54 protein-coding genes and 1 other annotated feature (1 of these 55 running past the window's edge) are annotated in these 57,671 nt (G+C 55.1%); of the genes, 32 read left to right on the forward strand and 22 right to left on the reverse strand.

Features of this window, described 5'->3' with window-relative positions; genetic code table 11:
* Positions 1-784 (forward strand): bifunctional methylenetetrahydrofolate dehydrogenase/methenyltetrahydrofolate cyclohydrolase FolD (folD, locus tag OGV67_RS02685; RefSeq protein ID WP_286464898.1); only part of this gene is annotated, 784 nt, incomplete at its 5' end.
* A gap of 1 nt (position 785) precedes the next feature.
* Positions 786-998, forward strand: coding sequence for a ribosome-associated protein YbcJ (gene ybcJ, locus OGV67_RS02690; protein WP_047458327.1), 213 nt, complete (start codon positions 786-788; stop codon positions 996-998).
* Positions 999-1,096: 98 nt separating this feature from the next.
* Here ybcJ and cysS read toward each other — a convergent pair whose 3' ends face one another.
* Entirely contained in the window at positions 1,097-2,482 is a 1,386-nt protein-coding gene (cysS, locus tag OGV67_RS02695) for a cysteine--tRNA ligase (protein WP_115181883.1), read from the reverse strand.
* 173 nt (positions 2,483-2,655) lie between these two features.
* On the opposite strand from cysS, the gene ppiB reads away from it, so the two are divergent.
* The 5 genes from ppiB (at position 2,656) to mnmH (ending at position 6,749) form a co-directional block, all read left to right on the forward strand.
* Positions 2,656-3,150: a peptidylprolyl isomerase B gene (gene ppiB / locus OGV67_RS02700; protein ID WP_003021875.1), complete on the forward strand. Its 495-nt coding sequence runs from the start codon at positions 2,656-2,658 to the stop codon at positions 3,148-3,150.
* 2 nt (positions 3,151-3,152) lie between these two features.
* Positions 3,153-3,875, forward strand: coding sequence for a UDP-2,3-diacylglucosamine diphosphatase (lpxH, locus tag OGV67_RS02705; RefSeq protein ID WP_200003498.1), 723 nt, complete (start codon positions 3,153-3,155; stop codon positions 3,873-3,875).
* A 118-nt stretch (positions 3,876-3,993) separates the two neighbouring features.
* A complete protein-coding gene (gene purE, locus OGV67_RS02710) occupies positions 3,994-4,503 on the forward strand; it encodes a 5-(carboxyamino)imidazole ribonucleotide mutase (RefSeq protein WP_049011469.1) in 510 nt (169 codons plus the stop codon).
* A complete protein-coding gene (gene purK / locus OGV67_RS02715) occupies positions 4,500-5,567 on the forward strand; it encodes a 5-(carboxyamino)imidazole ribonucleotide synthase (protein ID WP_012133462.1) in 1,068 nt (355 codons plus the stop codon). The genes purE and purK overlap by 4 nt, the downstream gene beginning before the upstream one ends.
* A 99-nt stretch (positions 5,568-5,666) precedes the next feature.
* Positions 5,667-6,749, forward strand: a complete 1,083-nt coding sequence (mnmH, locus tag OGV67_RS02720) for a tRNA 2-selenouridine(34) synthase MnmH (RefSeq protein WP_115614994.1) — start codon at positions 5,667-5,669, stop codon at positions 6,747-6,749.
* A gap of 61 nt (positions 6,750-6,810) precedes the next feature.
* On the opposite strand, the gene OGV67_RS02725 is transcribed toward mnmH, so the two are convergent.
* From OGV67_RS02725 to ybbA, 6 genes are all read right to left on the reverse strand, one after another.
* A complete protein-coding gene (locus tag OGV67_RS02725; protein WP_012133464.1) occupies positions 6,811-7,470 on the reverse strand; it encodes a methionine ABC transporter permease in 660 nt (219 codons plus the stop codon).
* Positions 7,463-8,479: a virulence-associated ABC transporter ATP-binding protein SfbB gene (gene sfbB, locus OGV67_RS02730; RefSeq protein WP_012133465.1), complete on the reverse strand. Its 1,017-nt coding sequence runs from the start codon at positions 8,477-8,479 to the stop codon at positions 7,463-7,465. The genes OGV67_RS02725 and sfbB overlap by 8 nt, the downstream gene beginning before the upstream one ends.
* A 62-nt stretch (positions 8,480-8,541) precedes the next feature.
* The gene (locus OGV67_RS02735) at positions 8,542-9,372 is read right to left on the reverse strand and encodes a MetQ/NlpA family ABC transporter substrate-binding protein (protein ID WP_114847729.1); all 831 of its coding nucleotides are present in this window, start codon (positions 9,370-9,372) and stop codon (positions 8,542-8,544) included.
* A 291-nt stretch (positions 9,373-9,663) separates the two neighbouring features.
* Entirely contained in the window at positions 9,664-10,806 is a 1,143-nt protein-coding gene (locus tag OGV67_RS02740; protein ID WP_024130578.1) for a porin, read from the reverse strand.
* A gap of 302 nt (positions 10,807-11,108) precedes the next feature.
* Complete coding sequence (ybbP, locus tag OGV67_RS02745) at positions 11,109-13,523, reverse strand: putative ABC transporter permease subunit YbbP (protein WP_110494573.1); 2,415 nt, start codon at positions 13,521-13,523, stop codon at positions 11,109-11,111.
* On the reverse strand, positions 13,520-14,206 hold the full coding sequence (gene ybbA, locus OGV67_RS02750) for a putative ABC transporter ATP-binding protein YbbA (protein WP_012133471.1): 687 nt from the start codon (positions 14,204-14,206) through the stop codon (positions 13,520-13,522). The genes ybbP and ybbA overlap by 4 nt, the downstream gene beginning before the upstream one ends.
* On the opposite strand from ybbA, the gene tesA reads away from it, so the two are divergent.
* The 3 genes from tesA to OGV67_RS02765 are packed head-to-tail and all read left to right on the forward strand — an operon-like array spanning position 14,177 to position 16,514.
* A complete protein-coding gene (gene tesA, locus OGV67_RS02755; RefSeq protein WP_115615349.1) occupies positions 14,177-14,800 on the forward strand; it encodes a multifunctional acyl-CoA thioesterase I/protease I/lysophospholipase L1 in 624 nt (207 codons plus the stop codon). The two genes, ybbA and tesA, sit on opposite strands and share 30 nt — an antisense overlap.
* Before the next feature lie 28 nt (positions 14,801-14,828).
* On the forward strand, positions 14,829-15,599 hold the full coding sequence (locus tag OGV67_RS02760; RefSeq protein WP_049009020.1) for an SDR family oxidoreductase: 771 nt from the start codon (positions 14,829-14,831) through the stop codon (positions 15,597-15,599).
* Positions 15,600-15,659: 60 nt separating this feature from the next.
* Positions 15,660-16,514, forward strand: a complete 855-nt coding sequence (locus tag OGV67_RS02765; protein ID WP_115614995.1) for a co-chaperone YbbN — start codon at positions 15,660-15,662, stop codon at positions 16,512-16,514.
* Positions 16,515-16,586: 72 nt separating this feature from the next.
* Here OGV67_RS02765 and fetB read toward each other — a convergent pair whose 3' ends face one another.
* Positions 16,587-17,366 carry an iron efflux ABC transporter permease subunit FetB gene (fetB, locus tag OGV67_RS02770; RefSeq protein WP_047458353.1) on the reverse strand — a complete coding sequence of 260 codons (780 nt, stop codon included), beginning with the start codon at positions 17,364-17,366 and terminating at the stop codon, positions 16,587-16,589.
* A complete protein-coding gene (gene fetA, locus OGV67_RS02775; protein WP_115614996.1) occupies positions 17,353-18,030 on the reverse strand; it encodes an iron efflux ABC transporter ATP-binding subunit FetA in 678 nt (225 codons plus the stop codon). Before fetA ends, fetB begins: the two co-directional genes overlap by 14 nt.
* Before the next feature lie 149 nt (positions 18,031-18,179).
* Between fetA and OGV67_RS02780 the strand changes: the two genes are divergently transcribed.
* A complete protein-coding gene (locus tag OGV67_RS02780) occupies positions 18,180-19,097 on the forward strand; it encodes an SPFH domain-containing protein (protein ID WP_012133477.1) in 918 nt (305 codons plus the stop codon).
* Positions 19,094-19,546 (forward strand): NfeD family protein, encoded by a 453-nt coding sequence (locus OGV67_RS02785; RefSeq protein ID WP_047458358.1) that lies wholly within the window; start codon positions 19,094-19,096, stop codon positions 19,544-19,546. The genes OGV67_RS02780 and OGV67_RS02785 overlap by 4 nt, the downstream gene beginning before the upstream one ends.
* On the opposite strand, the gene cueR is transcribed toward OGV67_RS02785, so the two are convergent.
* Positions 19,547-19,963: a Cu(I)-responsive transcriptional regulator gene (cueR, locus tag OGV67_RS02790; RefSeq protein ID WP_104869161.1), complete on the reverse strand. Its 417-nt coding sequence runs from the start codon at positions 19,961-19,963 to the stop codon at positions 19,547-19,549.
* Positions 19,964-20,247: 284 nt separating this feature from the next.
* Between cueR and OGV67_RS02795 the strand changes: the two genes are divergently transcribed.
* From OGV67_RS02795 to ybaK, 14 genes are all read left to right on the forward strand, one after another.
* Positions 20,248-22,374 carry a TonB-dependent receptor gene (locus tag OGV67_RS02795; protein ID WP_012133480.1) on the forward strand — a complete coding sequence of 709 codons (2,127 nt, stop codon included), beginning with the start codon at positions 20,248-20,250 and terminating at the stop codon, positions 22,372-22,374.
* Between the two features lie 2 nt (positions 22,375-22,376).
* Positions 22,377-23,201: a heme/hemin ABC transporter substrate-binding protein gene (locus OGV67_RS02800; RefSeq protein ID WP_049010046.1), complete on the forward strand. Its 825-nt coding sequence runs from the start codon at positions 22,377-22,379 to the stop codon at positions 23,199-23,201.
* A gap of 20 nt (positions 23,202-23,221) precedes the next feature.
* On the forward strand, positions 23,222-24,559 hold the full coding sequence (gene hutW, locus OGV67_RS02805; RefSeq protein ID WP_047458361.1) for a heme anaerobic degradation radical SAM methyltransferase ChuW/HutW: 1,338 nt from the start codon (positions 23,222-23,224) through the stop codon (positions 24,557-24,559).
* Between the two features lie 12 nt (positions 24,560-24,571).
* Entirely contained in the window at positions 24,572-25,066 is a 495-nt protein-coding gene (gene hutX, locus OGV67_RS02810) for a heme utilization cystosolic carrier protein HutX (protein WP_012133483.1), read from the forward strand.
* On the forward strand, positions 25,066-25,689 hold the full coding sequence (chuY, locus tag OGV67_RS02815) for an anaerobilin reductase (RefSeq protein WP_115614997.1): 624 nt from the start codon (positions 25,066-25,068) through the stop codon (positions 25,687-25,689). The genes hutX and chuY overlap by 1 nt, the downstream gene beginning before the upstream one ends.
* 50 nt (positions 25,690-25,739) lie before the next feature.
* On the forward strand, positions 25,740-26,732 hold the full coding sequence (locus tag OGV67_RS02820) for a FecCD family ABC transporter permease (protein WP_115614998.1): 993 nt from the start codon (positions 25,740-25,742) through the stop codon (positions 26,730-26,732).
* A complete protein-coding gene (locus tag OGV67_RS02825) occupies positions 26,729-27,499 on the forward strand; it encodes a heme ABC transporter ATP-binding protein (RefSeq protein ID WP_012133486.1) in 771 nt (256 codons plus the stop codon). Before OGV67_RS02820 ends, OGV67_RS02825 begins: the two co-directional genes overlap by 4 nt.
* A gap of 207 nt (positions 27,500-27,706) precedes the next feature.
* Positions 27,707-29,101, forward strand: coding sequence for an MFS transporter (locus OGV67_RS02830; RefSeq protein ID WP_115614999.1), 1,395 nt, complete (start codon positions 27,707-27,709; stop codon positions 29,099-29,101).
* Positions 29,102-29,207: 106 nt separating this feature from the next.
* Positions 29,208-30,239, forward strand: coding sequence for a LacI family DNA-binding transcriptional regulator (locus OGV67_RS02835; RefSeq protein ID WP_071259872.1), 1,032 nt, complete (start codon positions 29,208-29,210; stop codon positions 30,237-30,239).
* Between the two features lie 10 nt (positions 30,240-30,249).
* Positions 30,250-31,233 carry a nucleoside hydrolase gene (locus OGV67_RS02840; RefSeq protein WP_111925761.1) on the forward strand — a complete coding sequence of 328 codons (984 nt, stop codon included), beginning with the start codon at positions 30,250-30,252 and terminating at the stop codon, positions 31,231-31,233.
* A 64-nt stretch (positions 31,234-31,297) separates the two neighbouring features.
* On the forward strand, positions 31,298-32,011 hold the full coding sequence (locus tag OGV67_RS02845) for an MgtC/SapB family protein (protein ID WP_047458375.1): 714 nt from the start codon (positions 31,298-31,300) through the stop codon (positions 32,009-32,011).
* Positions 32,012-32,106: 95 nt separating this feature from the next.
* Entirely contained in the window at positions 32,107-34,611 is a 2,505-nt protein-coding gene (gene copA / locus OGV67_RS02850) for a copper-exporting P-type ATPase CopA (protein ID WP_200003496.1), read from the forward strand.
* A 143-nt stretch (positions 34,612-34,754) separates the two neighbouring features.
* On the forward strand, positions 34,755-35,549 hold the full coding sequence (locus OGV67_RS02855; RefSeq protein ID WP_047458383.1) for a TraB/GumN family protein: 795 nt from the start codon (positions 34,755-34,757) through the stop codon (positions 35,547-35,549).
* Between the two features lie 200 nt (positions 35,550-35,749).
* Positions 35,750-36,229 (forward strand): Cys-tRNA(Pro)/Cys-tRNA(Cys) deacylase YbaK, encoded by a 480-nt coding sequence (gene ybaK / locus OGV67_RS02860; RefSeq protein WP_115615000.1) that lies wholly within the window; start codon positions 35,750-35,752, stop codon positions 36,227-36,229.
* An 81-nt stretch (positions 36,230-36,310) separates the two neighbouring features.
* Here ybaK and ushA read toward each other — a convergent pair whose 3' ends face one another.
* Positions 36,311-37,963, reverse strand: a complete 1,653-nt coding sequence (ushA, locus tag OGV67_RS02865) for a bifunctional UDP-sugar hydrolase/5'-nucleotidase UshA (protein WP_110494581.1) — start codon at positions 37,961-37,963, stop codon at positions 36,311-36,313.
* Between the two features lie 174 nt (positions 37,964-38,137).
* Between ushA and fsr the strand changes: the two genes are divergently transcribed.
* Both fsr and ybaL read left to right on the forward strand, forming a co-directional pair.
* Positions 38,138-39,358 carry a fosmidomycin MFS transporter gene (fsr, locus tag OGV67_RS02870; protein WP_012133495.1) on the forward strand — a complete coding sequence of 407 codons (1,221 nt, stop codon included), beginning with the start codon at positions 38,138-38,140 and terminating at the stop codon, positions 39,356-39,358.
* A gap of 279 nt (positions 39,359-39,637) precedes the next feature.
* Positions 39,638-41,314, forward strand: a complete 1,677-nt coding sequence (gene ybaL / locus OGV67_RS02875; protein ID WP_047458388.1) for a YbaL family putative K(+) efflux transporter — start codon at positions 39,638-39,640, stop codon at positions 41,312-41,314.
* A gap of 90 nt (positions 41,315-41,404) precedes the next feature.
* Here the strand turns inward: ybaL and gsk are convergent, their stop codons facing one another.
* Entirely contained in the window at positions 41,405-42,709 is a 1,305-nt protein-coding gene (gene gsk / locus OGV67_RS02880) for an inosine/guanosine kinase (RefSeq protein ID WP_047458391.1), read from the reverse strand.
* Between the two features lie 152 nt (positions 42,710-42,861).
* Here gsk and aes point away from each other — a divergent pair, with 152 nt between their 5' ends.
* On the forward strand, positions 42,862-43,821 hold the full coding sequence (gene aes, locus OGV67_RS02885) for an acetyl esterase (RefSeq protein ID WP_115615001.1): 960 nt from the start codon (positions 42,862-42,864) through the stop codon (positions 43,819-43,821).
* 2 nt (positions 43,822-43,823) lie between these two features.
* Here the strand turns inward: aes and hemH are convergent, their stop codons facing one another.
* From hemH to OGV67_RS02925, 8 genes are all read right to left on the reverse strand, one after another.
* A complete protein-coding gene (gene hemH / locus OGV67_RS02890) occupies positions 43,824-44,786 on the reverse strand; it encodes a ferrochelatase (RefSeq protein ID WP_048902402.1) in 963 nt (320 codons plus the stop codon).
* Between the two features lie 166 nt (positions 44,787-44,952).
* Positions 44,953-45,597 carry an adenylate kinase gene (adk, locus tag OGV67_RS02895; RefSeq protein WP_012133500.1) on the reverse strand — a complete coding sequence of 215 codons (645 nt, stop codon included), beginning with the start codon at positions 45,595-45,597 and terminating at the stop codon, positions 44,953-44,955.
* Between the two features lie 237 nt (positions 45,598-45,834).
* Positions 45,835-47,709, reverse strand: a complete 1,875-nt coding sequence (gene htpG / locus OGV67_RS02900) for a molecular chaperone HtpG (protein WP_286464909.1) — start codon at positions 47,707-47,709, stop codon at positions 45,835-45,837.
* Between the two features lie 109 nt (positions 47,710-47,818).
* Positions 47,819-48,424, reverse strand: a complete 606-nt coding sequence (gene recR, locus OGV67_RS02905; protein ID WP_012133502.1) for a recombination mediator RecR — start codon at positions 48,422-48,424, stop codon at positions 47,819-47,821.
* The gene (locus OGV67_RS02910) at positions 48,424-48,753 is read right to left on the reverse strand and encodes a YbaB/EbfC family nucleoid-associated protein (RefSeq protein WP_001515903.1); all 330 of its coding nucleotides are present in this window, start codon (positions 48,751-48,753) and stop codon (positions 48,424-48,426) included. Before OGV67_RS02910 ends, recR begins: the two co-directional genes overlap by 1 nt.
* Before the next feature lie 45 nt (positions 48,754-48,798).
* Positions 48,799-50,724 carry a DNA polymerase III subunit gamma/tau gene (gene dnaX, locus OGV67_RS02915; RefSeq protein WP_286463102.1) on the reverse strand — a complete coding sequence of 642 codons (1,926 nt, stop codon included), beginning with the start codon at positions 50,722-50,724 and terminating at the stop codon, positions 48,799-48,801.
* Positions 49,402-49,466: a sequence feature (DnaX frameshifting element), on the reverse strand. Its footprint overlaps the gene before it by 65 nt.
* 189 nt (positions 50,725-50,913) lie before the next feature.
* Positions 50,914-51,465: an adenine phosphoribosyltransferase gene (gene apt, locus OGV67_RS02920; RefSeq protein WP_012133504.1), complete on the reverse strand. Its 552-nt coding sequence runs from the start codon at positions 51,463-51,465 to the stop codon at positions 50,914-50,916.
* Positions 51,466-51,615: 150 nt separating this feature from the next.
* Positions 51,616-51,993: a DUF454 family protein gene (locus OGV67_RS02925; protein WP_012133505.1), complete on the reverse strand. Its 378-nt coding sequence runs from the start codon at positions 51,991-51,993 to the stop codon at positions 51,616-51,618.
* A gap of 69 nt (positions 51,994-52,062) precedes the next feature.
* Between OGV67_RS02925 and priC the strand changes: the two genes are divergently transcribed.
* The 3 genes from priC to OGV67_RS02940 all read left to right on the forward strand — a co-directional run bounded on the left by priC (position 52,063) and on the right by OGV67_RS02940 (position 53,777).
* Positions 52,063-52,590, forward strand: a complete 528-nt coding sequence (gene priC / locus OGV67_RS02930; protein ID WP_114847718.1) for a primosomal replication protein N'' — start codon at positions 52,063-52,065, stop codon at positions 52,588-52,590.
* Positions 52,591-52,604: 14 nt separating this feature from the next.
* Complete coding sequence (gene rsmS, locus OGV67_RS02935) at positions 52,605-52,772, forward strand: pleiotropic regulatory protein RsmS (protein ID WP_012133507.1); 168 nt, start codon at positions 52,605-52,607, stop codon at positions 52,770-52,772.
* Between the two features lie 69 nt (positions 52,773-52,841).
* Complete coding sequence (locus tag OGV67_RS02940; RefSeq protein ID WP_115609536.1) at positions 52,842-53,777, forward strand: Rpn family recombination-promoting nuclease/putative transposase; 936 nt, start codon at positions 52,842-52,844, stop codon at positions 53,775-53,777.
* A 36-nt stretch (positions 53,778-53,813) separates the two neighbouring features.
* Here OGV67_RS02940 and mscK read toward each other — a convergent pair whose 3' ends face one another.
* Both mscK and acrR read right to left on the reverse strand, forming a co-directional pair.
* Positions 53,814-57,176 carry a mechanosensitive channel MscK gene (mscK, locus tag OGV67_RS02945; protein ID WP_115615003.1) on the reverse strand — a complete coding sequence of 1,121 codons (3,363 nt, stop codon included), beginning with the start codon at positions 57,174-57,176 and terminating at the stop codon, positions 53,814-53,816.
* A gap of 119 nt (positions 57,177-57,295) precedes the next feature.
* Positions 57,296-57,671, reverse strand: partial view of a multidrug efflux transporter transcriptional repressor AcrR gene (acrR, locus tag OGV67_RS02950; protein WP_286464914.1) — the 3' portion only. Its footprint extends 278 nt past the window's final position; only the last 376 of its 654 coding nucleotides appear in the window; the start codon falls outside the window, past its right edge; the stop codon is at positions 57,296-57,298.

Below are 57,671 nucleotides of genomic sequence, written 5' to 3' on the forward strand. Positions count from 1 at the left end.
GGCCGGACTTCGCGCTCCAGGGTTGGCCGTTGTATTGGTAGGCAGCAACCCGGCTTCGCAGATTTATGTGGCGAGTAAGCGCAAAGCCTGTGAAGAGGTGGGATTCGTCTCCCGCTCCTATGACCTGCCCGAAACCACCAGCGAAGCAGAACTGCTGGAGCTGATTGATACGCTTAACGCCGACAACACTATCGACGGTATTCTGGTGCAGTTGCCGTTACCGGCGGGCATCGATAACGTCAAAGTGCTGGAACGCATTGCGCCGGACAAAGACGTAGATGGTTTTCATCCCTACAACGTAGGCCGTCTGTGCCAGCGCGCGCCGCGTCTGCGCCCCTGTACGCCGCGCGGCATCGTCACGCTGCTGGAGCGTTACAACATCGATACCTTCGGACTGAATGCCGTCGTCATCGGCGCCTCGAATATCGTCGGTCGCCCGATGAGCATGGAACTGCTGCTGGCAGGCTGCACAACGACCGTGACTCACCGCTTCACCAAAGATCTGCGTCGCCATGTTGAACACGCCGATCTGCTGATTGTCGCCGTCGGCAAACCCGGATTTATTCCCGGCGAGTGGATTAAAGAAGGCGCCATCGTGATTGATGTCGGAATCAACCGACTGGAAAATGGTAAAGTGGTCGGCGATGTGGTCTTTGAAGACGCTGCCGCGCGCGCATCCTATATCACCCCGGTGCCGGGCGGCGTCGGTCCGATGACGGTCGCAACACTTATCGAAAACACGCTACAGGCGTGCGTTGAATATCACGATCCACAAGGTAAATAACATGGCAACATTCTCTTTAGGCAAGCACCCGCACGTTGAGTTGTGCGACCTGCTCAAACTGGAAGGCTGGAGCGAAAGCGGTGCCCAGGCGAAAATTGCCATTGCAGAAGGTTTAGTGAAGGTTGATGGCGCGGTTGAAACCCGCAAACGCTGCAAAATTGTTGCCGGGCAAACCGTCAGCTTCGCAGGGCAAAGCGTTAACGTCGTCGCCTGATTCAGAGTGCCGGATGGCGACGCTATCGCGTCTTATCCGGCCTACTGGTTATGCCAGTGTAGGCCGGATAAGGCGTTAGCCGCCATTCGGCAATGACGTTATTTACGGCGCCAGGTTGTCCCTTGCGGACCATCTTCCAGCACGATGCCCATCTCATTCAGACGGTCACGCGCCGCATCCGCCGCCGCCCAGTCTTTGGCTTTACGCGCATCCAGACGCTGTTGAATTAACGCTTCGATTTCAGCCACTTCGCCGTCATCCGCCTGCGCTCCGCTTTGCAGGAACGCTTCCGGCTCCTGCTCCAGCAGCCCCAGCACGCCGGAAATTTTACGCAGATGTGACGCCATCGCATTCGCGGCAGCCATATCCTCACTCTTCATACGGTTCACCTCACGCGCCATATCAAACAGCACGGAGTAGGCTTCCGGCGTGTTGAAATCGTCGTTCATCGCCTCCACAAAACGCGCTTCAAACGCTTCGCCGCCCGCAGGCGCAACGGTTTTGTCCGTTCCGCGCAGCGCGGTGTACAGACGCTCCAGGGCGGAACGCGCCTGCTTGAGGTTCTCTTCGCTGTAGTTGAGCTGGCTACGATAGTGGCCGGACATCAGGAAGTAGCGAACGGTTTCCGCGTCGTAGTATTTCAGCACATCACGCACGGTAAAGAAGTTGCCCAGCGATTTCGACATCTTCTCACGATCCACCATCACCATGCCGGAGTGCATCCAGTAGTTCACATACTCACCGTCGTGCGCGCAGGTAGACTGGGCGATTTCGTTCTCATGGTGCGGGAACATCAGGTCGGAACCGCCGCCATGAATATCAAAATGGTTGCCCAGCTGTTTGCAGTTCATGGCGGAACATTCAATGTGCCAGCCCGGACGACCCGCGCCCCACGGCGACGGCCAGCTCGGTTCGCCCTCTTTGGACATCTTCCACAGCACGAAGTCCATCGGGTTGTGTTTTACGTCAACGACGTCAACGCGAGCGCCCGCCTGTAGCTGTTCCAGATCCTGGCGCGACAGCTGACCGTAGTTCGGGTCGGTCGGCACGTCGAACATCACGTCGCCATTGTCCGCCACATAAGCGTGACCTTTGGCGATCAGCTGTTCGGTGATCTCAATAATTTCGGCGATATGGTGCGTTGCACGCGGCTCCAGATCCGGGCGCAGAATATTCAGCGCATCAAAATCTTTGTGCATCTCCGCAATCATACGATCGACCAGCGCGACAAAGCTTTCACCGTTTTCGTTCGCCCGTTTAATGATCTTGTCGTCGATATCGGTAATGTTACGCACGTACTTCAGCGTATAACCGAGGAAACGCAAATAGCGCGCAACGACATCGAAGGCGACAAACGTACGCCCGTGACCGATATGACAGAGGTCGTAAACGGTAATACCACACACGTACATGCCGACTTCCCCGGCATGAATAGGTTTGAATTCCTCTTTTTGGCGCGTCAGTGTATTAAAGATTTTTAACATCGAAGATTCCGTATAGACGTGTGTGGGTAATAATATCCGTATGATACATATTATTCGTAATCGAAGCAGCACACTTTGCGAGGTGATCGCAGCGTGCGGTTATGCTATAACACCCCCCTATATGTGACCCTTATCGGGGTCGAAGCACCACTATATCGGAACAGGATGCAAAAATGGTTACTTTCCACACTAATCACGGCGATATCGTAATCAAAACGTTTGATGACAAAGCGCCTGAAACAGTTAAAAACTTCCTGGACTACTGCCGCGAAGGTTTTTACAACAACACCATTTTCCACCGTGTTATTAACGGTTTCATGATTCAGGGCGGCGGTTTTGAACCTGGCATGAAGCAGAAAGCGACCAAAGAAGCGATCAAAAACGAAGCCAACAACGGTCTGAAAAACACCCGTGGCACGCTGGCAATGGCGCGTACTCAGGCTCCACACTCCGCAACGGCGCAGTTCTTCATCAACGTGGCCGACAACGACTTCCTGAACTTCTCTGGCGAAAGCATGCAGGGCTGGGGCTACTGCGTATTCGCTGAAGTCGTGGAAGGCATGGACGTGGTTGATAAAATCAAAGGCGTATCAACAGGCCGCAGCGGTATGCATCAGGACGTGCCGAAAGAAGACGTTATCATCGAAAACGTGACCGTCAGCGAGTAATCGTGGCGACACTGTTTATTGCAGATCTTCACCTCTGCACGGAAGAACCGGCGATCACCGCCGGTTTTCTGCGTTTTTTAGCCGGTGACGCGCGCCAGGCCGATGCGCTGTACATTCTTGGCGACCTTTTCGAAGCCTGGATAGGCGACGACGATCCCAACCCGTTGCACCGAGAAATGGCCGCAGCCATTAAAGCCGTTGTAGATTCCGGCGTTCCCTGCTTCTTTATTCACGGCAACCGTGATTTTTTGATCGGCAAACGCTTTGCCCGTGAAAGCGGAATGACGCTATTGCCGCAGGAAAAGGTGCTCGACCTCTATGGCCGTCGCGTATTGATTATGCACGGCGACACGCTCTGCACCGACGATGCCGGTTACCAGACGTTTCGCGCCAAAGTTCACAAACCCTGGCTACAGACGCTGTTCCTCGCCCTGCCGCTGTTTATCCGCAATCGTATTGCCGCCAGAATGCGCGCAGGCAGCAAAGCCGCCAACAGCAGCAAGTCACTGGAGATCATGGACGTTAATCCACAGGCCGTGGTGGCCGAAATGGAAAAACACCATGTGCAATGGCTGATTCATGGTCATACCCATCGCCCGGACGTTCACGAACTGAGCGCTAACGGCAAACCCGCGTTCCGCGTTGTTTTAGGCGCCTGGCATAGCGAAGGGTCGATGGTCAAAGTCACGCCGGATGACGTTGAGCTTCTCCATTTCCCGTTTTAACCTCTCCCGTGAATTGACGACGTCATAAGGTACGCAACCGTTTTCCTTGGCGTATTTCCGTGCTATTCTCTGTGCCCTCAAAAGCCGAGAGTTGTGCACCACAGGAGTTTTAAGACGCATGTCTTCCCGCAATAATCCGGCGCGTGTCGCCATCGTGATGGGGTCCAAAAGCGACTGGGCTACCATGCAGTTTGCCGCCGAAATCTTCGATATCCTGAACGTTCCACACCACGTTGAAGTGGTTTCCGCACACCGCACCCCCGATAAGCTGTTCAGTTTCGCCGAGAGCGCCGAAGAGAAGGGTTATCAGGTGATTATTGCCGGTGCTGGCGGCGCGGCGCATCTGCCGGGAATGATTGCGGCAAAAACGCTGGTGCCGGTACTGGGCGTGCCGGTGCAAAGCGCTGCGCTGAGCGGCGTGGACAGCCTCTACTCTATCGTCCAGATGCCGCGCGGCATTCCGGTCGGCACGCTGGCGATCGGCAAAGCGGGCGCGGCGAACGCGGCGCTGCTGGCAGCACAAATTCTGGCGACACACGATAAAGACCTGCGCCAACGTCTGGCGGACTGGCGTAAAGCCCAGACCGATGAGGTGCTTGAGAATCCCGACCCACGAGGTGCGGCATGAAGCAGGTCTGCGTACTGGGTAACGGCCAGTTAGGACGGATGCTGCGTCAGGCGGGCGAACCGTTGGGCATCACCGTCTGGCCTGTCGGGCTGGACGCGGAACCTACCGCCGTTCCGGTTCAGCAAAGCGTGATCACAGCGGAAATCGAACGCTGGCCGGAAACCGCGCTGACCCGCGAACTGGCGCGCCACCCGGCTTTCGTCAACCGCGACGTTTTCCCGATTATTGCCGACCGCCTGACGCAAAAGCAGCTTTTTGACAAACTCTCGCTGGCGACGGCGCCCTGGCAGTTGCTGGCAAGCCGGGACGAGTGGCCCGCCGTATTTGCGCGTCTGGGCGAACTGGCTATCGTCAAACGGCGCGTCGGCGGTTACGACGGCCGTGGGCAGTGGCGTTTACGCGCGGATGAAACCGCTCAGTTCCCGGACGACGGTTACGGCGAGTGCATTGTTGAACAGGGCATTAACTTCTCTGGCGAAGTGTCGTTAGTCGGCGCACGCGCCCATGACGGCAGCACCGTGTTCTACCCGCTGACGCACAACCTGCACCAGGACGGGATTCTGCGCACCAGCGTAGCGTTCCCGCAGGCCAACGCGAAACAGCAGGAACAGGCGGAAGCCATGCTCTCCGCCATCATGCATGAACTGGGTTATGTCGGCGTCATGGCGATGGAGTGTTTTATCACGCCGGAAGGGTTGCTCATCAACGAACTGGCGCCGCGGGTACACAACAGCGGGCACTGGACGCAAAACGGCGCCAGCATCAGCCAGTTTGAGCTGCATCTGCGCGCGATCACCGGCCTGCCGTTACCGTCACCGGTCGTGGACAGCCCGTCCGTGATGGTGAACCTGATTGGCAGCGCTCTGAATTACGACTGGCTGAAACTGCCGCTGGTACATCTGCACTGGTACGACAAAGAGGTTCGCGAGGGGCGTAAAGTGGGCCACCTGAACCTGACCGACAGCGATACCGATCGCTTAAGCGCAACGCTGGAGGCCTTAGTTCCCTTGCTACCGCCGGAATACGCCAGCGGCATCATCTGGGCGCAAAGTAAGCTTAAGTAATACATAAAATGCCGGGAAAGGAATCTTATCCTTTTCCGGCTCCTCCTTCAGCGCGTAAAATCCCCATCATTGCCGTTTGTTTTTTTTCAGGATTCCACAATGAACGATGGGACGGACTATCGCGCCATTCTGGCGGCCGATACGCCTTTAATCGACGTTCGCGCGCCGATAGAATTTACGCAGGGCGCCATGCCCGCCGCGATTAACCTGCCCTTAATGAATGATGAAGAACGCGCGGCAGTCGGCACCTGTTACAAACGCCAGGGGCCGGAAGCGGCACTGGCGTTGGGCCATAAACTCGTTGCCGGCGACGAGCGTCAACGGCGGCTGGAGGCCTGGCGAAAAGCCTGTATTCAACATCCCCGGGGTTATCTCTGCTGCGCGCGCGGCGGTCAGCGTTCGCATATCGTACAACAATGGCTACATGAGTCCGGCGTGGATTATCCGCTGATCCAGGGCGGCTACAAAGCGCTCCGCCAGGCGGCCATGCACATCACCGACACGCTGGTACAAAAACCCATGATCTTAATTGGCGGCTGTACCGGCAGCGGAAAAACACAGTTGGTTCGACAGCAGCCGAACGGCGTGGATCTGGAAGGGCTGGCGCATCATCGCGGTTCGTCATTCGGCCGCACGCTGAAGCCGCAGCTGAGTCAGGCCAGTTTTGAAAACCAGCTCGCCGTGGAGATGTTGAAAACCGACGCCCGTCAGGAGTTGCAGATGTGGGTGCTGGAAGACGAAGGCCGGATGATTGGCGCAAATCATCTGCCCGAATGTCTGCGCGAACGCATGGCGCAGGCATCCATTGCGGTTGTGGACGATCCGTTCGAGCTGCGTCTGGAGCGGCTGCGCGAAGAGTATTTTATCCGCATGCATCGCGATTTCACCCATGCCTGCGGGGAAGAAGACGGCTGGCAGGCGTACAGCGACTATCTGCATCATGGGCTTTCCGCTATTCAGCGCCGCCTTGGTTTGCAGCGTTTTAAAGAGCTGACGGTAAAACTAGACGCTGCGCTGGCCATGCAGCAGGCCAGCGGCAGTACCGACGGGCATCTGGCCTGGCTGGTGCCGCTCCTCAACGAATACTACGATCCAATGTATCGCTATCAACTGGAAAAGAAAGCCGCGAAAATCGTCTTTCGCGGCATATGGCAGGACGTTGCACAGTGGCTTCAAAACTAGCGATTGCAGGCATTCTGCCGGATGGCGGCTAACGCCTTATCCGGCCTACAAATATTATGCCCTAATGTCTGTCGCGTTTATCGGCGCGTTTCGCCAGCCAGTCGCCGAGCATCTGTACAACCTGCACCAGAATAATCAACGCGACCACGGTGACAATCATCACCTGGGTTTCGTAGCGGTAATAACCGTAGCGAATCGCCAGGTCGCCGACCCCGCCGCCGCCGACAATCCCGGCCATCGCGGAATAGCCAATCAGACTCACCAGCGTGATGGTCAGCCCGCGTAGCAGACCGGCGCTGGCCTCTGGCAGCAGTACGGTGCAGATAATGCGCATAGGACTGGCGCCGAACGCTTCTGCCGCTTCGATAATCCCTTTATCAACCTCACGCAGCGCGCTATCAACCAGACGCGCATAGAACGCTATCGCCGCAACAGAGAGAGGGACGGAGGCGGCAATCGGCCCGATGGTATTGCCGAGCAAAAATTGCGTGAGCGGCAACAGCAGCACCAGCAAAATCACGAACGGCACCGAGCGGATAATGTTCACCAGAACCGAACTCACCAGATACACGAAGCGATTCTGCCAGAACAGATTCCGGTCGGTGACAAAGATAAGGAAGCCGAGCGGCAGCCCGCCGACAACCGCCAGCACCGTTGAAATGCTCAGCATTTGAAAGGTTTCATTGAACGCCAGCGTTAAATCCGGCAGTAAATCATCCACGAATCACCTCCACCTGCGCAGTACGTTGCCGAATATGCGCTACCGCGGCATCCACCGCTGACGGGTTGTGCGGCGCAGTCAGTTGCACCACTAAAATCCCCAACGCGCGTTCGCCGATATATTCAATTTTGCCGTGCAGAATGTTCACCGCTACGCCGAACTTCACCGCCACATCAGACAACACCGGCTGCTCTGCCGAATCACCGATAAACAGAATTTTCAGTAACTGTCCGGGCAAATGCTGGCGCAGACGTTCCGGTAACGTCAGATTGAGGGTGTGCGACACCAGCTGCTGTGTGAAGGCGTGCTGCGGATGAGCGAAAACATCAAACACGTCGCCCGACTCCACCACTTTGCCGCCGGACATCACCGCCACGCGATCGCAGATGGACTTGATCACATTCATCTCATGGGTGATCAGCACGATCGTGATCCCCAGCTGTTCGTTAATCTGTTTGAGCAGCGCCAGAATGGTCGCTGACGTTTCCAGATCCAGCGCGGAAGTCGGTTCGTCGCAGAGCAGTACATCTGGATGGTTGGCGATCGCGCGGGCAATCCCCACTCGCTGCTTTTGACCGCCGCTAAGCTGTACCGGAAAGCGGTTCGCCTTATCCGCCAGCCCGACCAGCGCCAGAATTTCGGCAACGCGCGGGGCGATCTTGCTGCGCTCCCATCCGGCGGATTTCAGGCTGAAAGCGACGTTTTGCGCCACCGTGCGGGTATGCATCAGATTAAAGTGCTGGAAAATCATCCCAATACGCTGGCGGGCTTTACGCAGATTCGCCCCTTCCAGCGCAGAGATCGCCACACCGTTCACTTTCACGCTTCCCTGACTCGGGCGCGTTAAGGCATTAAGGGTACGCAGCAGCGTACTTTTCCCCGCGCCGCTGGTGCCGACAATGCCAAAAATTTCGCCCGCCGCTATCCGCAGGCTGACGTCATCCACCGCGCGGGTCGATGCGCCACGGCCTGCCGTGAAATCCACGCAGACCTTTTCAATCTCAATCATGCTCACCTCAGAAATGCGAAAAGGGCAGTCGCCGCTGCCCCGTTAATTCCCTTGCGCAGCGATTATTTGTCTGCGGTCATCCATTCCGGCTTCTGGAAGGCGCTGTAAATATTCTTCGGATCGTCAATAACCGCACGGTAGGCCGGAGATTTCACCGCGTCGACAATATCTTTCGCGAACGGCTTGTCGGCATCTTCACTGCGTACGGCAATGATATTTTTCAGGTTTTCATCCAGTTGCTCTTGTTTTAGCGCGCTGGAAAGATCCAGCCCCGCCGCAACGGCGAAATTACCGTTAACCAGCGCGCCGGTCACGCCATCCAGCGTGCGCGGCAGCTGTGCCGCTTCCAGCGGTTTAAACACCAGCCCTTTCGGGTTGCTGGCGATATCACGCTCAGAGGCTTTCGTCGGGTCGATATTGTCTTTAATGGTGATAAGACCGATTGATTGCAGGAAACGCAGACCGCGCGCCAGATTGGTCGGGTCATTCGACAGGGTGATAATGTCCCCTTTCTTCAGCTCGTCCAGGCTGTTGATTTTACGGGAATAGAACCCCATTCCGGCCGTCGGCACGACGATCAGCTTCGTCAGTTTCAGCCCTTTATCGGCGGTGAATTTTTCAAAATAGAGCGTATGCTGGAACAGGTTAGCGTCAATGCTGCCATTGGATAACGCCATGTTTGGCTGAACATAGTCGCTAAATTCGCGCACCACGACCTTGTAGCCTTTCTCTTTCAGCGTTGGCGCGATGGCCTGTTTGACCATATCGCCATACGGACCCGGCGCGACGCCGAATACAATAGTCTGTGGATCGTTATTAGCATGAGCAAATTGCAGGCCGCAGGCCAGCAAAAGCGCCCCGGCGGCAACGCGTAAACTCTGACGCAGTCCCATAATTTCTCCCTTTTAAATGTTGTGATGCAGTGCAGTACGCCGTGCGATGCGACGTTGTTCATTTGGGCCTGAATACAAGGCTATTTGTTAACATGACACAGTTCACAACCTGTTGTCCTTGAAATTATTTCATGATGTTGCAGAGTATGTCGTTGAAAGGGGATGGGAAGAAATGAAAAAGCCGGATAGCAGCATAAATGCCTTATCCGGCCTGGACGCTCTATTATTGTGCTGCACTCGTAGGCCCGATTAGCGCAAGCGCCATCGGGCATTCGGTTTGGCAGGCGTCAATTAGAAGTCGTAACGCAGACGAACCAGGTTCATATCGCCCAGATCGTCGGTGCTGGAGGTGAATACGTGTTCGTAATCCACGCGGAAACCATAATCCAGCTGGAAGCTAATACCGACGCCATTATCAATACGCTGGTAGTTACGGCCGTTCACATATTCAATACGGTCACCCATAAAGTACGGCTGAATAGATTTCACCGCATACTGGTTGATCGGGAATTTATAACCGGCAAAGTATTCAATACCCCATGCGTCGCCCGCAAAGTAGTCATGCGCGTCTACGCGTTTGGTGGTCATGAAGTTCTGATACCAGCCGCCGCCCAGCGCGAAAGTCCAGTTATCCGGCGTCCAGCTAAGCGCAGTACCAACGATATTTTGATCGTAGTCTTTACCGTCGCCACCGTTACCTGGGCGCATTTCCGCACGCGTATAGTTCCACGCCGTACCCCAGGTCAGATCGTCCGTGATGTGGTAATCCGCACCCAGAGAACCGCCGCCTTTACGCTTGTAGCGCAGGCCGTTGTTCGGGTTGTAATCATCGCTGAACAGATAAGACGCGTAGAGATCGACGTCGCCGACTGTTTTCTTATACTTCAGGGATTTACGGGTACGGTAAGAACCGTCATAGTCGCCGTTGATACCGTTGCCTGGCGCCTGACCAATCATGTCATAGTCCCAGATATCGGTTTTCACGCCAACCACATCATAATAAACGCTGTTCTGTTGACCGAAAGTCAGCGTACCCCAGGTATCGCTTTTCAGACCGGTGTACAGCATACGACGAGTGGTGTCGTTCGCGCCGTCTGCGTAGTGATTATCCCAGTTGAACATCGCCGGGAAGTTAACGCCCAGCTCGTAGTAGCTGACCCAGCTAATGTCATCAAACAGATAGTAATCAGCCGCGAAACGGAAACGGGTGCCGCCATCGAAGCCATTACGTTTGTAACCATTTTTACCGTCGTCGCCAGCCATATTCTGGAACTGAGGACGAATACTGCCGCCAACGGTGAAGTTAAGACGGCTCAGCGGATTACCCGCCTGTGGATCTTGTTTCAGAACAGTGATTTCCGCCTGAGATGCGAAAGACGTTAATGCCACTGCCGCGCCGATCGATGCCGCCAGCGCTGTTTTTTTTATTGTCATTATATTTTCCTTGATAGATTTACCCGTCATTATTCGCACTGCCGGCAAAATACCGGCAACGTAAAAAACAACGGGCATAGCCCGCTAACTATTTAGCAATTAAATATTAACTGGTATTAATCCTGTCGTGTTGGCGGGTTTTTAATGTTTTGTGCTACTAAAAATCGAGGGGTTAACAATTCGTGCCACATAGGGAGTACACACCAGTATAAACACCGGTGCGTAATCATCACGTATATAAATTATATTATTAAAACTACACACCGGTATAAAAACCGGTGTGTGATCATCACATCTATAAATTAATTATTAAACTGGCGAAATAACGCTTTGCCTTTTAACAGACGCGCACCGAGCCATCCGCCGCATAATGAAAGTAATAATGCGCCGCAGACGGGCAAAATAATCCACACGCGCCAGTCCGGTTCCCACGGAAAATCGAACACCTGGCTTTGCAGCACCGCCAGCGCAGTTTCCGCGCCGATCGCCGCCACCAGCCCGGAGACCATACCCAGCATGGCAAATTCACACCAGAGCGTGGTGCGCAGCAGTTTTTTGCCCGCGCCTAAGGTGCGCCAGACCACCAGTTCCTGATGACGTTGACGCATTCCGACCTGAACCTGCGCCAGTAACAACAGCATGCCGCAGGCCGTGACCAGCACCACCATCACCTCCAGCGCCCGACTGACCTGCTCCAGCACCTGACCGACCTGTTTCAGGATCGCGCCGATATCCAGCAGGCTGATGGTCGGGAACTCGCGATTAAGCTGCGTCAGCATGCCGTTGCCATTTTCCCAACGGAAGCTGGTAAGCCAGCTCTGCGGCTGCCCGTCCAGCGCGCCGGAGGGGAAGATAAAGAAGAAGTTAGGCCGCAGACTTTCCCAGTCTACTTTGCGCAGGCTGCTGACCGTCGCGCTAAAGTCCTGGGTATCGCCCATAAAGGTCACGCGATCGCCGAGTTGTATATTCAGCCGCTTCGCCAGCCCTTCCTCTATCGAGACCTCTCCCGCTTTTGGCGGCCAGCTTCCGGCGGTAATCGGGTTATGATCCGGGCGCGTATCCTGCCACGTCAGATTCAGCTCACGGTTAAGCGCTTCGTCCTGATTTCCTTCGGTCGGCAGACCATTAATCTCCGTCAGTCGCGCCCGCACGATCGGGAAGAATGCCTCCGGGATCACCTGATGCTCAGACAGGAAGGCTTTCAGCGGCACCACCTGTTCAGAAGCGATATTGATGAGGAAATAGTTCGGACTTTCCGGCGGCAGTTGTTGTTGCCAGCGATCCAGCAGATCGCCGCGCAGCACCAGCAGAAGCGCCAGCAGCATAAAAGAGAGCGAAAAAGCCGAGAGCTGGCTTAACGTGGACCACGGCTGGCGCAGCAGTCGGCTTACGGCCAGGCGCAGAGGCAGCGATGTCAACGTCATACCACGCAGCACGTTCAACAGCATCCAGCCCAGCACACCGCAAAGTAGCGCCAGCACCACCGCGCCGGCCAGCACCGCCCACAGCAACATGCTGCCGCCCATCAACCCCGCGAGCAGCGCGACGACGACAACCGTGACCACCGGAAGATACACCTTCAGCGGCCAGACACGCGCAACCACATCACGCCGCAGCACACGCAACGGCTGCGTCGCCAGCAGCAAACGATACGGACGCAGTCCAACCAGCAAAGAAATGATGATCATCGTTCCCAGCGCCCACAGCCACGGCCAGAGGCTGGCTGGCGGCAGAACGGCGGGTAACACCGGTTTAAGAAGCACCATTAGCACGTTCTCGAACAATAACCCAATGGCGCCTCCCGTCACGGCGGAAAGAGCCAGCAGCATCCCCCACTGCCCGACGATCAGCTTGCGCAGCTGCGCCCTGCCCGCCCCCAGCGTTTTGAGGATCGCAATCAGATCGTAGCGGCTGCGGCAGTAGTGGCTCATCGCCACCGCCACCGCCGCGACTGCTAACAGCAACGTTAACAGCGCCGACAGCAGCAGGAACTGCTGCGAGCGTTCAAGCGATTTGCCCAGCGCGCCTTCATCTTGTTCCAGCCCATACCAGCGATGTTCAGGCTTAAGCTGCGGCAATAGCCACTTTTCATAGCCGTCCAACTGCTGCGGCGTACCGCCAAACTTATAACGCCACGTCACGCGGCTTCCCGGCTGTACTGCGCCCGTTTTTTCAACATCCGCAATGTGCATCATCAGGCGTGGCGCCATCTGGAAAGGGTTAAACCCGGAATCCGGCTCCTGTACCACCTCGCCAGCAATACGCAGCGTGGCGTCGCCGACGTCGATGCTGTCACCCGTTTTCAGGTTGAGGAGCGCCATCAGTCTTGGCGCCAGCAACACGGAACCCGGCTGCGGTTTTAACCCCGGCGGATTCGTTTGCAGCTCACCGTACATCGGATAAACGTCATCCACCGCTTTGACGCTGGCCAACTGCGGCGTATCGTCCGCGAAGGTCATGGTGGCGAAGGTCATCTGTTCGCCCACTTTCAGACCGCGTTTGCGCGCCTCATCGATCCACGCCAGCGGTACCTCGCGCGAACTGCGCAGCGCCCGGTCTCCGGCCATAAAATCACGGCTTTGCTGACTTAAACCCTTTTCCATGCGATCGCTGATATTGCCCAGCGCCAGCACGCAGGCCACCGCCAGACTCAGCGCCAGCCAGACAATCAGTAAGGAAGGTGAGCGCCATTCGCGCCAGAACCAGCGTGCAATCATGCCTCCTCCTGCAACTGCCCATCCACCAGGCGTAATCGTCGGTCGCAACGCGCCGCCAGCTGCGGGTCGTGCGTCACCAGAATCAGGGTGGTGCCATGTTCGCGATTAAGCGAAAACAGCAGGTCGGCGATTTTATCCCCGGTCTGCCGGTCAAGGTTTCCCGTCGGTTCATCGGCAAACAGCACGTCCGGCCGCCCGTTGAACGCTCTCGCCAGCGCCACACGCTGCTGCTCGCCGCCGGAAAGCTGGGCCGGAAGATGATCAAGACGTTTCCCCAGGCCTAACTGTTCCAGCAACGCTTTCGCGCCATCGCGGCTTTTCCCGCTGTTCTCTCCCCGCAGCAAGGCGGGCAGTTCAACGTTTTCCAGGGCATTCAGCGTGGGAATCAACATAAAAGACTGGAAAACAAAGCCGACATGCTGCGCGCGCAGCTGCGCCCGCGCCTCTTCATCCATCGTGTGCAGAGACTGCCCAACCAGATTCACCTCACCGCTGCTGCCATCATCCAGCCCGGCCAGAATCGCCAGCAGCGTCGATTTCCCCGATCCCGACTCGCCGATCAGCGCAATAGTCTCGGCGCGTTTGACAACCAGTTCAACTCCGGTAAGGATGGAAAGCTCATGCTCACCCTGACCGACGGACTTCTTAAGACGATGAACTTCAACAATGTTTTCCGCTGGCATTTGCCCTTCCTGTTTCTGGTCCTGTTAACGTTCCGCGCCGCCGCAGCGGACACGTTATTAATTCTGGGTGACAGCCTGAGCGCCGGATACCGCATGTCCGCCAGCGCGGCCTGGCCTGCGCTGCTTAACGACAAATGGCAGGACAAAACGCCGGTCATCAATGCCAGCATTAGCGGCGACACCTCGCAGCAAGGCCAGGCGCGTCTGCCTGCGCTGCTGAAGCAGCATCAGCCCCGCTGGGTTCTGGTCGAGCTTGGCGGCAATGACGGCCTGCGCGGTTTTCAACCTCAGCAAACCGAGCAAACCCTGCGTAAAATCCTGCTGGATGTGAAGGCCGCAAACGCCGAGCCGTTGCTCATGCAAATTCGTCTGCCCGCAAACTATGGTCGCCGTTATAATGAAACCTTTAGCGCCATCTACCCACGGCTTGCCAAAGAGTTTGATATTCCGCTTCTGCCCTTTTTTATGGAAGAGGTTTATCTGAAACCACAATGGATGCAGGACGACGGTATTCATCCTAATCGCGACGCCCAGCCGTTTATTGCCGACTGGATGGCGCAACAACTAACCCCATTAGTTAACCACGACTCGTAAATCAACGGAGATCCTGACAGGTAAAGTTATGCAAAAATCGGTCTTAATTACAGGATGTTCCAGCGGAATCGGTCTGGAAAGCGCTCTTGAACTGAAACGTCAGGGTTTTCAAATTCTGGCAGGTTGCCGTAAACCCGATGACGTCACGCGGATGAACAGCATGGGATTCACCGGCGTGCTGATCGACCTCGACTCGCCGGAAAGCGTGGATCGCGCCGCAGACGACGTGATCGCCCTGACCGATAATCGTTTATATGGGATCTTTAACAATGCCGGATACGGCGTGTATGGCCCGCTTACCACTATCAGCCGCGCGCAGATGGAGCAGCAGTTTTCCGCCAATTTCTTTGGCGCGCACCAGCTCACTATGCGCCTGCTCCCTGCTATGCTGCCGTACGGCGAAGGGCGCATTGTGATGACCTCATCCGTGATGGGGCTGATCTCCACACCAGGGCGCGGCGCCTATGCCGCCAGCAAATATGCGCTGGAAGCCTGGTCCGATGCGCTACGCATGGAGTTGCGTCACACGGGTATTAAGGTCAGCCTGATCGAACCCGGCCCGATTCGTACCCGGTTTACCGATAACGTCAGCCAGACCCAGAGCGACAAACCGGTAGAAAATCCGGGGATTGCCGCGCGTTTTACGCTCGGGCCAGAAGCCGTTGTCGCTAAAGTCCGCCATGCTTTTGAGAGCGACAAACCGAAATTACGCTACCCGGTTACGATGGTGACGTGGGCGGTCACGCTGCTGAAGCGCGTGCTGCCGGGACGCGCAATGGACAAAATTTTGCAGGGTTAAGTTGAAGCGCGCGCGTCAGCCCCCATGTAAAAGAGAACCAGACATAAAGAGAGTGACTCCATGTCCGTACAAAATATTGTCAATATTAACGAATCTAACCTGCAACAGACCCTCGAACAGTCGATGACCACCCCGGTTCTGTTCTATTTTTGGTCTGAACGCAGCCAGCATTGCCTGCAACTGACACCAGTGCTGGAAAGCCTTGCCGCACAGTACAATGGCCAGTTTATCCTCGCGAAGCTCGACTGCGACGCCGAGCAGATGATCGCCTCCCAGTTTGGCTTGCGCGCTATTCCTACCGTGTATCTGTTCCAGAACGGTCAGCCGGTCGACGGCTTCCAGGGGCCGCAGCCGGAAGAAGCGATTCGCGCGCTGCTCGACAAAGTGCTGCCGCGTGAAGAAGAGCTGAAAGCGCAGCAGGCGATGCAACTGATGCTGGAGGGCAACTACATTGAAGCGCTGCCGCTGCTGAAAGACGCCTGGCAGCTCTCTCATCAGAACGGCGAGATCGGCCTGCTGCTGGCGGAAACCCAGATTGCCCTCAACCGTACGGAAGACGCCGAAGCCGTGCTGAAAACCATTCCGTTACAGGATCAGGACACCCGCTATCAGGGCCTGGTCGCGCAGATTGATTTACTGAAACAGGCGGCCGACACCCCGGAAATCCAGCAACTGCAACAGCAGGTTGCGGACAATCCAGAAGATGCAGCGCTGGCGGCGCAACTGGCGCTGCAACTGCATCAGGTCGGGCGTAACGAAGAGGCGCTGGAGTTATTGTTCAGCCATTTGAAGAAAGATCTCGCCGCCGCAGACGGTCAGGCACGGAAAACGTTCCAGGAGATCCTCGCCGCGTTAGGCACCGGCGATGCGCTGGCGTCGAAATTCCGCCGCCAGCTGTACGCGCTGTTGTACTAATCCGCTACATTTTGCCCGATGGCGCTACGCTTATCGGGCCTACAAACGCTAAAAATACCGATCCCTCCGGCATCACATCTTCTTTAAATGCGTCACCACCAGTTGGTGGCGCGAATTATAGAATTTCCGGTAGGTTAAATAGCAGGCGATAATGGTCGACAGGCTTGCTGTGGATAGCAGCATAAAAGTCACCATTATCTGATACTTAATCGCTTTTACCGGATCGATACCGGCAAAAATCAACCCGGACATCATCCCCGGTAAGCTCACCAGCCCAACCGTTTTTGCCGAATCAATGGTCGGGATCAGCGACGCGCGAATACTGTCGCGAATAAGCCCCGCAGACGCCGTTTTCGGCGTTGCGCCCAGACTGAGCTTCTCCTGAATTTGCTGCTGCTCGCTGCTGAATCGCTGGCCCAGATTGTTGTAGCACAGCCCTACCGCCACCATCGCGTTACCCGCAATCATGCCGGAAATCGGGATCACCTGCATCGGCGTAAACTCGATAGATCCTGACAATACCAGTACCGCCAGCGTCAGCCCCGCTCCGGTCGTAATCGCAATAAACGACGAGGTAAACGCTTTATCAATATATTTACTGCGTTTTTGCGCGTTATACGCCGCGTTAAAACAGATAAACAGCACCATCAATAATGTCAGGATGGCGTGATTGACGCCAAAAATGTATTTCAGAACATAGCCGACGATAACAAGCTGGATTACCGCACGGGCAACGCTCCAGAGAATATCTTTTTCCAGCGCCAGTTTCTCTTTGTGGCTAATCAGAATAGCCACAACCACCAGCATCATCGATAACGCCAGCGACTCATTCGTTATATTATGCTCGTTCATAGGTAGCTTCCTGCATTTCTCCGGCATGAGGCTGAAGCGTAATCACATTATCCGCATGATTAATTTCATCTTTATCGTGAGTTACCCACAGCACGGCAATATTTTTATCGCGAACATAGCGATGAATAATGTCATTCACATTCTCTTTATTGCGCTCATCCAGCGCACTGGTGATCTCATCCAGCAGCAGAACCTGCGGCATAAACTGTAAATTACGGATCAATGAGATACGTTGTTTTTCCCCGCCGGAAAGCGCCGTAATGTTTTTCTGTAAAATGGTTTCCGGTAGCTCAAACTGCGCCAGATCGGCGAGAAAAGCCTTCGGTTCCGGCGTTTTGTTGCGGATCTGCCAGGGGAAAATCAGGTTGTCATACACCGTATCGCCAAACAGCACTGGCGTCTGGGCACAATAAGAGACCTGCTGGCGGTAAGTTTCGGGCTTAAGCGTGGCAATCTCTTCGCCTTCGAACAGGATATCCCCCGTATCCGGGCTGATTAATGACGCCACAATCTTTAGCAATGTGCTTTTACCGCACCCGGATGGGCCGGTAATCAGTTTAAATTCCCCGGCATTCAGCATGAAACTGATGTTATTGAGAATTTTCGTGGCGCCAGCCTGGTATCCCACCTTTCTTAGCTGGAGCAAAGGGCTGCTCTCTTTCATCTCACATCCATTTTTCACATCTTTAAAGTAAACAGTGTATCCCTGTAATTTATAAGAGGGGAACTCACTTTGATTAATCGGGTATAATTTGATTAAACAGACCGCAAAGACCGTTTTTTTACATGGACAGCACGACAGGAGGTTTATCAATGCTTATTTTTATCCCTATTCTCATTTTCGTGGCGTTGGTGATAGTCGGCGCAGGCGTCAAAATTGTCCCACAGGGATACCAGTGGACCGTGGAGCGTTTTGGCCGTTACACCAAAACCCTGCAACCAGGCCTGAGCCTGGTGGTGCCGTTTATGGACAGAATTGGTCGCAAGATCAATATGATGGAACAGGTACTCGATATCCCGTCGCAGGAGGTTATCTCAAAAGATAACGCCAACGTCACCATTGACGCAGTGTGCTTTATTCAGGTTATCGACGCTCCGCGCGCGGCCTATGAAGTCAGCAATCTTGAGCTGGCCATTATCAACCTCACCATGACCAACATCCGTACCGTACTGGGGTCAATGGAGCTGGATGAAATGCTTTCCCAGCGCGACAGCATCAACACGCGCCTGCTGCACATTGTCGATGAGGCCACCAATCCCTGGGGCGTCAAGGTTACGCGTATTGAGATCCGCGATGTTCGTCCACCGGCGGAATTGATTTCATCCATGAACGCCCAGATGAAAGCAGAACGTACCAAACGCGCCTACATTCTGGAAGCGGAAGGGGTGCGCCAGGCTGAAATTCTGAAAGCTGAGGGTGAAAAACAGTCGCAGATCCTGAAAGCGGAAGGCGAACGCCAGTCTGCCTTCTTACAGGCTGAAGCGCGTGAACGTTCCGCCGAAGCGGAAGCCCGCGCCACCCAGATGGTCTCTGAAGCGATCGCCGCCGGGGATATTCAGGCGGTGAACTACTTCGTGGCGCAGAAATACACCGAAGCGTTGCAGCAGATTGGTTCGTCGGGCAACAGTAAGGTTGTCATGATGCCGCTGGACGCCAGCAGTCTGATGGGCTCCATTGCCGGGATCACCGAACTTATCAAGGACAGCACCAGCGAACGGAACAAATCATGATAGCGATGATTCTGGTTCACCCGCATATTTTCTGGCTGAGTCTTGGTGGGCTACTGCTGGCCGCCGAGATGCTGGGAGGGAACGGCTACCTGCTGTGGAGCGGTGTCGCCGCCGTGATTACTGGCCTGGTGGTCTGGCTGGTGCCGCTCGGCTGGGAGTGGCAAGGCGTTATGTTCGCCGTATTGACGCTGCTGGCGGCCTGGCTGTGGTGGAAGTGGCTGGCACGGCGCGTGCGTGAGCAAAAACCGGCTGACAGTCACCTCAATCAACGCGGGAAACAGCTGGTAGGCCACCGCTTTATTCTGGAAACCGCGCTGGTCAACGGACGCGGCCACATGCGCGTCGGCGACAGCTCCTGGCCCGTCAGCGCCGACGCGGATCTGAGCGCCGGAACGCAGGTGGAGGTGATTGCCATCGAAGGGATAACGTTGCGCATTAAGGCCGTGTGATCAACGGCGGGCTTTACCTTTGTGATGACAGCAGCCAGAAAGATTATCAATGATCGGGCAATCGGCGCTGTCATTACCCGGGCATGACTCCGCCAGGGTCAGTAATTGCGTGCGCATAGCCTGCAATTCGCTGATGTGGCGTTCAATCTCAGCGACCTTTTCCAGCGTACGTTTTTTCACATCTGCGCTATGGCGCCCCGGATCGTTAAACAAATTCACCAGTTCACCGCACTCTTCCAGGTTAAAACCGACCTGACGCGCCTGACGCAACAGCGTTAACTCGTTTAAATGCTGCTGGCTGTAAGTGCGGTATCCGTTTTCACTGCGCAGCGGCGGCGTCACCAGCCCTTTCTCTTCATAAAATCGAATAGCCTTGCTGGTTAAGCCTGTTTTTTTCGCAACATCGCTAATATTCACATCTCCCCCCCCGCAGAGCATGTTGATGCCGAAGCTCATTATAACCCACATCGCCCCCATGCTATCACGGGGTGGAATGCCCCTGGCGCCTGTGCAATAAATCCTTAGCAATCCTACTGTTATGTGCGATCTCGCTCACACTTATGGTTGTCTTGCTTGCAACATATTGATACAGATCAAAGGTGCATTAATTATACACCTTTCAACCTTGAACTTGTGGATACATCTTCTATATAAACGCGAATGATAATGATGATCATTTACATACTCATAAAGGTTCTCACATGTTGCCACGGATTAGCCAACGGCCATTTATTCTTTCGGCCCTGACATTATGCGTTTCAGGTGCTGTTTCAGCAGCTACGACAACTACAGCACAACATCATAAAGTATCGGATGACGACACGTTAATCGTCACCGCTAACCGCTCAGAAAGTAGCCTTTGGGAAAGCCCGGCCACGATTCAGGTTATCGACCGCCAGGCCATACAGAATTCCACCAGCGTGTCGATTGCGGACGACCTACAGGACATCCCCGGCGTTGAGGTTACTGATAACTCTCTGGCAGGACGCAAACAGATCCGCATTCGCGGCGAAGCCTCTTCACGCGTATTAATTTTGATTGACGGCCAGGTCGTCAGCTATCAGCGCGCCGGGCAAAACTACGGCGCCGGCTTGCTCATTGATGAATCGTCGCTTGAGCGTATTGAAATCGTTAAAGGCCCCTACTCGGTGCTCTATGGCTCGCAGGCCATTGGCGGCGTGGTGAACTTTATTACGAAAAAAGGCGGCGATAAGCCGCTTGGCGGAAGCGTCAAAGCCGTTTACAACTCCGCGACCGCAGGCTGGGAGGAGTCGGCCGCCGCCTGGGGCAGCATCGGCAACTTCGACTACCGCATTAACGGCAGTTATTCCGATCAGGGCAACCGCGACACGCCTGACGGCAGATTGCCCAACACCAATTTCCGCAACAACAGCCAGGGCGTCTGGCTTGGCTACAATCTCGATCGCCATAAATTTGGACTATCACTCGATCGCTACAAAACGTCTACCCAAACCTGGATTAGCGATGCGGATAACCAGTATGACGAATTCAGCGTCCGTATTCCGAAACTGGAACGCGAAAAGGTCGGCGTTTTCTATGACTATGATGCCGATGGCGATTACCTGAAAAAAATCCACCTCGACGCTTACAGCCAGACCATTGAGCGTAAATTTGAGAATCGGGTAAAAACCACCCAGGTCATCCCAAGCCCGATGATTCAGGCGCTGACAGTCAGCAATCAGACCAACACCAATGATAAACAGTACACGCAGGGTGTGACGTTACAGAGCAACTTCTCACTGCCAGCGAACAACGAGCTGGTTATCGGGACGCAGTATCAGCACGACAAAGTGAAGCAGGACACCAATAGCAGCACGCGTCAGACAGCGGCAACCGGCGTCTTCGATATCCAGACCAATACCCTGTCACATATTGAGGCTGAACAAGGTAACGCCTCAATATTTGCGCAAAACGACTGGCGTTTTGCCGATGACTGGACCTGGACCGTCGGCGCACGTCAGTACTGGCTCTCTTCTAAACTGAACCGTAGCGACAGTCTGAGCGGCACAACCTGGCAGTCATCCGGTGGAAAGTCAGCGCATGACGATGAGTTAGTCACCTCAACCAGCCTGCGTTACTCCGGTTTTGATAATCTTGAGCTACGCGCAGCCTATGCTCAGGGATATGTCTTCCCGACGCTGGTTCAGTTGTTTATGCAAACGTCTGCGGGCGGCAGAATCACCTATGGCAATCCTGACCTGAAGGCTGAGCACTCCAATAACTATGAACTGGGTGCGCGTTACAAAGGCAATATGTGGCTGATTGACGGGGCGATTTACTACTCCGAAGCCAAAGACTATATCGCCAGTCTCGCCTGTTCAGGGCAAGCGATTTGTAATGGCAGCAGCACCTCATCCTACTACTACGACAACATCGACCGCGCCAAAACCTGGGGGATGGAGCTGACGGCGGAATACAACGCCTGGGCCGTATCGCCTTATCTGAGCGGCAACCTGATTCGTCGTCAGTATGAAGGCGACGTGCAGAAAACCTGGGATACCGGCGAACCGATGCTGACAGGCCGCGCAGGTCTGAAACACACGCTGCTGCTCAATGCCGCGAATATCACTTCCGATCTCTTCATCCGTGCGGCATCCAGCGCCAAAGACAACACGGGAGAGACTGAAATTCGCTACCCGGGCTGGGCGACGCTTAACCTCGCCTTTAATACTGAGTTTGGTCCGCAGGATCAGTATCAGGTCAATCTGGCGCTGAACAACCTGACCGATAAACGTTACCAGACCGCTCATGAATCCATTCCAGCGGCGGGCTTTAACGCAGCGATTGGTTTTGCGTGGAATTTCTGACGATGAAGAGACTTGTCATTGGCTTACTGGCGCTGGTTAGCGCCTTCAGCGTGCAGGCGGCCGAACGACTGGTGGTGGCGGGCGGTTCTCTCAGCGAGCTTATTTTTGCGATGGGCATCGGCGATCGCGTTGTCGGGGTGGATGAAACCACCTCTTATCCCCCCGAAACCGCTGCACTGCCGCATATTGGCTACTGGAAGCAACTGAACAGTGAAGGCATTTTATCGCTGCGCCCGGACAGCTTTATCACCTGGCAGGACGCGGGCCCGCATATTGTGTTGGAGCAGTTGCGCACCCAAAAAGTCAACGTTGTCACCCTGCCGCGCGTTCCGGCCACCGTTGACCAGATGTACGCCAATATTCATGCCCTGGCGAACACACTCCAGGTTCCTGAGCAGGGCGACGCGCTGGTTAACCACATTCGCCAGCGGCTGGATCGTGTGCAGGACAGCGTGAAGGCGAAAGGCGCGCCGGTTAAGGCGATGTTTATTCTTTCTGCGGGGGGCAGCGCCCCGCAGATCGCCGGTAAGGGCAGCGTCGCTGACGCGATTCTGACCCTCGCTGGCGCGCAGAATGTCGCCCAGCATGCGCAATATAAAAGTTACAGCGCGGAATCGCTGATTGCGGCAAATCCGCAGGTGATTGTTGTGACATCACAGATGGTCGAGGGCGACATCAATCGCCTGCGCGCCATTGCCGGTATCACCCATACCTCCGCCTGGAAAAATCAGCGGATCGTCGCCATTGATCAGGCGTTGATTCTGGGGATGGGTCCCCGCGTCGCTGACGCCGTTGAAACTCTGCACCAGCAACTCTGGCCTCATTAAATGGATTTGGCATTACAATTATGAATACTCAACACACGCTGGATCTCACTCCACATTTTGCGCTGGAGGGGAACCAGCCCTTTAAGGATCGTCGGGCCACAATGCCGTGGCGTGGTGCGATTCCTGTTGCAAAAGAGCAATTGTCGCAAACCTGGCAGAACGTCATCAGCCAGACCGTTCCACCGCGCAAAAGACTGGTGTATTTACATATCCCTTTTTGCGCAACCCACTGTACTTTCTGCGGTTTTTATCAGAACCGCTTTGAAGAGGATCACTGCGCACGCTATACCGACGCTCTGCTACGTGAAATAGAGATGGAAGCCGACAGCACGCTGCACCAGTCAGCACCCATTCATGCGGTGTATTTCGGCGGTGGAACGCCGTCTGCGCTGTCGGCCAGGGATCTGGCCAGGATCATCACCACGCTGCGTGAAAAACTGCCGCTGGCGCCGGATTGCGAAATCACTATCGAAGGTCGGGTACTCAACTTTGATGATGCCCGCGTTGATGCCTGTCTTGATGCGGGCGCCAATCGGTTTTCTATCGGCATTCAGTCTTTCAATAGCAAGATCCGCAAGAAAATGGCGCGCACCTCGGACGGCCCAACCGCCATCGCCTTTATGAACGGCCTGGTGCGGCGGGATCGCGCCGCCGTGGTGTGCGATCTGCTGTTCGGCCTGCCCGGTCAGGATGCCGCCCTGTGGGGTGAAGATCTGGCGATAGCCCGCGATATCGGGCTGGATGGGATCGATCTGTATGCGCTGAATTTGCTTCCCAATACGCCGCTCGGTAAAGCGGTTGAAAGTGGCCGGACGACCGTTCCTTCCCCCTCAGCGCGTCGCGACCTCTACCTTCAGGGCTGCGATTTTATGGATAGCGCGGGCTGGCGCTGCATCAGCAACAGCCACTGGGCGCGTACCACCCGAGAACGCAACCTGTACAACCTGCTGATCAAGCAAGGCGCTGACTGCCTCGCCTTCGGCTCCGGCGCAGGCGGTTCGGTCAACGGCTACTCCTGGATGGTGGAGAGAAACCTTTCCACCTGGCATGAAACTATCGCCGCCGGGAAAAAGCCGTTAATGATGATGATGCGTACCGCCGAACGCGGCTTTCAGTGGCGCCATACGTTACAGGCGGGGATTGAAACAGCGCGCGTACCGCTTGATGAGCTGACGCCTCACGCGGAGCAACTGATTCCGTTACTGACCCAATGGCACAACGCGGGGCTGACCCGCGATGCGTCAACCTGCCTGCGTCTGACCAACGAAGGACGCTTCTGGGCAAGCAATATTTTGCAGTCTCTTGACGAGCTGATTCAGGAACTTAACGCACCGCGCATCGCGGTAGATAAACCATAAAAGGAGTAACTTATGAGCCATGTCTCTTTACAGGATTTTTTGCGCACTGAGCCGGACGGAACGCTGGAAGCGATCGCCGCACAGTACAACACCACGCTTTTAGACGTAGTCAAAAACCTGCCCTCTCATACCCTGGTCAGCGGCGATAAATTCGATACCGTCTGGGACACCGTCAGCGAATGGGGCAAAGTCACAACCCTGGTGCACACCGCCGATGTCATTCTCGAATTTACCGGTGAACTGCCCTCCGGCTTCCATCGTCACGGTTATTTCAATCTGCGCGGTAAAAAAGGCATGACCGGCCATATCAAAGCGGAAAACTGCACGCACATCGCCTTAGTGGAACGCAAGTTTATGGGCATGGACACCGCGTCTATTCTGTTCCTCAACCAGGCGGGCAGCGCCATGTTTAAAGTCTTCCTCGGTCGCGACGAGCATCGTCAGCTACTGGGCGAACAGGTTGACGCCTTCCGCACCCTGGCCTCCTCTCTGAAGGAAAACGCCTGATGACGCCGTGGTTACTTTTCGGTGCAGGCGGTACGGGCGTGGGTGCAAGAACGCTTGAACTCGCGCTGGCGCAACAGCACCCGGTCGTTGCCGTGATTCGTCACCCGGAAACCGCGGCCCTTTTGCAAAGCAAAGGCGTTCAGGTATTTATTGGCGATGCCTGCGACGCAAGCATCGTGTCCTGCGCCTGCCATGCCGCAGGGCCGGAGGCGCTTGTCATTTCATCAATGGGGGGAAACCAGGATTATCTGGCGCACAGAACCGTTATTGATGAAGCGGAAAAAGTGGGCATCAAACGCATGATTCTGGTGACGTCGCTGGGATGCGGCGACAGTTGGGCATTTTTATCCCCTCGCGCGAAAGCCGCATTCGGCCAGGCCGTGCGGGAAAAAACGCTGGCGGAAAGTTGGCTGCAAACCAGTCAACTGGATTATGCCATCCTGCGGCCAGGCGGTTTACTGAATGGCGATGCGACAGGTAAAGCGCAGCGCTACCAGGGACAGGAGTGCCACGGGTTTGTGATGCGTGCGGATGTCGCCGCCCATATTCATGAACTGGCCTGCGCGCCTGCGCTTAACAATCAGATCTACAGTCTGGTTGAGCCTGAACTAAAGCCGGTGTGATCCCCTCGCGGCGCGGAGATCCGCGCCGCAATGACGTTATGGAGATTCGAGTGTTCAAGGATTCACTCTCTTCCCTCAGTGTATTGACGGGGCTTTCACTCTTGCTGATCGCACTGGTGCTGTTCGGCGCCAGCCAGGGGGCGCTGAACATCAGCTTCAGCGCGCTGTTTAACGAAGAGTACCGGGATATCTGGCTGAACATCCGTTTGCCCCGCGTTCTGTTGGCCGTGCTGGTTGGCAGCGCGCTGGCGACGGCGGGCGTGATCATGCAGGGACTTTTTCGCAACCCGATGGCCGATCCGGGGTTGCTCGGCGTCAGCAGCGGCTCCGCGTTAATGGTCGGCGTCGCGATCGTTTTCCCTCTTTCGTTTCCCGTCGTTCTGGCGCTCTATGAACAGATGATCTTTGCCGTCGCCGGCAGCGTGGTGGTCTGCGCGGTTATTTTTCTGATCAGCCTGCGCCACGCTCACGGCGGCATGATGCAACTGCTGCTGGCCGGGATTGCGATTAATGCGCTGTGCGGGGCGGCTATCGGCATACTGAGCTATGTTGGCGACGAACAGCAATTACGTCAGTTGACGCTATGGATGATGGGCAGCCTCGGTCAGGCGCAGTGGCCGACGCTACTGGTGGCCAGTTCGTTCGCGCTGCCCGCCATCACCGCCACCGCCTGTCTTTCCGGGACGCTAAACCTGCTGCAATTAGGGGATGAAGAGGCGCACTATCTGGGGGTAAACGTAAAGCGTAAACGTCAGCAGCTGTTGTTGCTCAGCTCCCTGCTGGTGGGCGCAGCCGTTTCGGTAAGCGGCGTGATTGGCTTTATCGGTCTGGTGGTTCCTCATTTAATTCGCATGATCATCGGCGCAGACCATCGCTGGCTCATTCCCTGCTCTACACTTGCAGGGGCATGTTTGCTCCTGGTTGCCGACACGCTGGCACGCACGCTGGTACAGCCTGCGGAGATGCCGGTCGGCCTTCTGACCAGCCTGATTGGCGGCCCCTGGTTCCTGTGGCTCATTCTGAACAGCCGGAGGGTGGTATGATTGATGCCCAAAATCTGGTTTACAGCATTCATGGACGCCGTTTAACGGACAATGTTTCGCTGACTCTGCCTGGTGGTGAAATCGTCGCTATTTTAGGGCCGAATGGCGCCGGGAAATCCACGCTGCTGCGCCAGCTTACCGGGTATCTGAAGCCCGACTCTGGTCGCTGTACGCTTCTGGGCAAGCCGCTGACCGAATGGCCGCTGACGGAACTGGCGAAGACCCGCGCGGTAATGCGCCAGAACAGCCACATGGCGTTCCCGTTCAGCGTTCGGGAAGTCATTCGCATGGGCAGGCATCCTCATCGGACGCATAATCCACGCGATGAAACCGAGCACATCATGGCGTTGTGCGATTGCAGCCAGCTGGCCTCGCGTGATTACCGGCAGTTATCGGGCGGCGAACAGCAGCGGGTACAGCTGGCGCGCCTGCTGGTTCAGCTCTGGGAACCCGAGCCCTCGCCCAAATGGCTGTTTCTGGATGAACCCACCTCCGCGCTGGATATTCACCACCAGCAGCATCTTTTCCGTCTGCTGCGCCAACTGGTGCGTGAACGGCAGTTCAACGTCTGCTGCGTGCTGCACGATCTCAATCTTGCCGCACGCTATGCCGACCGGGTGGTGCTGATGGCAAACGGCCGCCTTATTGATAACGGCAGGCCGCAGGAGGTGCTGAAACAACAGGCGCTGAAAACGCTTTACGGCGCGGATATCACGGTTTTAAACGATCCATCAAATCTCTCACCGCTGATCGTCCTCGATCGGTAAAACTTGCGGAGCATCGAATGCTGATGCTCCATTTTCTGTAACAATTGCCTGTTATAAGTGATCGCTTTCTCAATTCTGACTCTTTCAACTGGTCATTCTACGCGGGTAGATTTATTAATCTGCGGTAAAAATATAATATCTACGCGAGTAGAACATGAAGAGTATAAACCTGCGACTTATGTCGACAGCTAACTTCAAGGAGTTCTTATGAACACGCATTCATCCTCTGTTCCCCTGACGGACGGCCAACAGGCAGCTCAGGAACGACTGGAAACCCCCGAGGGGCGCCGCGAATTCTGGCGAGCGACATTTTCCTGCTGGTTAGGCACGACAATGGAATATGCCGATTTTGCGCTGTATGGCCTCGCCGCAGGCATTATCTTTGGCGACGTCTTTTTTCCTGAAGCCACACCAGTTATGGCGCTACTTTCCAGCTTCGCCGCCTATTCTGTCGGGTTTATAGCACGCCCCATCGGCGCGCTGTTGTTCGGCTGGATAGGCGACCGTCATGGCCGGAAGACTGTCATGGTTATCACTATCGGGTTAATGGGCATGTCGACCATGTTGATCGGTTTAATTCCCAGCTACGCCCAGATTGGCGTTTGGGCGCCGGTATGCCTGGTCATCTTACGATTTTCCCAGGGGCTGGGCGCCGGGGCAGAGCTTTCAGGCGGCACCGTCATGCTCGGTGAATATGCCCCAGTTAAGCATCGCGGAATGGTCTCCTCAATTATCGCTCTGGGCTCAAATAGCGGAACATTGCTGGCTTCTTTAGTCTGGCTCATCGTACTGCAAATGGATAAAGACGCCTTGCTAAGCTGGGGATGGCGCATCCCTTTTCTTTGCAGCTTCCTCATCGCCGCCGCCGCACTGTTTATTCGCCGCCATATGCGTGAAACGCCCGTCTTTGAGCGTCAAAAAGCACTCCTGCAAGCCGAGCGAGAGAATGCGCTTCGCCAGGGTCAGGAGATGCAACAGTATGACACCCGTAGCTTCTGGCAACGCACCAGAGCATTCTGGACCATGGTCGGATTACGCATCGGCGAAAATGGCCCCTCCTATCTGGCCCAGGGATTCATCATTGGCTATGTTGCCAAAGTGCTGATGGTTGATAAATCTGTCCCTACTGTTGCGGTATTTATCGCCTCTATTCTGGGATTTGCCATTATTCCGCTGGCGGGTTGGCTTTCTGACCGATTTGGCAGACGTATCACTTACCGTTGGTTCTGTCTGCTACTGATTCTGTACGCATTTCCGGCATTCATGCTGCTGGATTCTCGTGAACCGTGGATTGTTATCCCGACGATCATTACCGGAATGGGGCTCGCTTCACTGGGCATTTTCGGTGTTCAGGCTGCATGGGGCGTTGAGCTTTTCGGTGTGACCAACCGTTATACTAAAATGGCTTTCGCAAAAGAGCTGGGGTCCATTATGTCTGGCGGTACGGCGCCACTTGTCGCCTCGGCGCTGCTCTCATTTTACGGACACTGGTGGCCTATCGCCGTCTATTTCACCCTGATGGCCGCAATTGGGCTGGTGACGACTTTCTTCGCGCCAGAGACTCGTGGGCGGGATCTCAACTTGCCCGAGGATGCAATTTGAGGCCAGAGAACGTGAGGTGCGCGTTCTTTACCAAAGATTTTTGGGTCATAACGCCTTATGCTGTCTGGAAAAAAGATCACTCTGAACTCAATCAGGTAGGTGCCTTGTGACCCAATCACATTCACAACGCGTAACACGTTCTGATGTTGCAAAAGAAGCGGGAACATCTGTCGCTGTTGTCAGTTACGTTATTAATAACGGTCCGCGCCCCGTCGCCGAAGCGACCCGACAGCGCGTATTGCAGGCCATAAAAAAAACCGGTTATCGACCTAATGGTATAGCGCGCGCCCTGGCTTCAGGCAGCACGCAAACCTATGGACTCATTGCGCCAGACATCTCTAACCCGTTTATCGCCTCAATGGCGCATGCCCTGCAACGTGAAGCATTTTCTGATGGGAAAGTGCTCCTGCTGGGCGATGCGGGCGACAACAGCGGACGTGAGCGTGAACTGATTAACAATATGCTAAACCGTCAGGTCGACGGGCTTATCTATACCAGTGTTGACCGGCATCCCTATATTGAGCTGATTCAGGAGAGCGGAACCCCCTGCGTCATGCTGGATCGCGTGGACCCTGGGTTGAATGTCAGTGTTATTCAGGTAGATGAACAACTGGCGGCCTGGCAGGTGACGAAGCATCTGATTGATCACGGTTACCGCGATATTGGCATTATTTGTGGTCCGCGTGAAATGTTGAACACCCAGGATCGTATCCGGGGATGGCAGCTAGCGCTGGAAGAGTCATCGCTAATTATCAACCCCTCCTGGATCTTTTCGACTAACTATACCCGCGCCGGAGGTTACGAGGCGACAAAACGCATGTTACAAGGTAAACCACCGCGCGCGCTGTTCGCAACCAACGAACAGCAGGCGCTTGGCTGTTTACGCGCTCTGGCAGAACAAGGATTACGCGTTCCACAGGATGTGGCGCTGGTCTGCTTTAACGCAACACAAGAATCGGCTTACAACGTACCTTCCCTGACCGCCGTCCGACAGCCTGTCGATAAAATGGCTCGTGCGGCAATTGATATGTTGAAAAACTGGGATGGAGAAGTTCGCCGCGTTGAATTTGAGTTTTTTTTACGAGTGGGAGAGTCGTGTGGCTGCCAGGGACATGAAGTACAACCTGAAACCAGATAAAAATAAATCTATGCGCGTGATTATCGACTGCGATCCGGGTAATGGCATTCCCGGCGCCAATATCGATGACGGCCTCGCGCTGGCACTCGCCATTGCCGCGCCGCAAATCTCTCTGGAGATGATCACAACGGTGGCTGGTAATACACCGGTAGAAATCGGATATGCAGTAGCCAAAGATTTCGTTCAACAATTAGGTGTACCCGTTTCTGTCTACCGTGGCGCCGCACGCGCGCTCAGAGAAGATCCGCAGCCCTGGCGGGAAAAGCTTGATCATGGTGTAGACCAATATGGCTTACGCCAACTCTGGGCTGACGTCCCCGTTCCGCAGGCATACCAGGCCACGAAGCCTCTTGCGCCTGAGGCGATAGGTGAGCTGATATGCAATAACCCCGGTGAGATAACGCTGGTCGCAACAGGCCCACTCACCAACGTCGCCATTGCTCTACAGCTCTATCCGCAGCTCGTTCATGCGGTGAAGAATATCGTGATCATGGGCGGAGTATTCAATGTTCCTGGCTACCTGAAAGACACTAATTTTGGCCTTGATCCAGAAGCAGCTCATGCCGTACTCACCAGCGGTGCGCCGGTCACATTGGTTCCGATGGATGTCACGACAAAAACCCAAATGCTTCATACCGATTTGGATCGTCTGGCTGCGGCAGAAAACGTTCTTGGTCGCTATCTGGAGAAAACCATTCGCCCGTGGATCACCTACTCTATGCAGACCCGCAATCTGCCTGGCTGCTGGATCCACGATGTTCTGACGATCGCCTGGTTGCTTGATCCCTCGCTCGCCGCAACGACAGAAGACTTTCTGGACGTCTCGCTTGAAGGCCTTACTCGTGGTATGACCTGTCGTTATGGACGTGACACATTACGCCTGGACGTGGGAATACCCGAGCCCAAAGGCACGATGATAAAAATTCTACAGACTATCGATAACCATCAACTTCTTTCGCTGATTGAACACTACATCCATCGCTACGGCGCATAGCGATGCTGCACAGAAAAAGAAGGTATTCGCGCAGTGTGTAAGGTTATGTTTTTCTGGAGGAAAAATGAATACGTTAGCACTCATCCTCTCTGGTGAAGGAGAACCAATTTTAATTACATTATGCAAAATTTGCGTCGCTTTTTTCCTGGGAGGAATCATCGGTCTTGAAAGAGAATCAAAGGGAAAGCCTGTCGGGTTTAAAACATGTGTGATTATTTCAGTAGCCAGTTGTGCCCTGACCATTGTTTCGATTCAATCAGCGGAGTATTACGCTGAGATTTCAATGAATATCCGTAGCGATCCTATGCGCCTGGCCGCACAAATCATCAGTGGCGTGGGTTTTCTCGGTGCCGGGGTTATCCTCCATCGCCATGATGATGCGATATCCGGGCTAACAACCGCAGCCATCGTCTGGGCTTCTGCTGGCATAGGAATTACCAGCGGAGCCGGTTTTTATCTTCATGCCCTGCTTGCCACAGGGTTATTTCTGCTGGCTATAAAGCTCAGTTATTTTGTGATCTTTTTACAAACAAAAAACCAGCTCCCCGGCAAAGTAAAAATCCGCATTATTCTTGACGAAAAATCAGGGCTACAAACGCTGGTAGAAAGTATTAATCAGCAAAAAAGCATTATTGAGACCATTACTATCCGCGATGTAAAAAAGGGAAAAATAGAGGTCAACCTTAAGGTTGTGATCAGAAAAAAAATAACCTTGCCCGAACTGTACAGCAACCTTTCTACGCTCGAACACGTCTGCGCTATCGCGCTGGAACACTGAAAAACACGAGTATAAAACAAACTTCTTGACCTTCCCCTTGATGGAAGGTTTACCCTTTATCACAGTCAGTTAATCCTGTCATAAAGGAGTGTGTTATGTCTCAAACTATCGACCTGACCCTGGACGGTCTGTCCTGTGGCCACTGCGTCAAACGCGTGAAAGAAAGTCTTGAACAACGTCCTGACGTTGAACAGGCAGACGTCACGGTAACTGAAGCGCACGTTACCGGCAGCGCCAGTGCCGAAGCGCTTATTGAAACCATTAAACAAGCCGGTTACGGCGCGGAGTTAAGCCACCCAAAGGCTAAACCGCTGGCGGAGTCATCAATCCCGTCGGAAGCACTGACAGCGGTTCCCCCTGAGCTTCCGGCAGCGACGGCCGATGATGATGAAAGCCAACAGCTGCTGTTAAGCGGCATGAGCTGCGCCAGCTGTGTTTCCCGGGTGCAAAACGCGTTGCAAAGCGTACCGGGCGTCACACAGGCACGGGTAAACCTGGCGGAACGCACTGCGCTGGTAATGGGCAGCGCGTCCGCCGCAGATTTAGTGCAGGCGGTAGAGAAAGCAGGCTACGGCGCAGAAGCGATCGAAGATGACGTTAAACGCCGCGAACGCCAGCAGGAAACCGCACTCGCCACCATGAAACGCTTCCGCTGGCAGGCGATTGTCGCGCTGCTGGTCGGCGTGCCGGTGATGGTCTGGGGGATGCTCGGCGACAACATGATGGTCACCGCCGATAACCGCAGCCTGTGGCTGGCAATCGGCCTGGCGACCCTTGCCGTGATGGTTTTTGCGGGTGGACACTTTTACCGCAGCGCATGGAAAAGCCTGATGAACGGCACCGCCACGATGGATACGCTGGTGGCGCTCGGCACCGGGGTGGCCTGGCTGTACTCGATGAGCGTCAACCTGTGGCCGCAGTGGTTCCCGATGGAAGCGCGCCATCTCTATTATGAAGCCAGTGCGATGATCATCGGTCTGATCAACCTCGGACACATGCTGGAAGCCCGCGCGCGTCAGCGCTCTTCTAAGGCGCTGGAAAAATTGCTCGACTTAACTCCGCCGACGGCACGCGTGGTCACTGATGACGGTGAAAAAAGCGTACCTCTGGCGGATGTACAGCCGGGCATGTTGCTGCGTCTGACCACCGGCGACCGTGTGCCGGTAGACGGTGAAATCACTCAGGGTGAAGCCTGGCTGGATGAAGCAATGCTCACTGGCGAACCGATCCCGCAGCAGAAAGGCGAAGGCGACAGCGTTCACGCCGGAACCGTGGTGCAGGACGGCAGCGTGCTGTTTCGCGCAAGCGCAGTCGGCAGCCATACCACCTTGTCGCGCATTATTCGCATGGTGCGCCAGGCACAGAGCAGCAAACCGGAAATCGGCCAGCTTGCCGATAAAATCTCCTCGGTGTTCGTGCCAGTCGTGGTGGTGATTGCCCTGGTGAGCGCAGGTATCTGGTATGTCTTTGGGCCGGCGCCGCAAATTGTTTACACGCTGGTGATCGCCACCACCGTCCTGATTATCGCCTGTCCGTGTGCGCTGGGCCTGGCGACACCGATGTCGATTATCTCGGGCGTCGGACGCGCCGCTGAATTTGGCGTCCTGGTACGCGACGCCGACGCGCTGCAACGCGCCAGCACGCTGGACACCGTGATATTTGATAAAACCGGTACGCTGACGGAAGGTAAACCGCAGGTCGTCGCCATCAGGACATTTGGCGATACCGATGAGGCGAGCGCCTTACGTCTGGCGGCCGCGCTGGAACAAGGCTCCAGCCACCCGCTGGCGCACGCTATCCTGGAAAAAGCCGCCGACGCCGCCCTGCCTCAGGTGAATAACTTTCGGACGTTACGTGGCTTAGGCGTTAGCGGCGAAGCGGACGGGCATACGTTGCTGTTAGGCAATCAGGCGCTGCTGAATGAACAACAGGTTGTCACGACCGCAATGGACGCTGAAATTTCAGCACAGGCTTCTCAGGGGGCAACGCCCGTATTGCTGGCGATTGACGGAAAAGCCGCGGCGCTGCTGGCGATCCGCGATCCGCTGCGCAGCGACAGCGTCGCAGCGCTTCAGCGCCTGCACCGCGCCGGGTATCGTCTGGTGATGTTAACCGGGGATAACCCGACCACCGCCAACGCCATTGCCAAAGAAGCCGGGATTGATGAGGTGATCGCGGGCGTGCTGCCGGACGGTAAAGCCGATGCGATCAAACGTCTGCAAAGTCAGGGACGTCAGGTCGCAATGGTCGGCGATGGCATCAACGACGCACCGGCGCTGGCGCAGGCGGATGTCGGCATCGCAATGGGCGGCGGCAGCGACGTGGCGATTGAAACTGCGGCGATAACCCTGATGCGCCATAGCCTGATGGGCGTGGCGGACGCGCTGGCCATCTCACGGGCGACCCTGCGAAACATGAAGCAGAACCTGCTCGGCGCGTTTATCTATAACAGCATCGGCATCCCCGTTGCCGCCGGGATTCTGTGGCCGTTCACCGGCACGCTGCTTAACCCGGTTGTGGCAGGCGCGGCAATGGCGCTTTCCTCAATTACCGTGGTGAGCAACGCCAACCGGTTGTTGCGCTTTAAACCAAAAGAATAAGGCACCTGCGCTAACGCTTATCCGGCCTACGCAGCACTCTCATCGTAGGCCGGATAAGATGCTTTTGCGTCGCCATCCGGCATTTCACGCATTGCACCTTCCAGAGCCACACGCTAGCATGGTTTTCCACTAAGGGAGGGCGTATGGATCTGTTATACCGGGTAAAAGCGTTATGGGCTGCACTGCGCGGCAACCATTATACCTGGCCTGCCATCGACATCATGTTACCCGGCGATCGCTGTTTTCATCTTGTGGGCAGTATTCACATGGGAACGCGCGATATGGCCCCCCTTCCGGCAAAACTGCTTAAAAAGCTCAGGCAGGCGGACGCGCTGATTGTTGAAGCCGATGTTTCAGGCAACGATTCGCCTTTTACCGACCTGCCTGCCTTTGCCGACCTGGATGAGCGAATTAGCGACGAGTTACGTCAGCGCCTGCATAAAATCACCCATGAACTGGGCATTTCCCCTTCTCTCTTTTCGACCCAGCCGTTATGGCAAATCGCCATGATATTGCAGGCGACTCAGGCGCAACAACTGGGGCTGCGACCGGAATACGGTATTGATTACCAGTTGCTGAAAACGGCAAAACAGGCGCAAAAACCGATCATCGAACTGGAAGGCGCTTCCAGCCAGATCGATCTGCTGTGCCAGCTCCCTGATAACGGACTGGCGCTACTGGATGATACCCTGACGCACTGGCATACCAACGCCAGACTGCTGCAACAGATGATGAGCTGGTGGCTGAAATCGCCCCCGCAGAATAATGCTATTTCGTTGCCGAATACTTTCAGTCAGTCGCTGTATGATGTGCTGATGCATCAGCGAAATGTCGCCTGGCGGGAACGTCTGCATGCCATGCCGCCGGGTCGGTATGTCGTGGCGGTCGGCGCGCTTCATCTTTACGGGGAAGGCAATTTGCCTGCACTAATGCGTTAAAAAAATGGCCAATATTTCTATTGGCCCGTCAAAGAGGAATTTCATCGTTATTATTATGCCAGGACGTAGCGCCCTGGTTATGTCGATTGTCGCTCAAAGTCACCATCCTGCCAATACTATTGCGCAAGATGGTACTATTTTTTAGACCACCATCAGGCGTATGCTTTAAGGGTATTTTGTCTGGGCCAGGAATAATTGCTATGACACCCGCCGTAAAATTACTCGAAAAAAACAACATTACTTTTCAGATCCACGCCTACGATCACGATCCGTCAGAAACCAATTTTGGCGATGAAGTGGTGCGCAAATTAGGCCTGAATCCTGATCAGGTTTACAAGACGCTGCTGGTTGCCGTAAACGGCGATATGAAGCACCTGGCGGTCGCGGTAACGCCCGTTGCCGGACAGCTGGATTTGAAAAAAGTAGCGAAAGCGCTGGGGGCTAAAAAGGTCGATATGGCCGATCCGATGGTCGCCCAACGGATGACAGGTTATCTGGTCGGCGGCATCAGCCCGCTGGGGCAGAAAAAACGGCTGCCGACGCTGATTGACGCGCCGGCCCAAACGTTTGCCACCATTTATGTTTCCGGCGGCAAACGCGGGCTGGACATCGAGCTGGCGGCGGGCGATTTAGCCAAAATTCTGGATGCGAAATTCGCCGATATCGCTCGCCGGGATTAAGCGATTTTAGAATGATTGCCTGATGGCGCTACGCTTATCAGGCCTACAAACCGCATTGACCCGTACCGGCACTACGCCCTGTTACTGCCAGCTGACTTCGCCCTTCGGCTCATACGCGCTGGCATCCAGCGGTGAGTTCTTCTGCACGTACTCTTTCAGCACTTCCGCATCAATAAAACCGGTATTCACGTATCCCGGTTTATTATCAATTTGCGGATACCCGTCGCCGCCCGTCGCATTGAAGCTCAGCGTTGCCATCCGGTAGGTTTTCGCCGGGTCAACAGGCTCGTCTTTAATTTTCAGGTCATTAAGTTTGCCGTCTTTCGCCACAAAACTGACGTTCGCAAACTGCGGATACGCCCCGGAATCCGGCTTCATCTGCGCGACGGCGGTCAGGTAATCAATTACTTCTTTACCGCTCATGTCAACATAGACCACAACGTTGCCAAACGGCTGCACCTTGAGCACGCTTTTATAAGTAATGTTGCCGCCTTCAATGGAGTCGCGAATCCCCCCGCCGCTCATCACGCCGAAATCGGCGCTGGTGCGCGCGATTTGCGCGGCCAGAATCAGATGGCCCATATTAGTCTGCACAAAGCGAACTTTGTTGCGATCCCCTTCAAGACGACCATTGACGCTGCCAATCTTCACGTCCAGTTGCGCTTTACCTTTGTTCTGGAATGGCGTCAGAAGCGAGAGCATTTGCTGATTTTCTGAAATTTCCGGGGTGTAAAGTACGCGCTCACTTTTCCCGTTATCCCAGGTGACTTTCTTCTTCAGGTTTACCGGAATGAGCTGATAGTTGACCATTTTCATCTCGCCGTTACGGAACTCAAAGTCCGCGCGGCCAACGTATTTCCCCCACTCATGCGCCTGCACAATCCAGATGCCGTTCTGCTTATCCGGCGCGCAAGGCGTACCCGGCACATAATCAACCTGCTTTTTGTTTTCAGACGCCATGCACACCGGGTCCTGTGAGTGACCACCCACAATCATCGCCAGCGAGCCTTTTGGCAGACTACGCGCCATTTCAACATCGCCCGGCGCGTTCGAACCGTGATCGCCGTTGTCATAGTGCCCCATGTGGGTAGTGGCGATAATGATGTCCGGCTTTTCATTCACTTGCAGTTCCTGAATCACCACCTTCGCTTCTTCAGCCGGTTTACGGAACTCGATATCGGTGAAGAATTCCGGGTTACCGATCTTCGCGGTGTCGTCCGTCGTCAATCCGAGGACGGCGATTTTCAGATCCTGGCGTTTAAAAATAGCCCAGGGCTTGAACAGGCGTTCTCCGGTACTCTTTTGGTAGATATTGGCGGAGAGGAAGGGGAATTTGGCCCACTTTTCCTGCTGACGCAGCACGCTGAGCGGATTATCAAACTCATGATTACCGACGGCCATCGCATCGTAGCCAATCAGGTTCATACCACGAAAGTCAGGTTCCGCGTCCTGCAGGTCGGATTCCGGTACGCCAGTGTTAATGTCGCCACCGGAAAGCAGCAGCACGCTGCCGCCTTCAGCCGCAACCTCTTTGCGAATGCCGTCCACCAGCGTTTTTTGCGCCGATAAACCGTACTCGCCGTATTCGCTGCGCCAGAAATGGCCGTGGTGATCGTTAGTATGCAGAATGGTGATTTTATAGGTTTTATCTTTTTCATAAGCCTGAACAGGCTGGCTTGCCAGCGTAAACGCGGCAAACAATGCCAGCGCCACACCCCGTTTCAAAAATTTCATGCTTCTCTCCCTGACTCAATATCAACCGCTGAAATTACAATGATCTGAAATAATAGTCGAAAATGTTTTCAGAATTGAGACTTCCTTCAAACACCGTCCACAGGTATGTTAGTCGAGTAATAATTACAAATTCGATTATCCCCAACATCGCAAACAAAACAGAAGTGACATTCTATGGCAATGAGTGAACCAACCCAGCCGTTAGCGGGCGCCTCTGCTGCGGCGACTAAAGCACGCACCTCGTTTGGCATCTTAGGCGCGATCAGCCTGTCTCATTTGTTGAACGATATGATCCAGTCGCTAATCTTAGCGATTTACCCGCTGCTGCAATCAGAGTTTTCCCTGACCTTTATGCAGATAGGGATGATTACCCTGACCTTCCAGCTCGCCTCCTCCCTGCTCCAGCCGGTCGTCGGATACTGGACGGATAAATATCCCATGCCGTGGTCGCTCCCCATTGGGATGTGCTTTACGCTGAGCGGTCTGGTACTGCTGGCGCTGGCGGGCAGTTTTGGCGCCGTACTGCTGGCGGCGGCGCTGGTCGGCACCGGTTCTTCGGTATTTCATCCAGAATCTTCCCGCGTGGCGCGTATGGCCTCCGGCGGACGCCACGGGCTGGCGCAATCCATCTTCCAGGTTGGCGGCAACTTCGGCAGCTCGCTGGGGCCGCTACTGGCTGCTGTCATCATCGCGCCATATGGCAAAGGTAATGTGGCCTGGTTTGTATTGGCCGCGTTGCTGGCCATTATTGTGCTGGCGCAGATCAGCCGCTGGTATGCCGCGCAACACCGGATAAGTAAAGGAAAACCGAAGGCGACCATCGTCAATCCGCTGCCGCGCAATAAAGTGATACTTGCCGTCAGCGTGCTGTTAGTCCTGATTTTCTCCAAATACTTCTATATGGCGAGCATCAGCAGCTATTACACCTTTTATCTGATGCAAAAATTCGGATTATCGGTACAAAACGCACAGTTTCATCTGTTTGCCTTCCTGTTTGCCGTTGCGGCTGGAACGGTAATCGGCGGGCCTCTGGGTGATAAAATAGGCCGAAAATATGTTATTTGGGGCTCAATTCTGGGTGTAGCGCCGTTTACTCTCGTTTTACCCTATGCAACCCTGCACTGGACGGGGATTTTAACCGTGATAATTGGTTTTATCCTCGCATCGGCCTTTTCTGCCATCCTGGTGTATGCGCAGGAACTGCTTCCGGGGCGTATCGGTATGGTTTCTGGGCTCTTTTTCGGTTTCGCGTTCGGTATGGGAGGCCTTGGCGCTGCGGTATTAGGCCTGCTCGCCGACCACACCAGTATTGATTTGGTCTACAAAATATGTGCTTTCCTGCCACTTCTGGGGATACTGACCATATTCTTGCCTGACAACCGACATAAAGCCTGATTTTCCTGCGGCCAAAGGTAAACTTTGGTCGCACTCTCTTCCAGTCACCGTAAGCCTTTAGCTCACAGACACCCCGCCAGTTTTCCAATCCGTGCCTTTTTTATTCTAAATTCCACTTTTCATCAAATTTCAACAATTATTCATAAACATAAACATCGAAATTGTCATAAACTATTACCTGGAATTTTGGTTTCTCTGGCGCCATCGTTTGTGAGGCTGTGCGAGCGATGACGCCAGGGCGACCAAAAATGGATCAACATAACGACCAAAGGAGACGGAATGCATCACGCCACCCCGCTTATTACCACCATTGTTGGCGGCCTCGTGCTCGCTTTTATACTCGGCATGCTTGCCAATAAACTGCGTATTTCTCCTCTGGTGGGATATCTGTTAGCGGGCGTTCTTGCGGGGCCATTTACTCCGGGTTTTGTCGCGGATACCAAACTTGCGCCTGAACTGGCGGAGCTTGGCGTAATCCTGCTGATGTTCGGCGTCGGGTTGCACTTTTCATTGAAGGATCTGATGGCGGTAAAGGCCATCGCCATTCCCGGCGCGGTCGCCCAGATAGCCGTGGCGACGTTGCTGGGTATGGCGCTTTCAGCGGTGTTGGGCTGGTCGCTCATGACCGGTATCGTCTTCGGGTTATGTCTTTCAACCGCCAGTACCGTGGTGCTGCTGCGCGCGCTTGAAGAGAGACAGCTTATTGACAGTCAGCGCGGGCAAATCGCCATCGGCTGGCTGATTGTGGAAGATCTGGTGATGGTTCTGACGCTGGTTCTTCTGCCCGCCGTGGCGGGAATGCTGGAAAAAGGCGATGTCGGCTTCGCGTCGCTGGCGGTCGATATGGGTATCACCATCGGTAAAGTGGTGGCGTTTATCGCCATTATGATGCTGGTTGGGCGCCGTCTGGTGCCGTGGATTATGGCGCGCAGCGCCGCTACCGGCTCCCGTGAACTGTTTACCCTTTCCGTGCTGGCGCTGGCGCTGGGCATCGCCTTTGGCGCCGTCGAGCTGTTCGATGTCTCCTTTGCGCTGGGCGCTTTCTTTGCCGGGATGGTGTTAAACGAATCAGAATTGAGCCACCGCGCCGCGCACGATACGCTGCCGCTTCGCGACGCCTTTGCGGTCCTGTTCTTTGTCTCCGTCGGGATGCTGTTTGACCCGTTAATCCTGATTCAACAGCCGATGGCGGTACTGGCTACGCTGGCCATTATTATCTTTGGTAAATCGGTTGCCGCTTTCTTCCTGGTTCGCCTGTTCGGGCACTCGCCGCGCACCGCGCTGACCATCGCCGCCAGCCTGGCGCAGATTGGTGAATTTGCCTTTATTCTGGCAGGTCTGGGCATGGCGTTGGATCTGCTGCCGCAGGCAGGGCAGAACCTGGTGCTGGCGGGCGCGATTCTGTCGATTATGCTCAACCCGGTGCTGTTTGCGTTGTTAGAGAAATACCTCGCCAAAACGGAAACGCTGGAAGAGCAGACGCTGGAAGAAGCGATCGAAGAAGAGAAGCAGATTCCGGTGGATATCTGCAACCACGCGCTGCTGGTCGGTTTTGGCCGCGTCGGTAGTCTGCTGGGCGAAAAACTGATGGCGGCAGGCATTCCGCTGGTGGTCATTGAAACCTCACGTACCCGCGTGGATGAGTTGCGTGAACGCGGTATTCGCGCCGTACTGGGGAATGCCGCTAACGAAGAGATCATGAACCTGGCGCATCTGGACTGCGCTCGCTGGCTGTTGCTGACCATTCCAAACGGTTACGAAGCCGGTGAAATCGTGGCCTCCGCCCGCGAGAAATGCCCGCATATTGAGATTATCGCGCGCGCGCATTATGACGATGAGGTGGAATACATCACCGAGCGCGGGGCGAATCAGGTGGTAATGGGCGAGCGTGAAATTGCCCGCACCATGCTGGAGCTGCTGGAAACCCCACCCGCAGGCGAAGTGGTGACGGGTTAAACGGTGTGATGCCGGATGGCGGTGTAATCACCTTATCCGGCCTACGATTTTCTTGTAGGCCCGATAAGCGCAGCGCCATCGGGCAATAACTCAGCGATCCCAGTAAGACTCTTCGAGGCTGTCTTCCCGTTCCGGCAGACCGCGCGTCAACCGCGGGGAATGCTGGTTCAATACCTGATAACTCACACGGTTCGCATACTTACACACCTGCGCCAAAGACGAATAAGTCAGCCAGGTGAATTTATGCTTACTGGAGTTAGGCACATTGGTGCGGTGATAATTATTGGCGGTAATATCATGTAACAGCGCCGCCAGCGCGCCGTCTCCCGCGCCATTGGTGTTCATGATTTTTTCCGGCCCGCCCATGTACGGGGCGATGTGCGAGTAGACCCGCAGCGGATGGAGACAATCTTTATGCCGCATCGCACGGCTGAACTCATACTGATTAAACTCGGCAATCGCCCCCGGCAGCAGCGGGTGCTGGGTTTTGCGTTTCGCTTCATCTTCGGTAAAGCCCGCCATATACAACCCAATCGGCCCGGCGGTACACAGCACCAGATCCACCCAGTCCAGCGCCTTGTCAGACGCCAGCAGCGGATCGTTCTCGCCGGTTAACGCTTCCGCCTCTTCTTCATTCATCGCCAGAATGGAGACATGCTCTTTGAGGAACGCCTGCCACCACTGCGGATTATCGGCGATAACAAACTTCGTCCCCAGAGTCAGCACCACCGGCACATTATGCTTTTTCGCGTACTCAATGGCTTTCATGGTCGCTTCCGGCATCGGCTCGCCCGGTTTACAGCGCACCAGATAGGAGGTCAGCACCAGCGCAGATGCGCCCGCAATCACCGATTCCGGGATGCTCTCCGCCCGAAGCTGGTTCATGTGGCCGGGACTGATGGCGAAGGTACGCTCGCCGGATTCGCCAATCAGCGTAAAGCAGCGGCCAATGGGACCATCAACCCCTTGCAGGTGGTTGAGGTCGGTACGGCTCGATGTGTTACATAAATAGCGATAGGCGTAGCTGCCAATCTCAATGTTGCTGCACATCACGCCCAGCAGAACGGAGCGATCGTCCGCCAGCACCGAGTAGTTGTGCATGGTGTTACCAATGGTGCCACCGGCAAACTGGTGGGTGATCAGGTTTTCACGCACCAGCTCCTGATACAACGCTTCTGCGACATCATCCTCAATCACCAGAGAATGCCCGGCGCTCAATCCATAACGTTTCACAAAGTCATCATCGACTTTCGCTTCAATATCCACCAGCGTCTGATCGATACCGACCACCCATGACGCGCTGGTTTCATTTTCAGCCTGAATTTGTTGCAACAGCGGGTCACGGGCATTAACGGGGAAATAGTGTTTGGATTTACGTTTACCGGGAAATTTCATGATTGTGTTTACAGGTGGATAACTGAGCGATGCATGGTAGCACATTCCCCCCTGCCCGCGCGACGAGGCGCGGAGTTTCAATATCGGACGGTGAGATCGCAGTTTATTGGCGATCGCTTTCTACAATGGAGGCATTTCACAAGGAGCGCGTTATGAAACCGGAAAACAAAATTCCCGTTCTCGATCTTATTTCTGCGCAGATGAGGGCCGTCATCAACTTTCATCAGGCGGAGCTGCCGCCGTGGCCTGCGGATGACATTGCGGCGCAGCGCCAGCACTACACCCGCGAGCGCCGGTTCTGGAACGCCGGGGCGCCGCAGATGGCAACGCAGACGGCGGCGGTTCCCACACCCTACGGCGAGGTCGCCACGCGTCTGTATTATCCACAGCACAACAGCAGGGCAACGCTGTTTTATCTGCACGGCGGCGGATTTATTCTCGGTAATCTGGATACCCACGACCGCATTATGCGGCTGCTGGCGAGCTATACGCGGTGTACGGTCGTCGGCATCGACTATACGCTCTCTCCCGAAGCACGTTTCCCACAGGCGATTGAGGAGACCGTCGCGGCATGTCGGTTCTTTCATCAACGCGCCGATGAATACGCATTGAACATGGCGCAAATCGGTTTTGCCGGGGATTCCGCAGGCGCTATGCTGGCGCTCGCCAGCGCGCTGTGGCTGCGCGATAAGCAGATTGTATGCGGGAGCGTGGTCGCCACGCTGCTGTGGTATGGTCTCTACGGGTTACAGGATTCGCCCAGTCGCCGTTTGTTTGGCGGAGAATGGGACGGCTTAACCCGTCAGGATCTGGAGAGGTATGAAAACGCCTATCTGCGTGACGAGCAGGATCGCGAATCCCCCTGGTATTGCCTGTTCAATAACGATCTGACCCGCAATGTGCCGCCCTGCTTTATTGCCGGCGCGGAGTTCGATCCGTTACTTGATGACAGCCGTCTGCTGCACCAGACGCTCCAGGCGCATAATCAGCCCAGTGAGTACCGGATGTACCCCGGCACGCTGCACGCCTTCCTGCACTATTCACGCATGATGAAAACCGCTGACGATGCGCTACAGGATGGCGCGCGTTTCTTTATGGCGCAGTTAAAATAGCCTCAGAGGTACGGCGCGGTCAGCTTCAGCATCATATCGATGTGTTCCGGCGCGGCATTGAGCGCCGGAATGTATTCGTATTTTTTACCGCCCGCCTCAAGGAAGATTTCCCGGTTTTGCAACGCGATCTCCTCCAGCGTTTCCAGACAATCCGCCGCAAAACCCGGACACATCACCTGAATATGCCCGATGCCTTTTTCGCCCAGCATTTTCAGCGTTTCGTCAGTATACGGCGTCAGCCACGGCTCGCGGCCAAAGCGCGACTGGAAGGTCATCATCACTTTTTCTGGCGCCAGACCAAGCGCGGAGACCAGTTCACGGGTAGTATCGCGACAGCGTTGCGGGTAGTCGTCGCCTTCGTCAGCGTAACGCTGCGGGATGCCGTGATACGAGAGCAGCAGCAAGTCCGGCTCGCCATGTTGGGCAAACGAGGCACGGGCGCTATTTGCCAGGGCGGTGATATAGCTATTGTCATCAGCGTAGTCACGAATAAACGAGACGCCTGGAATACTGCGTTTACGCGCCAGAATACGCGCCAGTTCGTCCCAGACGGCCGCCACCGTCGAACAGGAGTATTGTGGGTAGAGTGGCAGCACCACGATGTGATCGACGTGATTCGCCAGCAGTTCATCGACCGCGCTTTCCAGCGACGGCGAACCGTAGCTCATCCCCAGCGCAACGGGCGTATCCGGGAGACGCTCTGCCAGCGCCTGCTGTTGCTCCCTGCTGTAAACCAGCAACGGCGATCCGCCTTCCTGCCAGATAGACTGGTACAGTTTTGCGACACGCGGCGCGCGCAGCGGCAAAATCACACCACGTAAAAGCGGCCACCACAGCAGGCGGGAAGTATCCACCACGCGCTCATCGCTTAAAAATTGCTTCAGATAGCGTTTAACCGCTTCAGGAGTTGGGGCATCGGGAGTGCCGAGGTTAGCCAGCAGGATACCGGTTTTCGTCTGACGCATTACCGCCTCTTATTGATTCAAATTGTTGATAATTGTAGCGGAAAAGCGAGGAAGAAGAACTAATTGCTGTGAGAGGTAAGATGAGAATTTGCCTGATGGCGCTGCGCTTATCGGGCCTACAAGTCCGTAGGCCCGATAAGCGCAGCGCCATCGGGCAATTTACGGATTAACCGAGGATTTTTTCAAGGTCAGCACGCACATCGGCAACGGCCTGAGTACCGTCCACTTTCGCGTATTTAGTGTTACCCGCTTCCGCTTCTTTCTGGTAATAACCAATCAGCGGCGCAGTCATCTGATGGTATTCCACCAGACGCTTACGAACGGTCTCTTCCTGATCGTCTTTACGGGTGGTCAGCTCTTCGCCGGTCACATCGTCCTTGCCTTCCACTTTCGGCGGATTAAATTTGATGTGATAAACACGGCCAGACGCCGCGTGCACGCGACGGCCCACGATGCGGTCAACGATCAGCTCGTCCGGTACGTCGAATTCGAGAACATAGTCAACCGCAATGCCCGCTTCTTTCATGGCGTCAGCCTGCGGAATTGTACGCGGGAAGCCGTCCAGCAGGAAACCGTTGCGGCAATCGTCCTGCGCGATACGCTCTTTTACCAGCGCAATCACCAGCTCATCGGTCACCAGCTTGCCGGCGTCCATGATGTCTTTCGCTTGTTTACCCAGCTCGGAGCCAGATTTCACGGCGGCACGCAGCATGTCGCCAGTGGAGATTTGCACAATACCATATTTCTCCATGATGAACTGAGCCTGAGTTCCTTTACCCGCGCCCGGAGCGCCAAGCAGAATGATACGCATTACGAAAATCCCCTTAAAGGTTGTCGATATTTTTTAAAAAAGCGCTAAACGATACCACCATCACGCAATTCGCTCAAGGAAGGCGCCCTGCGCTGAAACGGTTAACGGCGGGAAAATGAAGAAAAAGAGAGGATAAAATAAAAAATGCCCGATGGCACTGCGCTTATCGGGCCTACATAAGCAACCTGCTCGTAGGCCGGATAAGCATTAGCGCCATCCGGCATGACGCGGTGCCGATTAAGACACCAGCAACTGGTTCATACGACGGATAAACTGGTTCGGATCTTCCAGCGTACCGCGTTCGGCAAACAGCGCCTGATCCAACAGCAGCTCTACCCACTCGTTAAACTGCGCTTCGTCCTGGGTATCCGCCGTGCGTTTCACCAGTACGTGATCCGGGTTGAGTTCAAAGATGTATTTCACTTCCGGCACGGCCTGACCGGCAGCGGCAAACAGCTTCGCCATCTGGGTACTCATCTCGTCAGCGTCGGTGGTGACAATGGCCGGAGTATCGGTCAGACGATGCGTCAGACGCACCTCTTTCACACGATCGCCCAGCAGGGTTTTCACGCGCTCAACGAACGGCGTCAGCGCTTTTTCCGCTTCTTTTGCGCTTTCATCGACTTCATCCGCCAGTTTTTCCAGCGATTCGTCAACTTTAGATACGGACTGGAACGCCTTACCGTCGAACTCGGTCAGGTAATTCATCATCCACTCATCAATGCGATCGGAAAGCAGCAGCACTTCGATGCCTTTCTTACGCAGCAGCTCCAGGTGCGGGCTGCTCTTCGCCGCCGCGTAGCTGTCTGCCGTGATGTAGTAGATCTTCTCCTGCCCTTCTTTCATGCGGGAGATATAATCTTCCAGAGAGACGGTTTGTGCGGAAGAGTCCGTATGCGTTGAGGCAAAGCGCATCAGTTTCGCGATGGCTTCCTGGTTGGCATGATCTTCCGCCGGGCCTTCTTTCAGCACCAGACCAAACTGTTTCCAGAAGGTCTGGTATTTTTCCGCATCGTCTTTCGCCAGTTTTTCCAGCATTTGCAGAACACGTTTGGTCAACGCGCTGCGCAGGTTGCGGGTAACGGTGCTGTCCTGAAGGATTTCGCGGGAAACGTTCAGCGGCAGATCGTTGGAATCAATCAGACCACGCACGAAGCGCAGGTAGTTCGGCATAAACTGCTCAGCGTCGTCCATGATAAAGACACGCTGTACGTACAGTTTCAGCCCATGCTTGTGATCGCGGTTCCACATATCCCACGGCGCCTGAGACGGGATGTACAGCAGGCTGGTGTACTCCTGCTTACCTTCCACACGGTTGTGGCTCCAGGTCAGCGGGTCGGTGAAGTCGTGAGCAATGTGCTTGTAGAACTCGTTATACTCGTCGTCTTTGATTTCTGACTTGTTACGCGTCCACAGCGCCTGCGCCTTGTTGATTTTCTCCCAGGAGACGATCGTTTCACCGTCTTTTTCTTCCTGTTTTTCAATCTCTACCGGCAATGCGATATGGTCGGAATATTTGCTGATGATGGAGCGTACGCGCCAGTCATCAAGGAACTCGTCTTCGCCTTCACGCAGGTGCAGGGTGATTTCCGTACCGCGATCGTCTTTAGTGATATCCGCAACGGTGTACTCACCTTCGCCCGCCGATTCCCAGAACACGCCATTTTCCGGCTTATCGCCCGCCGCGCGGGTACGCACGGTCACTTTATCCGCGACGATAAACGCAGAGTAGAAGCCGACCCCGAACTGGCCGATCAACTGGCTGTCTTTCGCCTGATCGGAACCCATTGATTCGAGGAAAGATTTAGTGCCGGATTTCGCAATGGTTCCCAGATGATCGATAACGTCATCACAGTTCATCCCCACGCCATTATCGGCGATGGTCAGCGTACGCTTATCTTTATCGAAGGAGACACGCACGCGCAGCTCGCCGTCGCCTTCATACAGATCCGGGTTCGACAGCGCGCGAAAACGCAGCTTGTCCGCCGCATCTGAGGCGTTAGAGATAAGCTCACGCAGGAAAATTTCTTTATTGGAGTACAGAGAATGGATCATCAGGTGCAGAAGCTGTTTTACTTCTGACTGAAAACCACGAGTTTCTTGTCCTTTCATTGGATAAATACCTCAACAATGCCATTTACAAGGTCAAAATGCGTTGAGGGAGAGATGGGGACGGGAAATGAGTTTTCAAGCGGGAGAACGCGAATGTTCTCCCGATTGATTAAAAACGAATCTTATGACGCCCGGCAAGCGAGTGGGACAGCGTGGTGCCGTCGACCATTTCCAGTTCGCCGCCCACCGGTACGCCGTGGGCGATACGGCTGGCTTCAACGCCATATTGCGCACAAAGTTCGGCAATATAGTTCGCGGTAGCCTCCCCTTCGACCGTCGGGTTGGTCGCGAGGATCACTTCGCTGAGCTGTTCTGACGCCAGACGCTGCTCCAGACGATCGAGACCGATATCGTCCGGCCCGATGCCGTCGAGCGGCGACAGATGCCCCATCAGTACGAAGTAGCGGCCAGAGAATTGCCCGGTCTGCTCAATGGCGTAGATGTCCGCCGGACTCTCCACCACGCAGATTTGACCGTTTTCCTGACGACGCGGATTCGAACAGATATTGCACACGTCCTGCTCAGTGAAGGTGCGGCAATCGGCGCAATGGCCGATTTCCGACATCGCCCGGGTGAGCGCTTGCGCCAGACGCATCCCGCCGCTGCGGTCACGCTGAAGCAGCGTAAACGCCATGCGCTGCGCTGACTTCGGGCCAACGCCCGGCAGACAGCGCAGTGCTTCCATAAGCTGAGTTAACAGCGGGCTGGTTTGCATCAGAACGGCATCTTAAAGCCAGGCGGCAGTTGCATACCGGAGGAGACAGACGCCATCTTCTCTTTCTGGGTCTCTTCAATGCGACGCGCCGCATCGTTGAACGCCGCAGCGACCAGATCTTCCAGCATCTCTTTGTCGTCTTCCAGCAGGCTTGGGTCGATTTCCACGCGACGGCAGTTGTGCGCACCGTTAATGGTCACTTTAACCAGACCTGCGCCAGACTCGCCGGTGACTTCCAGTTTGGCGATTTCTTCCTGCATCTGCTGCATTTTTTCTTGCATCTGCTGGGCTTGCTTCATCAGGTTGCCCAGACCGCCTTTTCCAAACATAAGCTCTCTCTCTTGATGGTTTACAATCGCAAGCCGGGCTTACGATCAAATGGGGCGAATACTCTCTTCATCCAGATCCGCGTCAAAGAATCGACGCAGCGTCTGAATGTTGTTATCCGCAATAATCGACTCACGCGCCTGCGCAAGTTTCTCTTCATAAATCGCCTGACGCCACTCCAGCGGCGTTCGCACCGCCGGATTATCATCTTCAACGATGGTCAGTTCAACCGTCGTTCCCGTCAGGGCGCTCAATGCTTCCGCCAGCTTTTGCTGCGCGCCAGTGGAGTTAAGGTGTCGCTGCGTGGAGCGCAGATGCAGGCAAATGGTATTGCCGTTCTCCTCTTTCCAGGCGTTTAACGCCACCTGTTCCACCAGCTTCGGCAGGGAGAGCTGGCTAATTTGTGCCGCCCACGGATCGCGTTCAGTCGCTTCCGCGGCCAGTTTGGTCGCCAGTTCCGGTGTTTTTTCATGCTCCAGCGCCTTTTTCAACGCTTTCGGCGTGGCCACAACCTCTTTTACTTCCACCACCGGATTGGTCGCCTTCCAGCGGTAGGCTTCTTTCTTCGTCGGCGTCTGTTCCAGCGCAGACGGCGCCGGACGCGCCTGAACGCGTTCAGAGACAGAGGCTAATCTTTCCAGCGCAGCGTTATTTACCGGCCGCGCGCGGGAAGCGGCTGCCGGTTCACTCTTTTTTGTTTTGGTTGCTCCCTGAGCACGCTGAAGCTGGTTGCGCGCCGCCAGCACCTGGCTGGTGGCATCTGGCAACGGCACCTCCTGGCGTACCGGAGCGGATTGTTGCGAAGGCACCTGCGTCGGCGTCATCACCGCCGTTGGCGCGACCGGCGCAAAAGATTGCTGCGGTCTTTCCGGTTCCGGCAGCGGCATACGTGGGTGGAATGCCAGCGCGCGTAATAGCGTCATTTCAACGCCCATCCGTCTGTCCGGCGCGTAAGGCAGCTCTTTGCGGCCAATCAACAGCGTCTGGTAATAAAGCTGTATGTCCGCTGGCGGCACAGTTCGCGCCAGTTCACGCATGCGCTGCTCAATCACCGCCATATCGTTACCCAGCGCGGCAGGCGACAGCTGCGCCATCGCAATGCGGTGCAACAGCCCCAGCATTTCGACCAGCAGCGCTTCCCACTCAATACCGCGCGCGGCGGCATCGTTCACCAGCGACATCACGCGCTCGCCATTGGCGGCAACCACCGCCTCGACCAGCGAAAGCGCCTGGTCATCATCCAGCGTACCGAGCATCGCACTCACCGCCAGGGTGGAGACCTGCCCGTCACCGCTGGCGATCGCCTGGTCGGTCAGGCTTAGCGCATCGCGCAGGCTGCCGTCCGCTGCGCGGGAGAGCAGTTGCAGCGCGCGCGGCTCATGCGCGATATGTTCTTCGTTAAGGATATGCTCAAGCTGATGGCGAATTTGTTCGACATCCAGCGCCTTGAGATGGAATTGCAGGCAGCGCGACAAAATCGTCACCGGCAGCTTCTGCGGATCGGTGGTCGCCAGCAGGAATTTGACGTGTGCAGGCGGTTCTTCGAGCGTTTTAAGCAACGCGTTGAAGCTGTGCCGCGAGAGCATATGCACTTCGTCGATCAGATAGACCTTAAAGCGGCCGCGCGCGGGCGCGTACTGGACGTTGTCCAGCAGGTCGCGGGTATCTTCCACTTTGGTGCGCGACGCGGCGTCGATCTCAATCAGATCGACAAAACGCCCCTGCTCGATTTCCCGGCAGTTGTCACATACGCCGCACGGCGTGGCGGTGATACCGGTTTCACAGTTCAGTCCCTTCGCCAGCAGACGGGCGATGGAGGTTTTACCGACGCCACGGGTGCCGGAAAAAAGATATGCGTGATGAATACGCCCTAACGACAAGCCGTTCGCCAGTGCGGTCAGCACATGTTCCTGGCCGACGACGTCAGCAAAGGTTTGTGGGCGCCATTTTCGGGCTAAGACCTGATAACTCATTGGCTGGCTCTGAAACGCTGGAAGGTGGATTCATGGGGGGAATGCTAACACAACCTCGCAAATACAGCGAGGTTGTGAGGCTTTATTCGCGACGCTCACCCTTTTGGGCCGCCGCAAGCGGCGTTCAAAACGCAAATGCGTTTTGTCGGGCACTGGCCGGAACCAGAGTGGCGAATAAGCTAGCCTGAATCAGTGCCCCGGGAAGGGAACCAGGCTATAACAGGTAATCCCCTGTTTTGCCAGACGCTGCTCACCACCCAGATCGAACAGATTGATGATGAAAGCGGCATCGGTCACTTCCCCACCCAGGCGACGGATCAGCTTCACAGTCGCTTCGATTGTGCCGCCGGTCGCCAGGAGATCGTCCACCACCAGCACTTTATCGCCCGGTTTGATGGCATCAACGTGGATTTCCAGCTGATCGGTGCCGTACTCCAGCTCATAGCTTTCAGCGATCGTTTCACGCGGCAGTTTGCGCGGTTTACGCACCGGAACAAACCCGACGCCCAGGCCCAGCGCGACCGGCGCGCCAAACAGGAAGCCACGCGCTTCGGTGCCGACAACTTTGGTGATGCCTGCATTTTTGTATCGTTCAACCAGCAATTCAATGCTGAGCGCATAGGCTTTCGGGTCTTCCAGCAAGCTGGTGACATCACGGAAAAGAATGCCCGGTTTCGGGTAATCGTGAATGCTTTTAATGCTATTTTTGAGAAACTCAAGCTGCTGTGCAGTCGCGGTCATGGATATATGCCTGCTATTACGGTGTTACTCACGGCGCGAATTAAGGGGGTCAAAGTAACGATTGTTTAACCTTTAACCGTCTGCGCCTGTGCTCGAAAACGGTCGAATTTACTGGCTGCGTAAGACAATTGCAACAGCGATTATTGCGCTTCAGTGCTTTTGTTGCTTTTCATCAATCACCGGTATCCGCCACATAAAAATCAACAGGCAGGCCAGGATCGCCAGCAGCAGTATTCGTACCCACATCATATGCACCAGCCAAAGCGAGATACCGAATGTAATCAATATCAATGCAATAGCGCGTGGTTTCGCCCCCGGCGGCATCGCGCGATGCTTTTGCCAGTGACGCAAATAGCCGCCAAACCAGGAGCGGTAAAGCAGCCAGTCATGAAAGCGCGGCGACGAACGGGCAAAACACCAGGCCGCCAGTAAAATAAATGGCGTAGTAGGCAATAGCGGCAACACGACGCCCAGCGTCCCTAACACTACCGCCAGCCAGCCAATGATGATTAAAATAGTACGTTTCATAATGACAGTACGTAGCACACAAGGCTGCTACTGTAGCATAACAGTTATCATTTTCATCGGAGTGTTACATTGAAAACCGCCATGCTGTTACACAGGCTGGAAAGCCAGCTCGCCAGTCTGCGCCAGCAGAGCGCGCCGCTGGCACAGCATGCGACGCTCAGCGCACGCTTTGACAGGCATCTTTTTCGCACCCGCAGCACGCTATTGAAGGCGTATCTGGATGAAGCCGGAACCAACCTTGACGCGTTGCGCCATGCGGTTGAACAACAGACGCTGCCGCAGATTGCCTGGCTGGCGGAACGCCTGGTTTCACAGATTGAGGCGATAACACGAGAAACCGCGACCTGGTCGCTCAGGGAGTGGGACAGCGCCTCCCCGGGGCTGGCGCGCTGGCAACGTAAACGCGTAAAGCATCAGGAGTTTGAGCGTCGTCTGCTGGAAATGGCCGAGGAGCGTAAAGCCCGTCTGGCGCAGGTCACCGGCTTCACCGAGCAGCAGGCGCTGCACCGGGAAATCGAGGCGTTTGAAGGCCGTCTGGCGCGCTGTCGTCATGCGCTGGAAAAAATAGAGCGCGTACTGGCGCGCCTGACCCGTTAACCACTGGAGAAAATATGTCGCTTGAGAATGCCCCGGACGACGTCAAACTGGCCGTCGATCTGATCGTCCTGCTTGAAGAGAATCAGCTGCCCGCGCAAACCGTGCTACGCGCGCTGGAAATTGTGAAGCGTGATTATGAAAACAAACTAAAAAACGCGGAAGACGCCTCGCAAAGCGATTAAAAGGGAGCTGGTGCGTCCCCACCGTCAATGTCAGAGTCTGCGTCGGGACACAATGACGACGGACAGTTCATGGAACGACTTTCAACCACGCCGCATGATGCGGTATTTCGGCAACTGCTGACGCAAAAAGCGATCGCGCGGGATTTTTTACAGATCCATTTACCTGACACCTTTCTTCGCATCTGCAATCTGGATTCCCTGACGCTGGAGTCAGGAAGTTTTGTCGAAGAGAACTTACGGGCCAGCTATTCAGACATCCTCTATTCCCTGCAAACTACGCATGGACCAGGCTACGTTTATGCGCTGATTGAGCATCAAAGCAAACCCGATAAATTCATGGCGTTTCGCCTGATGCGTTATGCCATCGCCGCCATGCAGCGGCATCTTGATGCCGGGCACGACACGCTGCCGTTAGTGGTTCCCTTACTGTTCTACCACGGATCAATTAGTCCGTGGCCCTACAGCCTGAACTGGCAGAATATGTTTTGTGAGCCCGCGCTTGCCAATAGCCTTTACAGCAATGAATTTGCGCTGGTAGACCTGACCGTAATGCCGGATAATCAGATCATGCGGCATCGGCGAATGGCGATGCTGGAGCTACTGCAAAAGCATATACGCCGACGCGATCTGGCCGAATTACAGGATCAATTAATCACGCTATTAACGCAGGAACACCTTACCCGTAGCCAAATCAGCGTGCTGATACACTATATGTTGCAGGTTGGGAATACCACGGACCCCGGCGCGTTGATCCGCAAACTGGCCAGCTGCGCCCCCCAGTATAAGGAGCAACTGATGAGCATTGCCGAATGGCTGGAAGAGAAAGGCAGAGCAGACGGACTGCAAAAAGGAATGCAACAAGGACGGCAGAAGGGTTTAGAAGAAGGTCGTCAGGCCGAAGCGCGCAGCATCGCTCTCAAAATGCTCGACAGCGGTCTGGCCCCCGACCTGATCACCCACCTAACCGGACTCTCGCCAGAAGAGCTGTCTGCGCTCTCCCATTAGAGGCACTCAGGGCGGCCTGGCCGCCCTGAACAGAACTTAGCCCACCGACGGCGTCGGATCGTCGCCTTTGATTTCGCGTTTAACTTCCGTCACTTCGTCACCTTTCTCATTGCGCAGATGCACTTCAAGCTGATTAAAAGCGATGTCGATGTTATTTTCACGACACAAACGATCGATGGTCCGGTTCAGCTCATCCACCGTATGGCTGCGATCGCGCAGTTCACGCACGTACAGACGCAGTTCATGATCGAGCGTACTGGCGCCAAACGTGGTAAAGAACACCGCAGGTTCTGGCTCACGCATCACTTTCGGGTGCTCCGTCGCCGCCTGCAACAGCACTTTTTTCACTTTGTCCAGATCCGAGCCATAGGCGACGCCAAGGCGGATCACCAGCCGGGTGGTGGTGTCGGACAGCGACCAGTTGATCAATCGTTCGGTCACGAAGGCTTTGTTCGGAATGATCACCTCTTTACGATCGAAGTCGGTAATGGTGGTCGCACGAATACGGATCTTGCTGACCGTCCCGGAGAAGGTGCCGATAGTCACCGTATCGCCAATGCGTACCGGGCGTTCAAACAGGATAATAATGCCAGAGACGAAGTTACCGAAAATCTCCTGCAAGCCGAAACCAAGACCAACCGATAACGCCGCCGCCAGCCACTGTAGTTTGTCCCACGATACGCCAAGCGATCCGAATACCGTCATCGCGCCAACAGCAATGATGATGTAGTTGAGGATCGTGGTGATCGCATACGAAGCCCCCTGGCGCATTTTCAGTCTGGAAAGTACCAGAACTTCCAGCAGGCCAGGTAAGTTACGGATCAGCGCCCAGGCCACCATTGACACAATAATGGCAAACAGCAGGCTGCCCATCGTAACGTTTTTAACCACCGCGGCGCCCGCTTCCGTGCCGTTGTAGTGCCAGAGCGTGATGCTGTCGAGATAGCTGAACACGGTGATCAGATCGGACCAAATCGCCCAGAACATCACCCCGAACAGGGCAATCATCAGCAGCATGGTGATGCGCAGCGTTTGCTGGTTAACCTGTTCCAGCGCAATGGTCGGTTCTTCCTGCGGCTCCGCGCCTTCCGCCCCCTCTTTCACCAGATTCTGACGACGCGCCAGCGCACGGCGCCAGGCAATACGACGCGCCGCGACGCTCAGGCCGCGTAACACGGTCTGATACAGCAGGTTCCAGATAATCACCAGATAGACGGTTTCAATCCAGCGCCCGGACAGGCGTAGCGTGGTATAGAAATAGCCCGTCGCGGTCAACACCATCAACGCGACGGGAATGATGGAGAGCACGGTAATCGTGATCAGACGTAAACCATGCGACTCCTTATCACGCCAGCTATCGCGGCACATTGGCCACACCAGCAGAGTAATAAGCAGAAGGTTGAGGAAAATCACCACCTGCCCCAGCACATCGTCCATCAGATGCAGCGGAGAAAGTTCAGCGACCACCGACCAAAAATGCAGCGGCAGTAGCGCCAGACTGATGCGCACAATCTGGCGGCGCCAGTGGCTGGTCAATTTCGCCGGCATGCCGAAGTGCCGAATGGCAACGCCCTCTTTCTCCAGCACCTTCCAGCACAGACCGAATACCAGCCAGAACAACGCCAGCTTTTTACTGAACGCCCATAACAGGTCGCTAATATTCAACTGCATGGTGAGGAGGATCAGCCCTACCGCAAGGATTATCAGACAAACCGGCAAGGCGCGAATCAGATCGATGAAAATCGCTTTCGGCGTATTGAGCTGGCTGTCGTTACGCAATGATCCCACCGCGGCCGCCAGCTTCTCCTGGTACGCTTTTAGCCATTTCAGTCGCCAGCGAATCACCCCGGCGATCAGCAGCAAAGGCAGCCCCGCGAGGAATGCGATGAATACCGCAGGCCAGGCCTTTTCCCAGTTCACCGTAATTTTCATCGACCTGAACTGATCTTTCAGCGTTTGCGGGAAGGCTTTAATCCAGTCCCAGTCCATCGGGCGGTTACTGTTAACCCAAAAGATTTGCTGAGTCAGGATCTCTTTAAGGTTTTTCGAGACGCTCATCAGCTGCTGTTGATTGATTTGCAGGTTAATGGCCATCATCAGCTGATTGCCCAGCTGCTTATTCAACTGATCCAGTAATTCCCTGCGCATATCAACCACTTGCAGCAGCGCATCATGCACTTCGTCATTAACCTCGTCAGTGTGCCCTTCTTCCAGTTTGGCCACAAAGGCATCGTTCTGGAACAAAGCGTCACGCTGCTGGTTAACTTCAAACTGCTCCAGACGCAAATCCGCAATCCGGTTGGTCATATCGACAAGTTCATCTGCCGACGGCAGCGTTTGCTGCTGCTGATACAAGATACGCGACAACAGCAAACTGCCTCTCAGCACCGCAATCTGCTCTTTGATATTGCGCTCTGATTGCAGCGCGCGATCAAGCCAGTTTTTGACTTTGATGTTCTGCTGCATGAGCACGTTGCCGTTTTCGGTTGCCGTGATCAGGCGCTGGCTCAGTTGATGATTGACATCCAGCTCCTGCTTCACAAGAGGGTTAGCCTGAATACGCGCCGTTTCATCCGGCGAGATCGCCTCCTGCGCCGTCTTCTCGGTTAGCGTCAGACGTTTGCTGTTGACCGCTTCCTGCAAAAGCTGGAGCTGGTGTTCCAGTCGATTGGTGTTCGCCGTGACGTAATCGCGTTGCTTTTGCAGGGTATCCTGCAAAACCGTATTGCCTTCCAGACTTTTGCGCTGCTGATCGATTTGCGCGTTAAGCAACGCCTGTTGCGCCTGTAGCAGAGCCTGTTGACTCGGGCGCAATGCGCCATCCCCGACACTGGTGCCGTCCAGTCGATTACGGATTTGCTGCATTTGCTGCGACGCGGTATACATCGCGTTTTGCACACGCTCAGGCTGCGTCTGGAGCGAAACCAGCTGACTATTGTAAGTCGCCAGATCGTTTTGCGAGTTCTGCAAATCGTCCAGCACCTGCGCAACCCGAAGTTCCAGCTGGCGCAGCGAAAGCGTGCTCAACGTTTTTCGCGTTTCGTCGTCATTATCCACATCGCTGAGGGCATTCAGCGCGTCCGTCGCCTGACGCATTTTTTCCGGCGCCTGCGCGACTTTCTGACGTAATTGCGTGGTCTCCTCTTTTACCCGATCGATTTTATCAAGCGTGGCGAGCGTATCGATGAGATCCTGCTGGACCAGTTTATCCAGCGCCGAGAGGTCTTTCTGTTTACCCAGCGCATCCAGCTGGCTTTGCACGTCTGCTTTCGACGGCAGATCGCCATTCGTTTGCGCACGGGCAAACGCCAACGACTGACCGCACAGCAATAACACAAAGAAAATGATTGAGATAAAAACAAGATGCGATGAACGTTTATAGAGCTGCAACATAGTCATGGGAGTGAAGGTTTCTGAACCGGAAGAATGACCGGAAATAGTCAAGCCGCAAGAATATCACGGCGGTGACGGACAGAATAGCGGAACGGAAAATGTCCAGGATAATTCCTGGAATGATATCAGGGGCTTTCGAGGGCAGGCGCCGCTCTCAGCGTCGGGCAAAGCAGATACATTTCCAACAAGATGGCGACGTAATCTCGCGCTTCTTTTTTCAGATCAAAGGATTGCGGCGCAAAGAGCCAGTTTTCCATGATGCCGGAAATATAGCCGCGCATTAATATTGCCGCACGGCGCGTCATCAGGTTTCCCGGGAGCATTTTTGCTTTAATACAATGTGTTAGCGTTTGTTCAATGCGATCATAGCTTTCCACGCAGATGCTTCGCTGCGCCTGTTGCACTACCGCCATTTCACCCACGAATTCGCATTTGTGGAATATAATTTCCATCAATAAACGTCGGCGCTCTTCCGTCACGGTTGCTTCAAGAAGATGGACT

The organism is Citrobacter sp. CK188, assembly GCF_030333525.1.
In the GTDB taxonomy this organism is placed as follows: Bacteria; Pseudomonadota; Gammaproteobacteria; order Enterobacterales; family Enterobacteriaceae; genus Citrobacter_B; species Citrobacter_B koseri.

Bases quoted from the DNA above. Each gene is read 5' to 3' on its own strand.
- ybcJ (WP_047458327.1), top strand. From the start codon at position 786: ATGGCAACATTCTCTTTAGGCAAGCACCCGCACGTTGAGTTGTGCGAC.
- cysS (WP_115181883.1), bottom strand. From the start codon at position 2,482: ATGTTAAAAATCTTTAATACACTGACGCGCCAAAAAGAGGAATTCAAA.
- ppiB (WP_003021875.1), top strand. From the start codon at position 2,656: ATGGTTACTTTCCACACTAATCACGGCGATATCGTAATCAAAACGTTT.
- purE (WP_049011469.1), top strand. From the start codon at position 3,994: ATGTCTTCCCGCAATAATCCGGCGCGTGTCGCCATCGTGATGGGGTCC.
- purK (WP_012133462.1), top strand. From the start codon at position 4,500: ATGAAGCAGGTCTGCGTACTGGGTAACGGCCAGTTAGGACGGATGCTG.
- mnmH (WP_115614994.1), top strand. From the start codon at position 5,667: ATGAACGATGGGACGGACTATCGCGCCATTCTGGCGGCCGATACGCCT.
- sfbB (WP_012133465.1), bottom strand. From the start codon at position 8,479: ATGATTGAGATTGAAAAGGTCTGCGTGGATTTCACGGCAGGCCGTGGC.
- OGV67_RS02735 (WP_114847729.1), bottom strand. From the start codon at position 9,372: ATGGGACTGCGTCAGAGTTTACGCGTTGCCGCCGGGGCGCTTTTGCTG.
- OGV67_RS02740 (WP_024130578.1), bottom strand. From the start codon at position 10,806: ATGACAATAAAAAAAACAGCGCTGGCGGCATCGATCGGCGCGGCAGTG.
- ybbP (WP_110494573.1), bottom strand. From the start codon at position 13,523: ATGATTGCACGCTGGTTCTGGCGCGAATGGCGCTCACCTTCCTTACTG.
- tesA (WP_115615349.1), top strand. From the start codon at position 14,177: ATGAACTTCAACAATGTTTTCCGCTGGCATTTGCCCTTCCTGTTTCTG.
- ybbA (WP_012133471.1), bottom strand. From the start codon at position 14,206: ATGCCAGCGGAAAACATTGTTGAAGTTCATCGTCTTAAGAAGTCCGTC.
- OGV67_RS02760 (WP_049009020.1), top strand. From the start codon at position 14,829: ATGCAAAAATCGGTCTTAATTACAGGATGTTCCAGCGGAATCGGTCTG.
- OGV67_RS02765 (WP_115614995.1), top strand. From the start codon at position 15,660: ATGTCCGTACAAAATATTGTCAATATTAACGAATCTAACCTGCAACAG.
- fetB (WP_047458353.1), bottom strand. From the start codon at position 17,366: ATGAACGAGCATAATATAACGAATGAGTCGCTGGCGTTATCGATGATG.
- fetA (WP_115614996.1), bottom strand. From the start codon at position 18,030: ATGAAAGAGAGCAGCCCTTTGCTCCAGCTAAGAAAGGTGGGATACCAG.
- OGV67_RS02780 (WP_012133477.1), top strand. From the start codon at position 18,180: ATGCTTATTTTTATCCCTATTCTCATTTTCGTGGCGTTGGTGATAGTC.
- OGV67_RS02785 (WP_047458358.1), top strand. From the start codon at position 19,094: ATGATAGCGATGATTCTGGTTCACCCGCATATTTTCTGGCTGAGTCTT.
- OGV67_RS02795 (WP_012133480.1), top strand. From the start codon at position 20,248: ATGTTGCCACGGATTAGCCAACGGCCATTTATTCTTTCGGCCCTGACA.
- OGV67_RS02800 (WP_049010046.1), top strand. From the start codon at position 22,377: ATGAAGAGACTTGTCATTGGCTTACTGGCGCTGGTTAGCGCCTTCAGC.
- hutW (WP_047458361.1), top strand. From the start codon at position 23,222: ATGAATACTCAACACACGCTGGATCTCACTCCACATTTTGCGCTGGAG.
- hutX (WP_012133483.1), top strand. From the start codon at position 24,572: ATGAGCCATGTCTCTTTACAGGATTTTTTGCGCACTGAGCCGGACGGA.
- chuY (WP_115614997.1), top strand. From the start codon at position 25,066: ATGACGCCGTGGTTACTTTTCGGTGCAGGCGGTACGGGCGTGGGTGCA.
- OGV67_RS02825 (WP_012133486.1), top strand. From the start codon at position 26,729: ATGATTGATGCCCAAAATCTGGTTTACAGCATTCATGGACGCCGTTTA.
- OGV67_RS02830 (WP_115614999.1), top strand. From the start codon at position 27,707: ATGAACACGCATTCATCCTCTGTTCCCCTGACGGACGGCCAACAGGCA.
- OGV67_RS02840 (WP_111925761.1), top strand. From the start codon at position 30,250: ATGCGCGTGATTATCGACTGCGATCCGGGTAATGGCATTCCCGGCGCC.
- OGV67_RS02845 (WP_047458375.1), top strand. From the start codon at position 31,298: ATGAATACGTTAGCACTCATCCTCTCTGGTGAAGGAGAACCAATTTTA.
- copA (WP_200003496.1), top strand. From the start codon at position 32,107: ATGTCTCAAACTATCGACCTGACCCTGGACGGTCTGTCCTGTGGCCAC.
- OGV67_RS02855 (WP_047458383.1), top strand. From the start codon at position 34,755: ATGGATCTGTTATACCGGGTAAAAGCGTTATGGGCTGCACTGCGCGGC.
- ybaK (WP_115615000.1), top strand. From the start codon at position 35,750: ATGACACCCGCCGTAAAATTACTCGAAAAAAACAACATTACTTTTCAG.
- ushA (WP_110494581.1), bottom strand. From the start codon at position 37,963: ATGAAATTTTTGAAACGGGGTGTGGCGCTGGCATTGTTTGCCGCGTTT.
- fsr (WP_012133495.1), top strand. From the start codon at position 38,138: ATGGCAATGAGTGAACCAACCCAGCCGTTAGCGGGCGCCTCTGCTGCG.
- ybaL (WP_047458388.1), top strand. From the start codon at position 39,638: ATGCATCACGCCACCCCGCTTATTACCACCATTGTTGGCGGCCTCGTG.
- gsk (WP_047458391.1), bottom strand. From the start codon at position 42,709: ATGAAATTTCCCGGTAAACGTAAATCCAAACACTATTTCCCCGTTAAT.
- aes (WP_115615001.1), top strand. From the start codon at position 42,862: ATGAAACCGGAAAACAAAATTCCCGTTCTCGATCTTATTTCTGCGCAG.
- hemH (WP_048902402.1), bottom strand. From the start codon at position 44,786: ATGCGTCAGACGAAAACCGGTATCCTGCTGGCTAACCTCGGCACTCCC.
- adk (WP_012133500.1), bottom strand. From the start codon at position 45,597: ATGCGTATCATTCTGCTTGGCGCTCCGGGCGCGGGTAAAGGAACTCAG.
- htpG (WP_286464909.1), bottom strand. From the start codon at position 47,709: ATGAAAGGACAAGAAACTCGTGGTTTTCAGTCAGAAGTAAAACAGCTT.
- recR (WP_012133502.1), bottom strand. From the start codon at position 48,424: ATGCAAACCAGCCCGCTGTTAACTCAGCTTATGGAAGCACTGCGCTGT.
- OGV67_RS02910 (WP_001515903.1), bottom strand. From the start codon at position 48,753: ATGTTTGGAAAAGGCGGTCTGGGCAACCTGATGAAGCAAGCCCAGCAG.
- dnaX (WP_286463102.1), bottom strand. From the start codon at position 50,724: ATGAGTTATCAGGTCTTAGCCCGAAAATGGCGCCCACAAACCTTTGCT.
- apt (WP_012133504.1), bottom strand. From the start codon at position 51,465: ATGACCGCGACTGCACAGCAGCTTGAGTTTCTCAAAAATAGCATTAAA.
- OGV67_RS02925 (WP_012133505.1), bottom strand. From the start codon at position 51,993: ATGAAACGTACTATTTTAATCATCATTGGCTGGCTGGCGGTAGTGTTA.
- rsmS (WP_012133507.1), top strand. From the start codon at position 52,605: ATGTCGCTTGAGAATGCCCCGGACGACGTCAAACTGGCCGTCGATCTG.
- OGV67_RS02940 (WP_115609536.1), top strand. From the start codon at position 52,842: ATGGAACGACTTTCAACCACGCCGCATGATGCGGTATTTCGGCAACTG.
- mscK (WP_115615003.1), bottom strand. From the start codon at position 57,176: ATGACTATGTTGCAGCTCTATAAACGTTCATCGCATCTTGTTTTTATC.